The 56,396-nt window shown below is 66.8% G+C and carries 59 protein-coding genes and 1 pseudogene (2 of these 60 cut by a window edge); 15 read left to right on the top strand and 45 right to left on the bottom strand.

The annotated features are described in order from the left end of the window. From ACNO8X_RS09075 to rpsJ, 15 genes and pseudogenes are all read right to left on the bottom strand, one after another. Positions 1-198, bottom strand: a pseudogene (locus ACNO8X_RS09075) (YeiH family protein); its annotated part reaches 855 nt to the left of the window's first position; the annotation flags it as partial. A gap of 91 nt (positions 199-289) precedes the next feature. Next, positions 290-415, bottom strand: a complete 126-nt coding sequence (locus ACNO8X_RS09070) for a hypothetical protein (protein ID WP_260971229.1) — start codon at positions 413-415, stop codon at positions 290-292. 175 nt (positions 416-590) lie between these two features. After that, positions 591-1,304, bottom strand: a complete 714-nt coding sequence (locus ACNO8X_RS09065; RefSeq protein WP_418005009.1) for a hypothetical protein — start codon at positions 1,302-1,304, stop codon at positions 591-593. Positions 1,305-1,314: 10 nt separating this feature from the next. Next, entirely contained in the window at positions 1,315-3,663 is a 2,349-nt protein-coding gene (locus ACNO8X_RS09060; RefSeq protein WP_418005008.1) for an arylsulfatase, read from the bottom strand. Positions 3,664-3,862: 199 nt separating this feature from the next. After that, complete coding sequence (gene rpsQ / locus ACNO8X_RS09055) at positions 3,863-4,159, bottom strand: 30S ribosomal protein S17 (RefSeq protein ID WP_043401747.1); 297 nt, start codon at positions 4,157-4,159, stop codon at positions 3,863-3,865. A gap of 2 nt (positions 4,160-4,161) precedes the next feature. Then, a complete protein-coding gene (rpmC, locus tag ACNO8X_RS09050; RefSeq protein ID WP_043401744.1) occupies positions 4,162-4,392 on the bottom strand; it encodes a 50S ribosomal protein L29 in 231 nt (76 codons plus the stop codon). Beyond that, entirely contained in the window at positions 4,392-4,808 is a 417-nt protein-coding gene (rplP, locus tag ACNO8X_RS09045; RefSeq protein WP_020101406.1) for a 50S ribosomal protein L16, read from the bottom strand. The genes rpmC and rplP overlap by 1 nt, the downstream gene beginning before the upstream one ends. Before the next feature lie 2 nt (positions 4,809-4,810). Beyond that, positions 4,811-5,626 (bottom strand): 30S ribosomal protein S3, encoded by an 816-nt coding sequence (rpsC, locus tag ACNO8X_RS09040; RefSeq protein ID WP_133759579.1) that lies wholly within the window; start codon positions 5,624-5,626, stop codon positions 4,811-4,813. Next, positions 5,626-6,090, bottom strand: a complete 465-nt coding sequence (rplV, locus tag ACNO8X_RS09035; RefSeq protein ID WP_043401738.1) for a 50S ribosomal protein L22 — start codon at positions 6,088-6,090, stop codon at positions 5,626-5,628. Before rplV ends, rpsC begins: the two co-directional genes overlap by 1 nt. Beyond that, complete coding sequence (gene rpsS / locus ACNO8X_RS09030; RefSeq protein ID WP_043401734.1) at positions 6,090-6,371, bottom strand: 30S ribosomal protein S19; 282 nt, start codon at positions 6,369-6,371, stop codon at positions 6,090-6,092. The genes rplV and rpsS overlap by 1 nt, the downstream gene beginning before the upstream one ends. 18 nt (positions 6,372-6,389) lie before the next feature. After that, the gene (gene rplB, locus ACNO8X_RS09025; protein ID WP_043401731.1) at positions 6,390-7,229 is read right to left on the bottom strand and encodes a 50S ribosomal protein L2; all 840 of its coding nucleotides are present in this window, start codon (positions 7,227-7,229) and stop codon (positions 6,390-6,392) included. A 29-nt stretch (positions 7,230-7,258) separates the two neighbouring features. Continuing rightward, positions 7,259-7,561, bottom strand: coding sequence for a 50S ribosomal protein L23 (gene rplW / locus ACNO8X_RS09020; RefSeq protein ID WP_043401728.1), 303 nt, complete (start codon positions 7,559-7,561; stop codon positions 7,259-7,261). Next, the gene (rplD, locus tag ACNO8X_RS09015; protein WP_043401726.1) at positions 7,561-8,208 is read right to left on the bottom strand and encodes a 50S ribosomal protein L4; all 648 of its coding nucleotides are present in this window, start codon (positions 8,206-8,208) and stop codon (positions 7,561-7,563) included. Before rplD ends, rplW begins: the two co-directional genes overlap by 1 nt. Next, a complete protein-coding gene (gene rplC / locus ACNO8X_RS09010) occupies positions 8,208-8,861 on the bottom strand; it encodes a 50S ribosomal protein L3 (RefSeq protein ID WP_043401723.1) in 654 nt (217 codons plus the stop codon). Before rplC ends, rplD begins: the two co-directional genes overlap by 1 nt. A 13-nt stretch (positions 8,862-8,874) precedes the next feature. Further along, positions 8,875-9,180, bottom strand: coding sequence for a 30S ribosomal protein S10 (gene rpsJ / locus ACNO8X_RS09005; protein ID WP_003883485.1), 306 nt, complete (start codon positions 9,178-9,180; stop codon positions 8,875-8,877). A 594-nt stretch (positions 9,181-9,774) separates the two neighbouring features. On the opposite strand from rpsJ, the gene ACNO8X_RS09000 reads away from it, so the two are divergent. Beyond that, the gene (locus ACNO8X_RS09000; protein ID WP_260937391.1) at positions 9,775-10,248 is read left to right on the top strand and encodes a hotdog fold domain-containing protein; all 474 of its coding nucleotides are present in this window, start codon (positions 9,775-9,777) and stop codon (positions 10,246-10,248) included. Positions 10,249-10,270: 22 nt separating this feature from the next. Here ACNO8X_RS09000 and ACNO8X_RS08995 read toward each other — a convergent pair whose 3' ends face one another. After that, positions 10,271-10,621: a hypothetical protein gene (locus ACNO8X_RS08995; RefSeq protein WP_418005007.1), complete on the bottom strand. Its 351-nt coding sequence runs from the start codon at positions 10,619-10,621 to the stop codon at positions 10,271-10,273. Between the two features lie 121 nt (positions 10,622-10,742). On the opposite strand from ACNO8X_RS08995, the gene ACNO8X_RS08990 reads away from it, so the two are divergent. Next, complete coding sequence (locus ACNO8X_RS08990; RefSeq protein WP_418005006.1) at positions 10,743-12,107, top strand: hypothetical protein; 1,365 nt, start codon at positions 10,743-10,745, stop codon at positions 12,105-12,107. A 10-nt stretch (positions 12,108-12,117) separates the two neighbouring features. On the opposite strand, the gene ACNO8X_RS08985 is transcribed toward ACNO8X_RS08990, so the two are convergent. Then, positions 12,118-12,468 (bottom strand): hypothetical protein, encoded by a 351-nt coding sequence (locus ACNO8X_RS08985; protein WP_418005005.1) that lies wholly within the window; start codon positions 12,466-12,468, stop codon positions 12,118-12,120. A gap of 379 nt (positions 12,469-12,847) precedes the next feature. Here ACNO8X_RS08985 and ACNO8X_RS08980 point away from each other — a divergent pair, with 379 nt between their 5' ends. After that, positions 12,848-13,408 carry a hypothetical protein gene (locus tag ACNO8X_RS08980; RefSeq protein ID WP_418005004.1) on the top strand — a complete coding sequence of 187 codons (561 nt, stop codon included), beginning with the start codon at positions 12,848-12,850 and terminating at the stop codon, positions 13,406-13,408. Positions 13,409-13,475: 67 nt separating this feature from the next. Here the strand turns inward: ACNO8X_RS08980 and ACNO8X_RS08975 are convergent, their stop codons facing one another. Together ACNO8X_RS08975 and ACNO8X_RS08970 are read right to left on the bottom strand one after the other, a co-directional pair. Then, complete coding sequence (locus ACNO8X_RS08975; RefSeq protein WP_418005003.1) at positions 13,476-13,829, bottom strand: nuclear transport factor 2 family protein; 354 nt, start codon at positions 13,827-13,829, stop codon at positions 13,476-13,478. A 138-nt stretch (positions 13,830-13,967) separates the two neighbouring features. Next, a complete protein-coding gene (locus ACNO8X_RS08970; protein ID WP_418005002.1) occupies positions 13,968-15,605 on the bottom strand; it encodes a carboxylesterase/lipase family protein in 1,638 nt (545 codons plus the stop codon). Between the two features lie 124 nt (positions 15,606-15,729). On the opposite strand from ACNO8X_RS08970, the gene ACNO8X_RS08965 reads away from it, so the two are divergent. Continuing rightward, positions 15,730-16,980, top strand: coding sequence for a cytochrome P450 (locus tag ACNO8X_RS08965; protein WP_418005001.1), 1,251 nt, complete (start codon positions 15,730-15,732; stop codon positions 16,978-16,980). 81 nt (positions 16,981-17,061) lie between these two features. Here ACNO8X_RS08965 and mftG read toward each other — a convergent pair whose 3' ends face one another. From mftG to mftA, 7 genes are all read right to left on the bottom strand, one after another. Then, the gene (gene mftG, locus ACNO8X_RS08960) at positions 17,062-18,468 is read right to left on the bottom strand and encodes a mycofactocin system GMC family oxidoreductase MftG (protein WP_418005000.1); all 1,407 of its coding nucleotides are present in this window, start codon (positions 18,466-18,468) and stop codon (positions 17,062-17,064) included. Continuing rightward, positions 18,465-19,883, bottom strand: a complete 1,419-nt coding sequence (gene mftF / locus ACNO8X_RS08955; RefSeq protein WP_418004999.1) for a mycofactocin biosynthesis glycosyltransferase MftF — start codon at positions 19,881-19,883, stop codon at positions 18,465-18,467. The genes mftG and mftF overlap by 4 nt, the downstream gene beginning before the upstream one ends. Positions 19,884-19,896: 13 nt before the next feature. Further along, a complete protein-coding gene (mftE, locus tag ACNO8X_RS08950) occupies positions 19,897-20,667 on the bottom strand; it encodes a mycofactocin biosynthesis peptidyl-dipeptidase MftE (RefSeq protein ID WP_418005832.1) in 771 nt (256 codons plus the stop codon). Positions 20,668-20,805: 138 nt separating this feature from the next. Next, positions 20,806-21,981: a pre-mycofactocin synthase MftD gene (gene mftD / locus ACNO8X_RS08945; RefSeq protein WP_418004998.1), complete on the bottom strand. Its 1,176-nt coding sequence runs from the start codon at positions 21,979-21,981 to the stop codon at positions 20,806-20,808. A gap of 3 nt (positions 21,982-21,984) precedes the next feature. Further along, positions 21,985-23,175, bottom strand: a complete 1,191-nt coding sequence (gene mftC, locus ACNO8X_RS08940; protein ID WP_418004997.1) for a mycofactocin radical SAM maturase — start codon at positions 23,173-23,175, stop codon at positions 21,985-21,987. After that, the gene (gene mftB, locus ACNO8X_RS08935) at positions 23,172-23,552 is read right to left on the bottom strand and encodes a mycofactocin biosynthesis chaperone MftB (RefSeq protein ID WP_418004996.1); all 381 of its coding nucleotides are present in this window, start codon (positions 23,550-23,552) and stop codon (positions 23,172-23,174) included. Before mftB ends, mftC begins: the two co-directional genes overlap by 4 nt. Beyond that, the gene (mftA, locus tag ACNO8X_RS08930; RefSeq protein ID WP_071287456.1) at positions 23,537-23,632 is read right to left on the bottom strand and encodes a mycofactocin precursor MftA; all 96 of its coding nucleotides are present in this window, start codon (positions 23,630-23,632) and stop codon (positions 23,537-23,539) included. Before mftA ends, mftB begins: the two co-directional genes overlap by 16 nt. A 101-nt stretch (positions 23,633-23,733) precedes the next feature. On the opposite strand from mftA, the gene mftR reads away from it, so the two are divergent. The 3 genes from mftR to ACNO8X_RS08915 all read left to right on the top strand — a co-directional run bounded on the left by mftR (position 23,734) and on the right by ACNO8X_RS08915 (position 26,262). Beyond that, entirely contained in the window at positions 23,734-24,366 is a 633-nt protein-coding gene (gene mftR / locus ACNO8X_RS08925; RefSeq protein WP_418004995.1) for a mycofactocin system transcriptional regulator, read from the top strand. Between the two features lie 103 nt (positions 24,367-24,469). Continuing rightward, positions 24,470-24,985, top strand: a complete 516-nt coding sequence (locus ACNO8X_RS08920; RefSeq protein WP_418004994.1) for an RNA polymerase sigma factor — start codon at positions 24,470-24,472, stop codon at positions 24,983-24,985. 2 nt (positions 24,986-24,987) lie between these two features. Further along, positions 24,988-26,262 (top strand): VOC family protein, encoded by a 1,275-nt coding sequence (locus ACNO8X_RS08915; RefSeq protein WP_418005831.1) that lies wholly within the window; start codon positions 24,988-24,990, stop codon positions 26,260-26,262. Between the two features lie 119 nt (positions 26,263-26,381). On the opposite strand, the gene ACNO8X_RS08910 is transcribed toward ACNO8X_RS08915, so the two are convergent. Beyond that, a complete protein-coding gene (locus ACNO8X_RS08910; RefSeq protein WP_418004993.1) occupies positions 26,382-27,599 on the bottom strand; it encodes an NAD(P)/FAD-dependent oxidoreductase in 1,218 nt (405 codons plus the stop codon). A 47-nt stretch (positions 27,600-27,646) separates the two neighbouring features. Continuing rightward, a complete protein-coding gene (locus ACNO8X_RS08905; protein WP_260971222.1) occupies positions 27,647-28,111 on the bottom strand; it encodes an Lrp/AsnC family transcriptional regulator in 465 nt (154 codons plus the stop codon). 121 nt (positions 28,112-28,232) lie between these two features. Between ACNO8X_RS08905 and ddaH the strand changes: the two genes are divergently transcribed. The 3 genes from ddaH (at position 28,233) to ACNO8X_RS08890 (ending at position 31,138) form a co-directional block, all read left to right on the top strand. Beyond that, a complete protein-coding gene (gene ddaH / locus ACNO8X_RS08900) occupies positions 28,233-29,111 on the top strand; it encodes a dimethylargininase (RefSeq protein ID WP_418004992.1) in 879 nt (292 codons plus the stop codon). Continuing rightward, positions 29,105-30,352, top strand: coding sequence for an ornithine--oxo-acid transaminase (gene rocD, locus ACNO8X_RS08895; RefSeq protein ID WP_418004991.1), 1,248 nt, complete (start codon positions 29,105-29,107; stop codon positions 30,350-30,352). The genes ddaH and rocD overlap by 7 nt, the downstream gene beginning before the upstream one ends. A gap of 123 nt (positions 30,353-30,475) precedes the next feature. Further along, a complete protein-coding gene (locus ACNO8X_RS08890) occupies positions 30,476-31,138 on the top strand; it encodes a hypothetical protein (RefSeq protein WP_418004990.1) in 663 nt (220 codons plus the stop codon). Between the two features lies 1 nt (position 31,139). Here ACNO8X_RS08890 and ACNO8X_RS08885 read toward each other — a convergent pair whose 3' ends face one another. The 9 genes from ACNO8X_RS08885 to ACNO8X_RS08845 all read right to left on the bottom strand — a co-directional run bounded on the left by ACNO8X_RS08885 (position 31,140) and on the right by ACNO8X_RS08845 (position 40,372). Further along, the gene (locus ACNO8X_RS08885; RefSeq protein WP_418004989.1) at positions 31,140-31,991 is read right to left on the bottom strand and encodes a mycofactocin-coupled SDR family oxidoreductase; all 852 of its coding nucleotides are present in this window, start codon (positions 31,989-31,991) and stop codon (positions 31,140-31,142) included. Positions 31,992-32,081: 90 nt separating this feature from the next. Further along, positions 32,082-32,909, bottom strand: a complete 828-nt coding sequence (locus ACNO8X_RS08880) for an SHOCT domain-containing protein (RefSeq protein WP_418004988.1) — start codon at positions 32,907-32,909, stop codon at positions 32,082-32,084. Between the two features lie 53 nt (positions 32,910-32,962). Continuing rightward, on the bottom strand, positions 32,963-33,682 hold the full coding sequence (locus tag ACNO8X_RS08875) for a PP2C family protein-serine/threonine phosphatase (protein ID WP_418004987.1): 720 nt from the start codon (positions 33,680-33,682) through the stop codon (positions 32,963-32,965). Positions 33,683-33,897: 215 nt separating this feature from the next. Next, positions 33,898-35,088 (bottom strand): elongation factor Tu, encoded by a 1,191-nt coding sequence (tuf, locus tag ACNO8X_RS08870; protein ID WP_043401684.1) that lies wholly within the window; start codon positions 35,086-35,088, stop codon positions 33,898-33,900. An 89-nt stretch (positions 35,089-35,177) separates the two neighbouring features. Next, positions 35,178-37,280, bottom strand: a complete 2,103-nt coding sequence (gene fusA, locus ACNO8X_RS08865; protein ID WP_418004986.1) for an elongation factor G — start codon at positions 37,278-37,280, stop codon at positions 35,178-35,180. A gap of 109 nt (positions 37,281-37,389) precedes the next feature. Beyond that, on the bottom strand, positions 37,390-37,860 hold the full coding sequence (rpsG, locus tag ACNO8X_RS08860; protein ID WP_020101372.1) for a 30S ribosomal protein S7: 471 nt from the start codon (positions 37,858-37,860) through the stop codon (positions 37,390-37,392). Beyond that, the gene (gene rpsL / locus ACNO8X_RS08855; protein ID WP_133759556.1) at positions 37,860-38,234 is read right to left on the bottom strand and encodes a 30S ribosomal protein S12; all 375 of its coding nucleotides are present in this window, start codon (positions 38,232-38,234) and stop codon (positions 37,860-37,862) included. Before rpsL ends, rpsG begins: the two co-directional genes overlap by 1 nt. Positions 38,235-38,533: 299 nt before the next feature. Then, the gene (locus ACNO8X_RS08850; RefSeq protein WP_418004985.1) at positions 38,534-39,715 is read right to left on the bottom strand and encodes a SecDF P1 head subdomain-containing protein; all 1,182 of its coding nucleotides are present in this window, start codon (positions 39,713-39,715) and stop codon (positions 38,534-38,536) included. 15 nt (positions 39,716-39,730) lie between these two features. Continuing rightward, entirely contained in the window at positions 39,731-40,372 is a 642-nt protein-coding gene (locus ACNO8X_RS08845) for a TetR/AcrR family transcriptional regulator (protein ID WP_043402168.1), read from the bottom strand. A gap of 241 nt (positions 40,373-40,613) precedes the next feature. Here ACNO8X_RS08845 and ACNO8X_RS08840 point away from each other — a divergent pair, with 241 nt between their 5' ends. Further along, a complete protein-coding gene (locus tag ACNO8X_RS08840; RefSeq protein ID WP_418004984.1) occupies positions 40,614-40,982 on the top strand; it encodes a DUF3060 domain-containing protein in 369 nt (122 codons plus the stop codon). A gap of 48 nt (positions 40,983-41,030) precedes the next feature. Beyond that, on the top strand, positions 41,031-41,465 hold the full coding sequence (locus ACNO8X_RS08835) for a DUF3060 domain-containing protein (RefSeq protein WP_418004983.1): 435 nt from the start codon (positions 41,031-41,033) through the stop codon (positions 41,463-41,465). A 7-nt stretch (positions 41,466-41,472) separates the two neighbouring features. Here the strand turns inward: ACNO8X_RS08835 and ACNO8X_RS08830 are convergent, their stop codons facing one another. The 6 genes from ACNO8X_RS08830 to ACNO8X_RS08805 are packed head-to-tail and all read right to left on the bottom strand — an operon-like array spanning position 41,473 to position 47,743. Further along, positions 41,473-42,237 (bottom strand): crotonase/enoyl-CoA hydratase family protein, encoded by a 765-nt coding sequence (locus ACNO8X_RS08830; RefSeq protein WP_133425328.1) that lies wholly within the window; start codon positions 42,235-42,237, stop codon positions 41,473-41,475. Continuing rightward, positions 42,234-42,950: a PaaX family transcriptional regulator C-terminal domain-containing protein gene (locus tag ACNO8X_RS08825; RefSeq protein ID WP_418005830.1), complete on the bottom strand. Its 717-nt coding sequence runs from the start codon at positions 42,948-42,950 to the stop codon at positions 42,234-42,236. The genes ACNO8X_RS08830 and ACNO8X_RS08825 overlap by 4 nt, the downstream gene beginning before the upstream one ends. 14 nt (positions 42,951-42,964) lie before the next feature. Continuing rightward, on the bottom strand, positions 42,965-43,879 hold the full coding sequence (locus ACNO8X_RS08820) for a crotonase/enoyl-CoA hydratase family protein (RefSeq protein WP_418004982.1): 915 nt from the start codon (positions 43,877-43,879) through the stop codon (positions 42,965-42,967). Beyond that, positions 43,876-45,498 carry an acyl-CoA dehydrogenase family protein gene (locus ACNO8X_RS08815; RefSeq protein ID WP_418004981.1) on the bottom strand — a complete coding sequence of 541 codons (1,623 nt, stop codon included), beginning with the start codon at positions 45,496-45,498 and terminating at the stop codon, positions 43,876-43,878. The genes ACNO8X_RS08820 and ACNO8X_RS08815 overlap by 4 nt, the downstream gene beginning before the upstream one ends. A 51-nt stretch (positions 45,499-45,549) precedes the next feature. Beyond that, positions 45,550-46,962 (bottom strand): amino acid permease, encoded by a 1,413-nt coding sequence (locus tag ACNO8X_RS08810; protein ID WP_260937346.1) that lies wholly within the window; start codon positions 46,960-46,962, stop codon positions 45,550-45,552. Between the two features lie 31 nt (positions 46,963-46,993). Next, the gene (locus ACNO8X_RS08805; RefSeq protein ID WP_418004980.1) at positions 46,994-47,743 is read right to left on the bottom strand and encodes a deoxyribonuclease IV; all 750 of its coding nucleotides are present in this window, start codon (positions 47,741-47,743) and stop codon (positions 46,994-46,996) included. Between the two features lie 78 nt (positions 47,744-47,821). Between ACNO8X_RS08805 and ACNO8X_RS08800 the strand changes: the two genes are divergently transcribed. From ACNO8X_RS08800 to ACNO8X_RS08790, 3 genes are read left to right on the top strand one after another with little or no spacing between them, the layout of a single operon-like run. Continuing rightward, a complete protein-coding gene (locus ACNO8X_RS08800) occupies positions 47,822-48,880 on the top strand; it encodes a type III polyketide synthase (RefSeq protein ID WP_418004979.1) in 1,059 nt (352 codons plus the stop codon). A 4-nt stretch (positions 48,881-48,884) separates the two neighbouring features. Next, on the top strand, positions 48,885-49,394 hold the full coding sequence (locus ACNO8X_RS08795) for an isoprenylcysteine carboxyl methyltransferase family protein (RefSeq protein ID WP_418004977.1): 510 nt from the start codon (positions 48,885-48,887) through the stop codon (positions 49,392-49,394). Then, positions 49,391-50,407, top strand: coding sequence for an NAD(P)/FAD-dependent oxidoreductase (locus ACNO8X_RS08790; RefSeq protein WP_418004976.1), 1,017 nt, complete (start codon positions 49,391-49,393; stop codon positions 50,405-50,407). The genes ACNO8X_RS08795 and ACNO8X_RS08790 overlap by 4 nt, the downstream gene beginning before the upstream one ends. 74 nt (positions 50,408-50,481) lie before the next feature. On the opposite strand, the gene ACNO8X_RS08785 is transcribed toward ACNO8X_RS08790, so the two are convergent. Next, complete coding sequence (locus tag ACNO8X_RS08785; RefSeq protein ID WP_043401650.1) at positions 50,482-54,432, bottom strand: DNA-directed RNA polymerase subunit beta'; 3,951 nt, start codon at positions 54,430-54,432, stop codon at positions 50,482-50,484. 59 nt (positions 54,433-54,491) lie between these two features. Next, positions 54,492-56,396, bottom strand: the 3' portion of a protein-coding gene (locus ACNO8X_RS08780; RefSeq protein ID WP_418004975.1) for a DNA-directed RNA polymerase subunit beta. The gene runs 1,581 nt beyond the window's last position; only the last 1,905 of its 3,486 coding nucleotides appear in the window; its start codon lies off the right edge, out of view; its stop codon occupies positions 54,492-54,494.

Here is a 56,396-nt window from a genome sequence, read left to right as displayed (position 1 = left end):
GCCGACGCCCGGGCGGAAGATCCGGTGCAGGCCAACGGTGTTGGTGATCACCAGTCCGAAAACGATGGCCCACAAGACGTATTCGATGTCGGGCACGCGCCAGTGCTCGTGCTTGGCCAATGCCAGCCAGCCGATTTGGGCGTACTTGCCCGCCAGGCCCACCGCCACCAACAGCAGCAGGCCGGGCAGGTAATCGACGAATCGACGGGCGCCTGTGTGCTGTTCGAGGTCGTCCTCAGCTGCCGGCTCGACCTGGTCGGCCGCGCCGGCCGTGTCCACACTCATCGCGTCACCAGCCGATCTTCGGCAGCACGCCCGCCACCGCGAGCGCGGTCACGGCGAGGCCCAGAATCGTTGCCCACCAATCGGTCCCGACGCGGCTCACCCAGCTCGTCGCCCCCGTCTCATTCGTCACTGTCGTCTCCTGTCACCGATGTTCGGCTCATGGTGCGACAACGACCGCTTCCGGACCACCGATGGAATCGTGCTGAATCTAGCGGCGTCCGATGCGTCCAGAAGGACCAAATGGTCGCTGCAAGTGCGGCGAACACGACCCTTTGGTCCTTCTCGGCGCAGATAGCGGACCTCGCTCAGCCCATCCGAATACCGAAGTCCCCCAGCAGGACCGGCTTGGCCACATCGAGGCCCTTCGACCCGGTCGGCCCCTGCAGTTGCAGCGCAACGAGGTAGTCCCCGTTGTTGGTCCACACGTGCACGATGCGGTCGACGTAGTCGCTGCCGGAGCCGGGCTTGTCCGCGAGGACGCCCATCAGTTTCTGGCCGCTGTAGCCGCACAGCTCGTCGGGCAGCACGCTGACGCTGTTGAATTCGTGACCGGCGGTGCGTGCGTCGGTGTACTGCTGGAACGCGGCGGCCGCGTCCTGGGTGGTCGGGGTGATGCGCACGGTTCCGGTCAGGCCGTCCGGTCCGGTCAGATTCAGCGCGACGTCGCCGGACGGCGGTGCACCCGGTGTGAATCCGTCGGGCACCGCGACGATGACGGTCGGCGAACCGGGGGCTCCGGTGGTGGCCGTCATGGTCTGCGCGGGCGCGGCGGGCGCGGCGCAGGTCTGCTCCCCCGCCGCGACGGCCCGCTTGGTGGTCTCGACCACGCCGTACGTCGGTAGGTCCGGCATCTTCGACGACGACGCCGCCGTGGACGACGGGGCGGACGAACTGGCCGTCGTGCTCGTCGGAGCGTTGGATGCCGTTGTGCTGGTGGACTTCTCGCCGCCGTTACCGCAGCCGGCCAGCAGCGCCACCGCTGATGCCGCAGTGACACAACCGATGATCGTTGTCCTCATCAACAGTCCCCTAATCCTTCGAAAATGCCTGGGCCAGTTCCTGTTCGACATCGAGATACGGCGTACCGGAGATGTCGATCACCACCTTCGCGATGGTGCCGCCTGCAAAGGCGAACGGAGCCTGGTACGCGCTGCACACCGCCTGCCCGGTATTGCTGCCGACCTTGACCCCGCCGCCGGCCAGGCCGAAGGTGCCCGGATGGGTACGCACCCCGACCCGGGTGGCCGCCGCGGCACCATCGATGTACAGCGTCACGTCGCCGAGCGGGGTATGGCTGTTCTCCACAGTGCCGGTCCGGTCGTACCGGATACCGAGGACGTGGCGACCGGTGGGCAGTGGGTCGGCGGCGATCACCGCCTGCTCGTCCTCGCCCATGAAGTTGTAGACGTATTGCAGCCGGCCGTCTTTCACGAAAAGCGCATGGCCGCCGTGGCCCGCGCCCTGTTTGAACAGCACGCCGGCCGCGTCCTCGCCCAGGTCGACCTCAGCGAACGCCGAGAACGACTGTCCGCGTAGCTCGACGGCGGCCCCGATGCCCACCTCGGCGTTGTCGGGGTAGTACGTGAAGGTCTGCCGATCGCGGGACAGGTAGGGCCGTTCCCGCAGCAGGGTTTCGAACATGTTCAGGTCGGCCAGCGGCAGACCGTTGTACTTGGCCGCCTCCGCGAACCAACGTTCTTGCATCTCAGCCAGTTTGGCCGGATTCTCGGTCGCCAAGTCATGGCACTGACTGCGGTCGGATTCGATGTGGAACAGCTCCCACCGGTCCTTGTCGAAGTGCGACCAGCCGGCCGGGCTCGCGGCGTGCACAGTGCCCGCGAACCAGCCCTCGTGCCAGATGCCACGGGTACCCAGCATCGCGTAGAACTGCGTCGCCTTGCCGGTGTCGGCCGTCGAGTCGTCCAGTGCGGCTTTGAAACTCACACCCTCGAGCGGCCGCTGCGGAACCCCGCGTACCGCGGCGGGCGGCTCGATACCCAGCAGGTCGTAGACCGTCGGAGTGACGTCCGCGACGTTGACATAGTTGTCCCGCACCTCGCCATGCGCCCGGATTCCGTTGGGCCAGCTGATGATTGCGGTGTCGGCGATGCCGCCCTCGTGGGAGGCGTACCGCTTGAACAGCTTGTAGGGCGTATTGAAGGCCATCGCCCAGCCGATCGGATAATGGTTGTAGGTGTCGGGCGATCCGAGGGTGTCGAGGTAGCGCATGTTCTCTTCGACGGTGTCGATGTAGCCGTTGAAGAACTTCACCTCGTTGACAGACCCGTTGGGCCCACCCTCGCCGCTGGCTCCGTTGTCGGAGATGACGACGATGACGGTGTTGTCGAGCTGACCGGACTCCTCCAGGTAGTCCAGGATCCGGCCGATCTGCGCGTCGGTGTAGGACAGGAATCCGGCGAATACCTCGGCCATCCGCGCGAACAGCCGCTTCTCGTCGTCGTTCAGCCCATCCCACGGCCGCACGGTGTCCTGCCACGGCCAGGGCTCCCCGTTCGGGCCCTTGGTGTCCAGGTACGGATTCATGGGCGAGAGTTCGGTGTCCGGCGGCACGATGCCCAGCCGCTTCTGGTTCTCCAGCACCAGTTCGCGGTACGCCTCGTAGCCCATGTCGAACTTGCCGGCGTACTTGTCGGCCCATTCGGAGAACACGTGGTGGGGAGCGTGCCCGGCGCCCGGGCAGACGTACGAGAACCAGGGCTTGTCGGGGGCAATCACCTTGGCATCGCGGATGAACTCGATGGTCTTGTCCGCCAAGTCCTTCGACAGGTGATAGCCCTCTTCCGGGGTGGCCGGCGGGGCCACCGGATGGTTGTCGTACACCAACTCCGGGTACCACTGGTCGGTCTCGCCACCCATGAAGCCGTAGAACCGTTCGAACCCGCGCGACAGCGGCCAGTGCCGTTTGGTCGAGGCGAGGTTGGACTCCTCCAGTGGCGTCAGGTGCCATTTGCCGACGCAGTAGGTGTTCCAGCCCTGTTCGGCCAGCACCTCGGACAGCAGCGCCGTCTCAAAAGGTATGCGGCCGTTGCAGTTCGGGAACCCGTCGGTGAATTCCTCGATGGTCGCCATGCCGACCGAGGTGGCATTGCGGCCGGTCAGCAGCGAAGCCCGGGTCGGCGAACACAGCGCGGTGGTATGGAATTGGGACAGCCGCACGCCTTTGTCCGCGATGCGGCGCATGGCCGGCATGTCGACGAGCCCCCCGAAGCAGTCCCAGGTGGCGATGCCGGTGTCGTCCCAGACCAGGTAGAGCACATTGGGCGCGTCGGCCGGAGCCGTCGGTGCCGCGTACGGGCCCCAGTCGGCCTCGGAGTCGCGGATGTCGAGTTTGATCTTGCCCTGGAATTCAGTTGCCATGACGCCTCGTCCCGGTCAGTATTCGCCGATATCGGCGGCCCGCCCGGACATTACACCCGCGTCTTGGCCAGCGGCCCGACAATTGACGTGCACGATGATGGCCGGCTCTCCGACGCTCAATGTGGCAGACACAAAAGTGCCCCCGAACCTGAAGTTCGGGGGCACTTTCACGTCTGCTCGCGCAGTGAAAACGTGAAGGCTACTTGGCCTTCTCGAGCACCTCGACCAGACGCCAGCGCTTGGTCGCCGACAACGGACGGGTCTCCATCAGCGAGACGCGGTCGCCGATACCGGCATCGCCATTCTCGTCGTGCGCCTTGACCTTGGTGGTGGTCCGGATGATCTTCCCGTAGAGCGGGTGGCTCTTGCGGGACTCCAGCTCGACCACGATGGTCTTTTCCATCTTGTCCGACACCACGTAACCGATGGCGGTCTTGCGACGGCCGCGCTCGGTCTCAGTGGCCGGCGTGTGCTTGGGGCCCTTGGTTTCTGCCATGACTAATCCTTACCAACCGGCCCGGATGCCAGGCCCAACTCGCGTTCACGCAGGACGGTGTAGACCCGCGCGATCTCCTGCCGCACGGTACGCAGCCGGCGGTTGTTCGACAGCTGACCGGTCGCCATCTGGAAGCGAAGGTTGAACAGCTCTTCCTTCGACTCGCGCAGACGCGTGGTCAGCTCTTCCTCGGTGAGCTCACGCAGTTCACCAGGCGAAACTCCAACTGCCATCAGAACTGCTCCTCTCGAGTCACGATGCGTGCCTTGATCGGCAGCTTGTGGATGGCGCGGGTGAGCGCCTCCCGGGCGATCTTCTCGTCGGGGTAGCTGAGCTCGAAGAGCACGCGACCCGGCTTGACGTTGGCGACCCACCACTCCGGCGAACCCTTACCGGAACCCATGCGGGTTTCGGCAGGCTTCTTGGTCAGCGGGCGGTCCGGGAAGATGTTGATCCAGACCTTGCCGCCACGCTTGATGTGCCGGTTGATGGCGATACGAGCGGACTCGATCTGCCGGTTGGTGATGTAGGCGTGGCCCAGGGCCTGGATGCCGTAGTCACCGAAGCTGACCGAGGTGCCGCCGCTGGCGATACCGCGCTGCTCGGGGTGGTGCTGCTTGCGGTGCTTGACCTTGCGGGGAATCAGCATGACTAGCTCTCCGTTGCTTCCGTCGGCGCATCGCCGGCGGGGGTCTCAACAGCAACATCCACGGCGCGGCCGGCCTCGGTGCTCGTCGCGGTGGTACCCGACGAACCGCTGCGACGCGGACGGGTACCGGACGGACGATCCCGACGGGGACGGTCGGCGGCGGGAGCGGCGGCGGACAGCTCACGCTTGCCACCGACGATGTCGCCCTTGTAGATCCACACCTTCACGCCGATACGGCCGAATGTGGTCTTGGCCTCGTACAGGCCGTAATCGATGTCGGCGCGCAGCGTGTGAAGCGGCACGCGACCTTCGCGATAGAACTCCGAACGGCTCATCTCAGCACCGCCGAGGCGGCCCGAGCACTGCACCCGGATGCCCTTGACGTTGGGCTGGCGCATGGCCGACTGGATGGCCTTGCGCATGGCACGACGGAACGCGACACGGTTGCTCAGCTGCTCGGCAACGCCCTGCGCCACCAGCTGCGCGACGCCCTCGGGGCTCTTGACCTCGAGGATGTTCAGCTGAACCTGCTTGCCGGTCAGCTTCTCCAGGTCGGCGCGGATGCGGTCGGCCTCGGTGCCACGGCGACCGATGACGATGCCCGGACGTGCGGTGTGGATGTCCACCCGGACGCGGTCACGCGTGCGCTCGATCTGCACGTCGGCGATGCCGGCGCGCTCCAGGCCGGTGGCCAGCAGCTTACGGATCGCGACGTCTTCCTTGACGTAGTCCGCGTACTGCTTGTCGGCGTACCAACGGGACTTCCATTCGGTGGTGATACCGAGGCGGAAGCCGTGGGGGTTGATTTTCTGGCCCACTACTCCGAGCCTCCCTTCGTCTCGGTCTTGGCCGCGGCGGCCTTGCTGCCCTGCGCACGACGAGCGCGAGCGGCACCGGCCGTAGCGCCCTTCGAGCCCTTGTCCTTGGCGGGACGGCTCTCGACGACCACGGTGATGTGGCTGGTGCGCTTGCGGATTCGGTACGCACGCCCCTGGGCGCGCGGCCGGATGCGCTTGGCGGTCGGACCCTCATCGGCGTGGATGGTCGCAACCACCAGCGTCGTCGGGTCCAGGCCTTCGTTGTTCTGCGCGTTGGCGGCAGCGCTCGCGATCACCTTGGCGACCGGCTCGCTGGCACCCTGCGGCGCCCACCGCAGGATGTCGAGCGCCTCTTCGACGCTCTTGCCACGGACCAGGTCGATGACCCGGCGGGCCTTGCTCGCCGACACACGCACGAAGCGCGCCGTGGCGCTCGCGGACGGGTATTCAGTAACGGTAGTCATTAGCGGCGCTTGCTCTTCCGGTCGTCCTTGATGTGACCCTTGAAGGTCCGCGTCGGGGCGAACTCGCCGAGCTTGTGCCCGACCATCGCCTCACTGACGAACACCGGCACGTGCTTGCGACCGTCGTGGACGGCGAAGGTGTGACCGATGAAGTCGGGGATGATGGTCGACCGACGGGACCAGGTCTTGATGACCTGTTTGGTGTTCTTCTCGTTCTGAACGTCGACCTTCTTGAGCAGATGGTCGTCGACGAACGGACCCTTTTTGAGGCTACGAGGCATCGTCTATTCCTTTCCGGCCTAGCGCTTGTTCTTGCCGGTGCGCCGGCGGCGGACGATGAGCTTGTCGCTCGGCTTGTTCGGCTTGCGGGTACGGCCCTCAGGCTTGCCCCACGGGCTGACCGGGTGGCGACCACCGGAGGTCTTACCCTCACCACCACCGTGCGGGTGGTCGACCGGGTTCATCACGACACCACGGACGGTCGGGCGCTTGCCCTTCCACCGCATACGGCCGGCCTTACCCCAGTTGATGTTCGCCTGCTCGGCGTTGCCGACCTCGCCGACGGTGGCGCGGCAGCGCACGTCGACGCGACGGATTTCACCGGACGGCATACGCAGCGTGGCGTAGGCGCCTTCCTTACCGAGCAGCTGGATGCTGACACCGGCCGAGCGGGCCAGCTTGGCACCGCCGCCCGGACGCAGCTCCACAGCGTGGATGACGGTACCGGCCGGGATGTTGCGCATCGGCAGGTTGTTACCCGGCTTGATGTCGGCGTTCGGCCCCTGCTCGATGACGTCGCCCTGCTTCAGATCCTTGGGGGCGAGGATGTAGCGCTTCTCGCCGTCCACGAAATGCAGCAGCGCGATGTTCGCGGTGCGGTTGGGGTCGTACTCGATGTGCGCGACCTTGGCGTTGACGCCGTCCTTGTCATGGCGACGGAAGTCGATGACGCGGTAGGCACGCTTGTGACCGCCACCCTTGTGACGAGTCGTGATGCGGCCATGCGCGTTACGACCACCAGTGCCGTGCAGCGGACGGATCAGCGACTTCTCCGGAGTCGAACGAGTGATCTCGGCGAAGTCGGAGACGCTCGAACCGCGACGACCCGGGGTCGTCGGCTTGTACTTGCGAATTCCCATTATCAGTTAATCCCTTAACTCCCGGCCGATCAGGCCGGAGCTCCGAACAGTTCGATCGGCTTGCTGCCGGCGGACAGGGTCACGATCGCGCGCTTGGTGCTCTTGCGCTGGCCGAAACCGGTGCGGGTGCGCTTGCGCTTGCCCTTCCGGTTCGCGGTGTTCACCGAGTCGACCTTCACGTCGAAGATCTTCTCGATAGCGATCTTGATCTGCGTCTTGTTGGACTCCGGTGCCACGATGAACGTGTACGTGTTGTCCTCGATGAGTCCGTAGGACTTCTCCGAGATGACCGGGGCCAGGATGATGTCGCGAGGATCAGTCACGGTAGCCATCAGGCCGACACCTCCTCTTTCGTGTTGGCGGTGATGTAGGCGTTGAGCGCCTCCACCGAGAACACCAGATCGTCGGCGTTCAGCACGTCGTAGGTGTTCAGCTGATCCGGCGAGATCACATGCACGCCAGGCAGGTTGCGGACGCTCTTGGCGCTGACCACATCGCTGCGGCCGATCACGACGAGCACCTTCTTGTTGTCGGTCAGCGACGACAGGAACGACTTGGCGCTCTTGGTCGACGGGCTCTGACCGGCCACCAGCTCGGTGATCGCGTGGATGCGCTCGTTGCGGGCCCGGTCCGACAGCGCGCTGCGCAGGGCAGCAGCGATCATCTTCTTCGGGGTCCGCTGGCTGTAGTCACGCGGCTGCGGGCCGTGGACGACGCCACCACCGGTGAACTGCGGGGCGCGGGTCGAACCCTGACGGGCGCGGCCGGTTCCCTTCTGGCGGTACGGCTTCTTGCCACCACCGGACACCATGGCCCGGGTCTTGGTGGCGTGGGTGCCCTGGCGAGCGGCGGCCAGCTGGGCCGTCACCACCTGGTGCATCAGCGCGATGTTGGGCTCGACGTCGAACAGCTCGGCGGGCAGCTCGACAGAGCCGTCCTTCTTGCCCTCGGGGGTCTTGACGTCAATCTTGAGAGTCATTACTTCTCGCCTCGCTTAACTGCGGTGCGGACAACCACCAGTCCACCATTGCGGCCCGGGATGGCGCCCTTGATGAGCAGCACACCGTTCTCGGCGTCGACCTTGTGAACCTTCAGGTTCTGGGTGGTGACGCGGTCGCTACCCATCCGGCCGGACATGCGGGTGCCCTTGAAGACACGGCCCGGGGTGGCGCAGCCACCGATCGAACCGGGACGACGGTGCACAGCCTGGGCACCGTGCGAGGCGCCCTGGCCCTTGAAGCCGTGGCGCTTCATGGTGCCGGCGAAGCCCTTGCCCTTGCTGGTGCCGGTCACGTCGACGTACGCGCCGTCGGCGAAGATCTCGGCGGTCAGTTCCTGACCGACTTCGTACTCGGCGACCGCGGCCTCGTCTTCGAGACGAAGCTCGGCCAGGTGCCGACGCGGGTTGACGCCTGCAGCGGCGAACTGACCGGTAACCGGCTTGTTCACCTTGCGCGGGCTGATCTCACCGTAGGCGAGCTGCACGGCGCTGTAGCCGTCGCGCTCGGGGGTGCGGATGCGGGTCACCACGTTGGGGCCGGCCTTCACGACCGTGACCGGGACGACTTTGTTGTTCTCGTCGAACACCTGCGTCATGCCCAGCTTGGTGCCCAAAATGCCTTTGCGTGCCATTTTTCTGGGTCTCCTACTGGATGTTGACGTCGACGCTCGCCGGCAGATCGATGCGCATCAAGGCGTCAACGGTCTTCGGCGTGGGGTCGAGGATGTCGATAAGGCGCTTGTGGGTACGCATTTCGAAATGCTCCCGCGAGTCCTTGTACTTATGGGGAGACCGGATAACGCAGTACACGTTCTTCTCGGTCGGCAGCGGCACCGGGCCGACCACGCTTGCTCCCGTACGGGTGACCGTCTCAACGATCTTGCGCGCAGAGGCGTCAATTGCCTCATGGTCGTAGGCCTTGAGCCTGATGCGGATCTTCTGTCCCGCCACGCTTCTCCTACCTAACTGTCACGGGCCCGTGCTCGGGCCTGGTCTTCAATACGCACGTCCCGGGACACCCGATGACGCGCGCTGGCTATGCCGCCGCTCTTTACGTTTCTGTGGTTCACCGACCCCCGCGCTCGGGCGTGTCGCCTTTGCGCACAGTCGTCCGCGCTGGAAATTCCATCTCGGGCGATGCTGGGACCGGATGCGCCCGTGATGGGCGCCGGTCGTCTGCCCGCGGCGGGCGAACCCGGCGCAAGGCAACCCGAACAGTATGCCCCAGATCCGGGCTTGCTCCAAATCCGCTGCGGAGCCATCCGCCGCGCCCGGGTTTCACCGCCGGTCCTGCACTGATTCCGCGGCGTGGGTGAGGATGTTCGAGTGGCTGCCGCCCTGGTTACAGAGTCAATAGCGGGGTCCCGTTGACCCTGCACCGGCGGCGTAAAAGTGCGAGTGGCGGTGACCCTGGGTTCAGGGTCAACGCCCGCCGGGCCGGTTTTCGCGTTGACCCTGCATCCACGACCGAAAATCGCGAGTGGCGAGCGCCCTGTTTCCAGAGCCAACGGCCGCGCTGAACTTACTTTTGAGTAAGATAGTGACATGTCGACGCTCAGCCCCACCTACCGCGCCTGGAAGCAGCTCTCCGGACGGCCCGGCGGCAGCCTGATGTTCTCCGCCGCCGCGATGGTGCGAGTGCCGTACTTCGCGTCGGTCCTCCCCCGAGTGGTGACGATGGAGCCGGGTTACGCCGAGGTGGCGGTGCCGAAGTGGTTCTTCGTCTACAACCATCTGCACACCGTGCACGCGATCGCGTCGTGCAACGCCGCGGAGGCCGCCATGGGCATGGCGATGGAAGCGACTGTGCCGACGACCCACCGCTGGATCCCCAAGGCCATGAACGTCCAGTACCTCGCCAAGGCCACCACCTCGCTGCGCGCGCACGCCCGCGTCGACATCCCCGACTTCGAGACCCTGACCAAGGGCACCGACGTCGTCGTATCGGTCTCGGTGGTCGACGCCGCCGGCGAGGAGGTCGTGCACGCCGACATCACGACGTGGGTGACGCCCGCCTAGGGCCGCGCCGACATGTCGGCCGTTAGTTGGCGCAAGCCCAGTTGGGCGGATTCGCGGCAATCGGTGCTGCGCGCCGACTCGTGCAGAATGCGTTCGGATTGACCGACAGATCGGCGATCAGTCCTCCGTCACGCGATGCGGAAACGCGTTTGCATCGCCAGGAGTACGCGTCGCCGGGTGCGACGAGGTAGGCCTCGCCCTGGAGGAACCCGTCTACTCCGGGGTACTGGGCCGCACACTGAGCGCCCATGTCGACGAACTGACCGGGCCCACCCAACGGATCGGCCCATGCGAGTGGCAGGGCCGACGCGGCACCACCGAACAACGCGACAGCCAGTGCCGCCGAGGCGGACAGCAGCCGGGTCCGTAACATCAGTCGCCGTTCTGGTCGAGGGGCGTTTGCCTACGTCCGATTGATCGTATTGCGCCAGCTCGTCGTTACCTGCTCCGACCTCAGCTCTCGACGCGCTTGAGGAACCTCTACCATGACGCGCGTGCGGTTTGCGGACGACGCCGGCGTCAATGAGACTCGGATACTCTGCGCGGTCGCGCTCGACGTCCTCCGCCAATGCGCCGCCGATGGCACCGCCGTCCAGATCCACGAGTCACACCTCGAGACCGCCATGGGCAACGCCCGCACCGTCGCGATCAACACAGTCGATGTCGACAACGACCTCGATCGCCGGATGGGCGCGGCAGCGGCGCTGATGCTGATTCAGTGCGCGTCCCTGATCTTCCCGGACTATCCGGCGCTCCCGTCGCCGGCAGCTCCTCTCACACGTGTGGGATACCTGGCCGGTGCAGCGTCCCGGCTCGCAGAAGCCCTTGCGTTCCAACGCTTCTCGCCACAATCGGCGTCGAATGACGACGCCCCCTGGGCAGCGAGCGCGCTCTTCACCGAGACGGTGAAGTCGGCCGCCGACGAGTACAGCCAGACGAACCGCGCTTGGTGGAACGCGTCGTTCACTCGACTGACGTTGGCCTTGGGCGACTTCCACCGGCCGCAGCACGAGTTACACAAGCGGCTCGCGGCGGACTTGGAGGACATGTTCGCCGATCCCGATTCCGACGCGCAGTTCCAGGAATCGGAGGCCGAGACGCTCGCCGACCCCGGACCGGCCACCAATCCCCAGAAGCCACCGGCCTCTCCTAGCGCACCCAAACCTCGTCTGGACGACGTACGTCCGCCTCGTCGGGGACGGCTGATCGCAACGACCGCAGCCATCACGGCAGTCTCGACGGTTGCCGTCGTCGGCGCGGTCTCATGGGCGTTCCCCGCGCTGCCCAAGTGGGTGTCGGGTGCCCCGACAGACGAGGTGATCACTTCCCACGTTCTGCCGAACACGACGGTCGAGGTGCAATTGCTCGACAAGGACGGGTCGCGGAGCGACGACAACCGCACTGTGAGCGGCGAATTCCCCACAGTATGGGCAGGTCTGGTGCCCGCCCTGTACGACACCCTGACGTTTCAGGTGTCGCTGTCGGTCCGGGATCCGGATCGCGAGCCCGACACCAATCTGCAGCTCTCCGTGAACGCGCCGCCGCCAGTGATCGTCAAAGACGCACACGTGATGCGGGACGCGACGCACGAGGGGGAACCGAAGCCGGAATTGAACACGCACACGATCCGTGAAAGCACGAAGTTCGCGACCGAAGTTCCGTCTCTGACGCGCGACGCCAAGGTCATCTACCAGTTCACCGTCGAGGCGAAGGCCAACGACACCAACAACGGGTACATGTGCGGTTACAACGGCAAGGTGGTCGACGTGCTGGTTCGCCGGGTCGGCGGCGCCGATGACGGCCGAGTGTGGGTCGCGACGCCGTACCCGATCTACGTCGCCCGCGGCGAGAGCTGCTGATAGCGCCGAGTCAGTTCTTCGACTCGGCCTCTGCGGCCGCTTCGACGCCGGTCGGCGCATCGGCGTCGTCACCGAGCATCACCGGGTCGGCTTGTACGGACTCCAGGCCCGCGGCCCAACCATCCAGGGCGGCGATCTCGGCTTCCGCCATCGCCGCGTAGCGGGTGGCGACCTGCTGCTTGAGGTCATCGATGCTGGTCTGCGCATTGGCTAGAGCGTCATCCAGCAGTTTCTTGATGAAGTCCGCAACGGACGCGTGGCCCAGAGCCCTGGCCAATGCCGCGACACGCAGGGCATATTCCGGGGCGACGCGAACCTGGAGATTCTTCCGTTCCTCGGCAGGCGCCTTCTCCTCGGCCATTACGAGCGGGCCTCCCGTCGCGGCACCCTCGGCCGCGCACACCTGAAGTCCAGAGATTCCATGCAAGCGCCCCAGCATCTACGAATCTGCGAATCTGCAGAGCGCTCAATATTCCACATACCGGACAACATACACCCAGAAGCTGGTCAAATACGGCCACTCCTGACCGCACGGTCACTCACATGATCTCGCCACCAGCCGATAATGCCGATCCGCCGACGACGGCCCATGAAATCAGTCGAACTAGATTCATGAATCTAGAATCTTGACTCTGCAATCTGTGCGCGGCAAGCTGGGGGTGTCACCTCGGAAACACCGCGGTGGCGTCCAACAGGCGAAGTCCGGACAACCCGGACCGCCAGACAGAAGGGAAGCGAACGTGTTCGCACAATCGGAGGAGCGTCGGCCCATAGCCGAACGCATGAAAAAGGGTTGTCTGTTACTCGTCGCGGGGGCACTCGTCGCCACCGGGGCAACAGCCGGCAGCGCGGTGCCCCTGTTCGGGAGCCACCAGATCGCGGTGGCCTCGGCCGAGGCCAATATCAATGTGCGCGGCGGCGCGAAGTGGCTCATCGTGGAAGGCCTGAAGTCGGTGCTCATCGACGGGGCACTCAACTTCATCGTCAACGCCAAGAGCCCGAACGACGCCAAGGACGTGCTCAAGCGGGTTCTGGCGTCCGCGCCGCACTTCGACACGGTGAGTGATCCACAGCAGATCGTGTGGCAAGCCGCGCCGATCGCCGGACCCTGGAACGGCATCATCTACGGCAACGCCGACAAGCTGTTCAACAGCATGGCGGCGGCCGGCCAGCGCACTGGCCCCAACTCGCTGCGCAACGGCATGTACACGGTCACCCTCGACCGGGGCAGCAGGTCCGATTCGCCGGTGTTCACCATGACCAACGGATTGATCACCAAGCGCATCACCGTGCTCGCCTGACGTACCGCGAGGACCCGAGGGGCGTCTCCGATCGGAGGCGCCCCTCGTTTCGTTTCGGTTCGCCCGCCTAATCGAGGTAGGTGCCGTGGCCTTCGCGCACCAGATCGCCGTCGAAGATCAGCACCTCGTTGACCAACTGGCCGCGGTGGTTCCGGTAGTTGATGACGAGAGCCTGCGTCCCTATATAGGTGGCCACGATCTCGAAGTGCAGTTCGGGCTGCGCCGCCAGCGCGGCGGTCCAATACCGCCGGAGCGCGTCCTTACCCCGCACCACTCCCCCGGACTCCGGCACGACGCGCGCCGCGACGGGTGAGGTGAAGACGACGTCGTCGTGGAAGTGGGCGAGCACCGCCTCGACGTCGTGGGCGTTCCACGCTTCACACCAATCGCGGACGAAGGCCTCGGCATCGGGAATCGTCATGCCGCCCTATCGAAGTGGACGCACGCCTTGGCGGGCAAGTCATTTTCGGGCTGCGTGCGCCGAGCGTGCGACCTTCCGAGACGGCACGCCGAAGGAGTCACCATGATCCCCCGCTGTCGGCGCAGGACTCTAGAGATCTCAGTGCTGCAGACTCGACCAGAACGCACACTGATGCACCTGGTCGTAGTCGGTGACCAAGCGGCTGCCGTCGGGACGCAGCGACATTCGGCTGTCGTGTTCACCGCCGGTCAGCGCCGGCCATTCGGGTGCCCCGTCGGCGCTGGGCCGGCCGTCGCGGACGAACGAACTCCAGTAGTCGATCATCTGATCCGACAGGGCGACCTGCTCCGGCAGGGGCGGCGGCGCTCCGCCCATGTTGAAGATGTAGCGCAGATCCAGCGAATGGCTCGCACCTACCGGGAAAGGCAAGTGGCGCAGCGGATCCGGCGTCGGCGGCGCCGGATCGGCGAACTCGTACCCGTATACCGGGGCGTCCGCGACCAACGCGTCGCCGATGCGGTCGGCCACACACGCGAAAGCACCGTCGGTGACCGCGGTCGAATAGGCGACCGCCGCGCTGCCGCCGTAGCGGTTCAGCGGGTAGCGCTCCGCCACCGCGGCGGCGTCGGCGCCGAACGTGGATTGCAGCAGGTGCGGGTAGCCGTCGGCATGGAAGCGCTTGCCCGCACGCAGATACTGCATGGCCACGAAGAGGGTGAACTCGTCGCGGGTGGTGCCGATCATCACCGGGACCCGAGCGGCGTCGCCGGTGCTGATGGCGTGCATCGGATCGACCGGCAGCAACGTCGTCCCCGACACCGGCCCACTGAGCATGTTCTCGCCGATTCCGTAGTACCACACCGGCTTTCGCAATTTGTCCACCGGCAGACCGCGCAGACAGTCAGCAGCGACCGCCGGATCGCCACATCCCGCGGCACTGGCGTACGCGAGACTGGACCGCGTGGCCTCGGGTAGCGCACCCTGGGCCTGGCACGGCCCACTGGCGATGATGGCACCCCGGAACAGGCCGGCCGACTCCGGCGCGACGAGGTGGTCGCACACCGACATCCCGCCGGCCGACTCACCGGCGATGGTCACCTTGCCGGGATCGCCGCCGAACGCGGCGATGTTGTCGCGCACCCAGCGCAGCGCCGCCTGCTGGTCGGCCAGTCCGTAGTTGCCGACGTCGGGGCCGGCGCCCAATGCGGGGTGAGCCAAGAATCCCAGAGCGCCCAGCCGGTAATTGACCGTCACCACCACGATGTCGCCGCGGGTGGTCAGCCGCGTCGAGTTGTAGATACTGCTGGAGCCGTTGATGAACCCACCGCCGTGCAGCCACACCAGCACTGGTCGACGCTCGCCGGAGGCCTGCACCGGTGGCGTCCAGACGTTGAGGGTCAGGCAATCCTCGCTGCTGTTGCGACCCATCTCCAGGTCCCCCTTGGGGTCCTGGATGCAGCGCGCGCCCGCCTTCGCGCCGTCGCGCGCCCCGTCCCACGTCAGCGCGGGCGCCGGCGGACGGAAGCGAAGCGGACCCAACGGCGGTGCCGCATAAGGGATTCCACCGAAGAAACGCAGGTCTGGATTGACCGTCCCGCGGACGGTCCCCGTCGCGGTGTGCACCAGCGCCGGATCAGCTGTCACCGCATCGGGCGCCACGGCGGTGGCACCGTCACTGTGCGAGTCCAGGCCGCAGCCGGCCACCAGCAGCACTGCCGCAGCCACTGCTGCAGCGCGCTGTAGCAGTGGGCGTAGGCGGGCGGACGACACGAGCACCCAGCGTACTGAACTCGGCCGAACGCAGCCGATAAATACTTGCGTCGACCCCCTCCCCACGGGGCATCGAACGACCTAGACTCCACTTGACAGCTGTCAAGTTTGCGCCTGTGTGAGGAGTTCAATGAGTGCACCCACCACCGACGAAGCCGCCAAGGTTCTCGCCGACCCCACCGCCTACGCCGACGACAACCGGCTACACACGGCACTCACCCACTTGCGAGCCACCAATCCCGTTGCCTGGGTGGACAATCCGCCGTACCGGCCGTTCTGGGCCATCACCAAGCATGCCGACATCATGGCCATCGAGCGGGACAACAACCTGTTCATCTCTGAGCCCCGCCCGTTGCTGATGAAGGCCGACGCGGAGGACCTGCTGAAGGCGCAGGCCGACGCCGGCATGGGGCTGCGGACCCTGATCCACATGGACGACCCGCACCACCGCAAGATCCGCGCGGTCGGCGCGGACTGGTTCCGGCCGAAGGCGATGCGCGACCTGAAGGTCCGGGTGGACGAGCTCGCCAAGCGGTACGTCGACCGGATGCGCGCCGCGGGCCCGGAATGCGACTTCGTCGAGGAGATCGCGATCCAGTTCCCGCTCTACGTGATCATGTCGCTGCTCGGCCTCCCCGAGGACGACTACGACCGCATGCACACGCTGACGCAGGAGATGTTCGGCGGCGACGACGACGAGTACAGCCGCGGCCAGTCCCCCGAAGAACTGTTCACCGTACTGCTCGACTTCTTCAACTACTTCTCGACGCTGACCGCGTCGCGGCGGGCCAACCCCACCGAGGACCTCGCGTCGGCGATCGCCAACGGCCGCATCGATGGCGAACCGCTCACCGATATGGACACGGCGTCCTACTACGTGATCGTGGCCAGCGCGGGTCACGACACCACCAAGGACGCCATCTCCGGCGGGCTGCACGCGCTGATCGAGAATCCCGGCGAGCTGGCCCGGCTGAAGGCGAACCCAGACCTGATGCCCACCGCCGTCGAGGAAATGATCCGGTGGAGCACACCGGTGAAGGAATTCATGCGCACCGCGACCGCCGACACCGTCGTCCGTGGTGTGCCGATCGCCGAAGGCGAATCCGTCTATCTCGCTTACGTTTCCGGCAACCGCGACGAGGAGGTGTTCACCGACCCGTTCCGCTTCGACGTCGGTCGCGAGCCGAACAAGCACCTGGCGTTCGGCTACGGCGTGCACTTCTGTCTGGGTGCGGCGCTGGCCCGCATGGAAATGAACAGCCTGTTCACCGAGCTGCTGTCCCGGCTGGATTCGATCGAATTGGCCGGTTCGCCAACACTTTCCGCGACGACGTTCGTCGGCGGCTTCAAGCACCTGCCGATCCGGTACTCGCTGCGCTGAACGCCGAAAGGCCAGTTGTGGCACGCATTTTCGATATCTGCGTGCGATAACTGGCCATTCGGCGACTAGGACACGATGAGACTAGGACACGATGAATTGGGCCGCCCGGTGCGCCAGCATGACGACCGTCGCGTGCGGGCCCCGTCCGGTGATGCCGGGCAGTGCGGCACCGTCGGCCACCCACAGCGCGTCGACGCCGCGCACCCGGCAGCGGGGATCGAGGACGGCGCGCTCGTCGCCGTCCGCTCCGATCGGCGCCGTGGCCGACAGATGCTGCGCGGTGGACCAGGCGGGTTCGCCGTCGACGACGGCATCGCCGAACAGGTCCCGACACAATTCGTGACCGACGTGCAGCGCGGCGGCATCAGCCGGGTCGGAGTCGTAGCGGTGCTCGATGGTGGGCCGGACGTCGGGGTCGTCCGATACCAGCAGGACCCTGCCCTGCGCGCGGGGCCGCATCAGCGAGATACCGAGGTGCACCGGATCCGAACCACTGGCGGCACCACCGGTCATGGCCGCGAATCCCCAGGTATACGGCCGGATTTCCAGTTGTTCGGTGGTGAGCAGCAATTCGAGCGGCGGTCGGCCGGGATCCGCGGGCCAGGTGGTGGGCACCACCCATTCCGGATGATCGGCGCACGCGACGCCCACCGGCAGGTCGGCCACCACCGGTACGCCGACGCCCCGCAGCTGCGCGGCCGGGCCGATCCCGGACAGCATCAACAGATGCGCGGATTCAATTGCCCCGGCGCACAACACAGTCCGATCGGCATACCGGTCGACCGGACCATCGGGACCCAGCCATCGCACGCCCGTCGCGCGGGCACCGTCGAACAACAGTCGCAGCACGCGCGTCCCCGTGAGCACCGTCAGGTTGTCCCGGCCGCGCGCGGCGGCCAGATAGACCTCACCCGGACCGTGCCGGTGACCGGTGTCGTCGATGTTCAGCGGCACCGCACCGAGGCCGGGCCGCATCCCGGCCGCGGCATTGAGATCATCGACCCACGGGTATCGAGCACCGGCCGCGTCGCGGAAAGCCTGTGAGGACGCTGCGAATTCGCTGATACGCCGCACCGGCACCGGGCCGGCCGAACCGTGCTCGGCACCGCCGCAATCGTGGTCCGTCTCGATGGCGCGATAGTGCGGCAGCACGTCGGACCAGGCCCAGCCCGGCACCGCCCAGGCGTCGAAATCCGACGGCCAGGCCCGGCAGAAATAGCCGCCATTGATCGCCCCGGACCCGCCCAGCACCCGTCCCCGCACGATGTCCGCGGACCGCTCCGGATACTGCGTCAACGTCGTCCGGTGCTGCCGCGCGACGGTGCTGTCGACGCCGATGGGCAACACCCAGCCCGGCTCCGGACGGACTGTGCCGCCGGTCTCGAGCAGTGTCACCTGACAGGCGGAATCGGCCGAAAGACGCTCGGCCAGAACGCAGCCGGCGCTGCCGGCCCCGACGATCAGAACGTCATCGCGGCGCGGGATCAAGTCCGGATCTGCGGCTTGAGCGCACCCAGATGCCGCTCGCGCACCACGCCGCCCCACAGTCCGAGACCGTAGGCGATGTCATCGAGACGCTTGAGCAGCAGGTAGGCCAGCAGACCCACGCGCTGGGTGTCGTCGTCCACTGTGTGGTGGCGGCGGGCCCAGTCGACGACGCCATCCACGATCGCGGCGATCAGCACCACTTGCCGCCAGCGCCGGAAACACACCGCCAGCACCAGCGCCACCGGCCAGTAATGCCGGCACAGCGCCGCGGCGAGTTGCAGGGCCGCAGCCCACAGTCCCTGCGCGGCCACGGCGGCGACTTCCCGCGGTTCGGTGTCGATGGATCGCAGCGAGTTGGCGATGCGCCGACCGGTGATCGCGGCGGCGATGGTCGAGGCGAGATAGCCCACCCCGGACCCCATGCCCAGCAGCACCCAGACCACCAGGGTCCAGCCGGAGATCACCAACGGTGCGGTCTTGCCCGGGTGTCGCACCGACAGCGGCGCGGCCGAGGAACCGTAAAAGGCCTTGCGGGCGAACCACTCTCCCAACGCGGTGCGGTGATCGTGGCCGACCAGCGCGATCGGTTCGTACCGCAGCCGGGCCCCGGCCTCGATGAACCGCCAGCACAGGTCCACGTCCTCACCGGACTGCAGCGACTCGTCGAAACCGCCCACCTGGTCGAGCGACGCGCGCCGGCAGACGATGGCCGCGCTCGGCACATAGGCCACCATGCCGTACGGCACCACCGGCGCTTCCCGCATGCCGAGGTCCAGTGACGAGCGGACGGCCTCGTAGCGCGCGATCAGATTGTCGGGCTCGTGCAGGCCCACGATGCGCGGCGCGACCAACGCGACGGCCGGGTCGCAGAAGTGCCCCAGCAGCGCTTCCAGCCAGCCACGACGTGGCACCACGTCGGAGTCCAGGAACGCCACGAAATCGGTCTCACAGGCGGCCAGTCCGGTGTTGCGAGCCGCGGCCGGTCCGCGGCTGACGTCGTGCCGGAGCACCCGGACGTCGCAGTGGCCGGCCAGATCGCAGAAGTCCGCGGCCTGCAGCGGCACCACGGAGCCGTCGTCGACCACCACCACGCGCATGCCACGCAGGGACCGCACCAGCCGGGCGACGCCAACTGCGTTGTCGCGTACCGGAACAACGACGGTAACGTCGAGGTGGGACGGCCCGGTCGCCGGCCGCGGGTGGGCCACCGTGGCGTCCAGCAGGGTGCGGGCCAGCTGCGCGCTCTGCGCGTCGTGAACCTCCAGCCGGCCGCGGTCGAGCATGGTCTGCGCTGCCGGAGCCAGCCGCAGCAGTCGCGTCGGCGATCCACCGAGCAGTGCGGCGCCTTCCCCCAGCACCTTGACCCGGCGATCCACTTGGACGGCAAAGCCGTCGGGCAGCCTCGGCCCCGTCACTATCCCACCCCCGTCACGCGAGCATCCCCCCAGAGCTCGGCTGCCATGCGCCGATCCTGCGCACGGAGCTTTCGACCATTTCTGCAAAGATACGGGACCCCTCGTCCGCGGTGGCAGTCGTGGGATCGCCCAGCACCCCGACCGGGCTGACCGCCACCACTCCGCCGCGGCGCAATGCCGGCAGCAGCTCCGACAGCGGTGCGGTGTTGCCGACGACGCTCTCGTCGACCCAGACGTCGGCCGGTGAAAGATGCAGCAGTACAGACGTTTCGGTATGGCCCGCGTGGGCGTCCGCACCGGCGGCAACGCACGGGCACCAGGCCACGTCACGCCCCTCGGCCCGCAACAACGTCGTCGCCGCCGTCAGCGCCGCCACATTGCCGCCGTGACCGTTGACGAACACGATCCGGCCGGCCCAGTTACAGGCCGACCGGCCGAACTCGACCAGCAAATGCTCCAGCGCGGCCAGGCCGATCGAGATGGTGCCGGGAAAGCTCTCGTGCTCACCGCTCGCGCCGTAGCTGATGGCAGAGGCCACCAGCCACGCGCGTTGACCGACGCCGGACGTCGTCTCACGCAGCCGCGCGGCCACGGACCGCGACACCGCCTCAGCGATCCGGGTATCGGTATCCAGCGGCAGGTGCGGCCCATGCTGCTCGGTGGAACCAACCGGGACGATCAACGAAGGCCGCATGGCTTGCAACTGCCTCGACGTCGAGTTCCCGAGCTCGCTGGGAAAAGGCACCCGCCGATGGTAAGCCGAATTTGCCTGCTGTGCGCCAATTGTTGCCGTATACGCAACAATTCGTAGCGAATGGTCAAATCGCCGCGGTTGTCAAGACCCCGGTGACCATCACGTCAGCCACGTCAGCACCGCGCGTATCAGCGGACCCGTCGAATCAGGCGACAACGCCCAGCGGCGTTAGCCGCCCAGCCGCCGGGTGAAGCCCTCCGGCACCAGGATGTCGTCCGGACCGAGGTCGTGGATCGAGCCCTTGCCCAGACCACGTAGCGCCGAGTCGATACCGCCGTGCATGATGTCGAGCACGTTCTCGACGCCGGCCTGCCCCTCGGCCGCCAGCCCCCACAGGTAGGCCCGGCCGAGCATCACCGCGCGGGCGCCCAGTGCCAGTGCCTTGACCACGTCGCTGCCCCGGCGGATGCCGCCGTCCAGCAGAACCTCGATCTGGTCGCCGACGGCCTCGGCGATGGCCGGCAGCGCCCGGATCGACGCCGGGGTGCTGTCGAGATTGTTACCGCCGTGGTTGGACACCGAGATCGCCGAAACACCGGCATCCACAGCACGTTTGGCGTCGTCGATGCGCATGACGCCCTTGAGCATGAACGGCCCGCCCCACAGCTCGCGCAGCCAGGCGATGTCCTCCCAGGTCGGCGCCGGGGTGCCCATCCACTCGCCATAGGCGTCGAAGAACGGCGGCGGGGCCTGGCCGTTGATGGCCTGATTGGGCACCGACAGCTCGGGCGGACGCAGGGTCTTGCCCCAGGTCCACATGTAGCGCGGCTTGGTGATGACCTCAGGGCTCATCTTGAGGATGGTCTTGAGATCCATCTTTTCCGGAATCTTGGGGCTGCCCCAGTCCCGGCCGTGGCTGAAGCTCCAGTCGGTGGTGACGATCAGGCCCTTGGCGCCGGCCGCGCGGGCCCGCTCGGCCCGGGCCGCGATGTCGTCTCGGCTGCCCAGCCAGTAGATCTGGAAAAAGGTCTTGGGGTTCGCCGCGATGACCTCTTCCATCGGCTTGCTGGCGAACGACGACAGGCCCATCGCGGTGCCACGGGCCGCGGCGGCGCGGGCGACGGCGACCTCGCCGTCGGGGTTGATCGCCTGCACGCCGGTCGGAGAAATAATCACGGGCAGTGAAATCTCTTGACCCATAACCGTTGTCGCCATCTCGCGCTTGTCCAGCGCGCCGATGACGTGCGGCGCGAAGCCGAGCTCGCCGAACGCGGCGACGTTGTCAGCAACGGTCAAACCCTTCTCACTCGCCGAGATCAGCGAGGAGTAGGCGGACTTGGGCAGCCGCTTCTTCGCGCGCTCCTGCGCGATGGCGACGGTTTCGAACCAGGTATCACGAGCCATGATCTAGACAGGACTTTCGTTACAGAATTTTTGCGGAGCCTTGGCCGGCATGGCCAGGAGCTTGAGCGGGACGGGTCCTTTGCGACCCCCGCTGCGGGAGTGGTCGAGGTGCGACTTGGGCTTGTCGCGGCCCTGTGCCAGCGCGGGCTCGCCGAAGCCCTGCACGCACTCGGGGTCAGGGCCGTCCATGGGCAGACCTGTGAAGAACTTGGCCGCCATGCAGCCGCCACGGCAGCTGTCGTAGTGCCCGCAGCTGCCGCAGGCACCGGCCGACTGCGGTTCCCGCAGTTCACGGAACAGCGGGGCGTCCTGCCAGACATGCTGGAAACCGTTATCGCTCAGGATGTTTCCGGCCAGGAAGCGCTCATGGATGGCGAACGGGCAGGCGTACACATCGCCAACGGGGTCGATCAGGCACACGACACGACCGGCGCCGCAGAGGTTGAGGCCGGCCAGCGCGCCGGGCTCGCCGAGGCCCGACAGGTGGAAGAACGAGTCACCGGTGAGCACCCGCTCGCCCTTGGCGACCAGCCAGTTGTACAGCTGGACCTGCTGCTCGGCGGTGGGGTGCAGGTCGTCCCACACGTCGGCGCCGCGGCCGGATGGGCGCAGCCGGGTGATGCGCAGGGTGGCGCCGTAGTTGTCGGCGAGGGCCTTGAAATCGTCGAGCTGGTCGACGTTGTGGCGGGTGACGACGACGGAGATCTTGGCGTCCTTGAAGCCCGCGTTCTTCAGGTTTTCCAGCGCCCGAATGGCCATGGCGAACGAACCCGGGCCGCGCACCGCGTCGTTGATCTCCGCGGTGGCGCCGTCGAGCGAAATCTGAACGTCCACATAGTCACTCGCGGCGAGCTTGGCAGCGACGGCTTCGTCGATGCGCACACCGTTCGTGGAGAACTTGACACCGACGTGATGCTCGGTGGCGTAGTCGACGAGCTCCCAGAAATCCGACCGCACCGTCGGCTCGCCGCCGCCGATGTTCACGTAGAACACCTGCATGCGCTCGAGCTCGTCGATGATGTCCTTGCACTGCTGGGTGCTCAGCTCGCGCGGGTCGCGCTTGCCCGACGAAGACAGGCAGTGCACGCAGGACAGGTTGCAGGCGTAGGTGAGTTCCCACGTGAGGCAGATGGGCGCGTCGAGGCCATGCTCGAACTGCTCGATCAGCCGGGGCACGGGTGCCGTTGCGGTCATGAAGCGGTGGATCCTTCTGGGCTGTTCTGGTCTGCCGGGATCAGCATCTTGGACTGGACCAGCACGCCGAACGCGTGCAGATACGGCCCCTGCTGGTCATCGTCGATGCCGGCGGCGCGGCAGGCGCTGCGGACGTCCGGATGGTCGGCCAGCGTGTTGACGATCTCGACGATGATGCGGTTCTTCAGGAACGAAAGTTTGCGTGTACCAAAGTGATACAGCAGCGCGCCGAATGGTTCGGGGCGGACGGCGACCTGGTGGTGCAGGCGCCAGCCGCGGTCAGGATCGAAGGCCAGCGCCGGCGGGGCCGGCAATCCGGCCCCTGCTGACCCGGTCCGGGCCGCGGCTGGCGCAGACACGGTCAGTAGACCCCGCACATACCGTCGATCGAGACCTCTTCGACCAGAGTCTCGGTGACCAATTCGGTGCCGGTCTCAACCTGCTGATTCGAGTCCATGGATCGCCCCTTTCGCTACCGTGGCAGTTGCCGGTACTCGACAACTGTGATCCAAGTCGCAAGAATATGGCATCGAGTGCCGAAAAGGAAGGGCGGGTCTGATGAGGACCGAATCGGAGCCTCCCGAGCGCGACGCCGGGGCCGTTCCACAGCACGGCCGGGTGGGCCGGCGCCGCTCCACCACGCGCGACCACATCACCCATGTGGCGCTCGAACTGTTCGCCACCCGCGGCTTCGACGACGTCAGCGTCGACGACGTCGCCCATGCCGCCGGCATCTCCCGGCGCACCCTGTTCCGCTACTTCTCGTCGAAGAATGCCATCCCGTGGGCCGACTTCGATGCGAGTCTGACCAATCTGCGGGACCTGCTCAACGCCGTCCCCCACGACGTGCCACTGGACGCCGCGCTGCGTTCAGCGCTGTTGGAATTCAACAGCTTTGACGAATCCGAGACACCCCGGCACCGCCGCCGGATGCAGGTGATCCTGCAGACCGACGCGCTCCAGGCCTACTCGATGACGATGTACGCGGGCTGGCGCGGCGTGATCGCGGCCTTCGTCGCGCGCCGCTTGGACGCAAAACCGACCGAACTCGTGCCGCAGACCGTGGCCTGGACGGTGCTCGGCGTGGCGCTGACCGCCTACGAACAGTGGCTGGCCGACGAGACCGTCTCGCTGCCCGATGCCTTGGGCCAAGCCTTCGACATCGTCCGCGAAGGCATCCGCTCCGTGTGATTTGTGCACGTTTCTTCGCGGTCAGCGCGGAAAAACGTGCACACGTTGAAAGAATTTTCGTCTGGCCCGTCGGAAAGTGGCCGCCCGGCGCGACGATAAGGGTGTGAGGGGCGAATCAGACGGTGATGCTCCGCAGACGCTGCTGGCGCTGTACGACTCGGCGCTACCCGTGGTCTACGGGTACTTCGTGCGGCGCTGCGGTGATCGGGGCACCGCGGAAGACCTGACGTCGGAGACGTTTCTGGCGGCGATGGACGCCGCCCGCCGTGCGGCGCCGCCGGTGATCTCGGTGCCGTGGCTGATCGGCGTCGCCCGGCACAAGCTGGCCGATCACTACCGCCGCAGGCACGACCGCTTCACCGTGTCCGTACCCGAAACACCCGAGCCCGCAGAGCCTTTCGACGACTGGGACGCCGAGCTGGACCGCCTGGTCGCCGAGGCCGCGCTGGCCCGGTTGACCGAACAGCACCGCATGGTGCTGACGCTGCGATATCTGGATGACCGCCCCGTGCCCGAATGCGCCGAGTTGATCGGACGCACCGTGCACGCCACCGAAGCCCTGCTGGTGCGGGCCAAGCGGGCATTCCGAACCGAATACCAGGACGGAGGTGCGTCATGACCCTGCACAACAGTCACGACCCGCTGACGGTCCTGACCGGTGGTGAACTCCCCGTGCAGCCCGACCCGGCCTTCGCGGCCCGGCTGCGGGCGCGCTTGGAGGCCGCCATCAGCCTCCCGAAAGGAATTGTCATGAGTGGAACCGACACCGCCATCGCCGACCTGAACGCACCCGCCACCGCGGCGGCCCCGGTGCCCCGGCCGGCGGCCCTGCCCTACCTGGCCGTCGCCGACGCGCGTACCGCGATCGCCTGGTATGTCGACACCCTGGGCGCCGTCGTCGTCGGCGAACCGATCGTCATGGACGACGGCCGGATCGGCCACGCCGAGCTGGCGCTGGCCGGCGGCGTGCTCTACCTGGCCGACGAGTTCCCGGAGCTCGGACTGAAAGCACCGGCACCCCAATCGGTTTCGGTGAGCCTGATGCTTGCGGTGCCGGATACCGACGCCGCCCTCGCACAGGCCAGGCAAGGCGGCGCGCAGGTGCAGCGGGAACCGTACGATGCCCACGGCGCGCGGACCGCGGTGGTGATCGACCCATTCGGCCACCGCTGGATGCTCACCGGCCCTGACCCCGTCGCCGTCGTCCCGATCCGGCACGGCGACATCGGCTACATATCGGTACAGACGCCGGACGCCGAGCGGGCAGCCGCCTTCTACGGCCACGTGCTGGGCTGGACCTACGATCCGGACACGCGCAAAGTGACCAGCAACCGAATGCACACCGGCATCTTCGAGACCACCGGCCCGCAGACGGTGTTCTGCTGCTACGCGGTCGCCGATCTCGACGCGGCACGGCAGGCCATCCTGGCCGCGGGCGGACAGGTGGGCACGCCGGAGGACCACGAATGGGGGGCGACCCTGGACGCCACCGACGTGCTCGGCACCGACTTCGCGGTGTTCCAGCCGACGCCGGACATTCCCCGCCCCGAGCTCAACGGCGCAGGGCCAGGCGAACTTTCGTACCTCACCCACGAAGTGACCGACTCAGCGGCATTCAAGGACTTCTACGGACAGGTGCTGTCCTGGACATTCGAGCCCGGCCGCGTCGATGACGGGTGGGCGGTGCAGGAGTGCCAGCCGATGTCCGGCGCGGCCGGCGGCGCGGCGCAGACCGTCGCCGTCCCGATGTGGACAGTGCCCGATGTGGACGCCGCGGTGGCGCGGGTCCGCGAGGCCGGGGGCACCGTCATCGACGAACCATCGCGCCAGCCATACGGGATGTCAGCGCTGTGCGCCGACGACCAGGGCGCCCGGTTCTACCTCGGCGCGTTCTGACATCGATGTCGCGGGTGAACCGAATCCTGTTGCGCGAGCCCGAATACACGCTGCCCTGGGGACTTGTGCACGATTTTCCGCGGTGAACGCGGACTTTCGTGCACAAATCGCGGAGAACGTCAGCCCAGGACGTCGGCGATCGGCACCGCGGCCGCGACCTTGGCCCGGTTCTTCATGACCTTGCCCGGCATCCCGCCGCCGACGACGCCGCTGACCGCACCGTCGCGCTCGTAGAACGCCAGGAACTTGCGGCCGTCGTCCTCGACGATGTGCACGGTATCGCCGGCCTTGGGCTCACCCAGGCACTGGATTTTGACGTCGTACTGATCGCTCCAGAAGTACGGCACCACGACCGCGGCGGTGGCATCCTGGCCCAGCATCGCCGGCACGATGACCCGCGCCTGCTCGGCCACGTTGCTCCAATGTTCCACCCGCACTTGATGTCCCGCGCCGTCGCGCCAGGAGGCGACGTCACCGATGGCCCACACATTGGGGGCGCTGGTGCGGCCGGCGGCGTCGCACACGACGCCGTTGTCGACCGCGATACCGCTGCCCTCGAGCCAGTCGGTGGACGGGCGCGAACCGATCCCGACGACGACGACGTCGGCGTCCAGTTCAGAACCGTCGGCCAGCTGCACCTTCTCGACGTGGCCGGTGCCGGTCACGCCGGTGACCCCGACGCCGCACCGCACGTCGACGCCCTCGGCGCGGTGCAGCCGCGCCACCAGTTCACCGATCTCGGTACCGAGCACCGACGCCAGCGGCGTGGGTTGCGGCTCGACGATGGTCACCTCGACGCCCATCTTGCGCAGGCTGGCCGCCACCTCACACCCGATGAACCCGGCGCCGATCACCACGGCGCGCTTGGCCGCACCGGCGTGCTCGCGCAGTGCCAGCGACTCGTCGTAGGTACGCAGCACCCGGATGCCCTCGAGAGCCGGCAGCGACGGGATGGTCCTGGGCACCAGGCCCGTGGCGATGACCAGCTCCTCGTAGGCGACGACCTCACCGTTCGCGAGGGTCACCGTCTGGGCGTCGGTGTCGAGCTTGGCCGCACCCGAGCCCAGCAGCAGCGTGATGTTGTTCTCGTCGTAGAACTCGGCCGGCTTGAGCGTCGTGTCGTCGACCTCGGCCCGCAGCACATCCTTGGACAGCGGCGGCCGGTCGTACGGCAGATGGACCTCATCGCTGATCAGCGTGATCGGCCCGGCGTACTCGGCCTTGCGCAGTTGCTCGGCGGTGCGCGCGGCGGCCAGACCGCCACCGACAATGACGATGCCTCCGTTTGTAGTCACGTGGGCTTTCTTACACGATGCTGCCGGTGCAAGGTAGGCCACCCTGTGCTTGGTTGCTCAGCAGACCACCAGGCGGTGCCGACTCGGGGTCAGCCCCGCTCCCAGCTCCCCCGTACCCCACGCTCCACGATGTTGGACAGCACCACGATGCTCTCGCTGCGCTCGATCGCCGCGCTGCCGCGGATGCGCTCCAGCACCGCCTCCAGATGTCTCATGTCCCGAGTCAGGAGATGCAGAATGGCGTCGGAGGTGCCGGTCACCGTGGCGGCCGAAACCACCTCGGGGATGCCCTCCCAGGCCTCGCGCAGCTGGGCCGGCGTGATGGTGCCCTGGCAGTACACCTGGACGTATGCCTCTGTCCCCCAACCGATCACGTTCCGGTCGACGACCGTGGTGAAGCCGCGGATGACCCCGGTGGCGAGCAGTCGGTCGACCCGTCGCTTGACCGCGGGCGCCGACAGGCCCACCCGCTCACCGATCTCGGCGAACGTGGCGCGCGCGTTGTCCGCCAATTCGGCCAGGATGCGCTCGTCCGTCTCATCGACGCTTTCCACCGGCCGCACACCTCCCTCACGCAATAGATAGCTGAATCGCGAGTGATCACACAATAGATCTGTTACACACGCGCAACAAGCATCGATTGCTTGCGTGCACAAGTGCTCCTACCATCGAATTATGACGATTACTGATGTCGTCAAGATGGCGACACCAAATTCAGGTTGGCGACCAGACCGGGTAGCCCGCCCCAGGCACTATGTGATGACCCGGCCGACGCATTTCGCCGTCGAATATGCGATCAACCCCTGGATGGACACCTCCGCCAGCGTCGACACTGCACTGGCGGTGCGCCAGTGGGAGCACCTGGTCCAGACCTACCGGAGCCTCGGGCACACCGTCCAGCTGGTCGACCCGATCCCGGGACTGCCCGACATGGTGTACGCCGCCAACGGCGGGCTGGTCCTCGACGACGGCTTCGAGAAGGTCGCCATCATCGCCCGCTTCACCTACCCCCAGCGGACCGGAGAATCGGTGGCCTACGCCGGGTGGTTGCTCGACCACGGCTACTGCCCGCTGTACACCGAGCACACCAACGAGGGCCAGGGCGACCTGCTGATCATCGGCTCAAAAATATTGGCCGGCTATGGCTTCCGCACAGACCGCCAGTCGCACGACGAGGTCGCCAAGCTGTCCGGCCTGCCGTTGACCAGCCTGCAGCTGGTCAACCCCCGCTTCTACCACCTCGATACCGCACTCGCCGTGCTCGATGACGACACCATCGCGTTCTATCCCCCGGCGTTCGGCGCCACGTCGGTGGCCTTGCTGCGCAAAATGTTTCCGGGCGCCATCGAGGTCTCCGATGCCGACGCCCACGTGCTCGGCCTGAACGCGGTGTCGGACGGACTGAACGTCGTGCACCCGGCCGCAGCCACCGGCTTCGCCGCGCAACTCTCAGCCGCCGGTTTCCGGCCGGTCGGCGTGGAGCTGTCCGAGTTGCTCAAGGGCGGCGGCTCGGTGAAATGCTGCACGCTCGAGGTGTACCCGACGTCGTGCTGAAAGCCGTTGCGGGAAAACCGGAAACATCCGGCAGCACGGCTGAGCTGATCGACCTCGACAACCGCTACGCCGCGCACAATTACGCGCCGCTGCCGGTGGTCGCCGCGTCCGCCGACGGGGTGTGGATCACCGACCCCGAGGGACGCAGGTACCTGGACTGTCTGGCGGCGTATTCGGCCGTCAACTTCGGCCACCGCAATCCCGAGATCCTCGCGACCGCCCACGCCCAGTTGGACACCGTGACCCTGGTGAGTCGCGCGTTCCACTCCGACCGCCTGGGCCCGTTCTGCGCCGCCCTCGCCCAGCTGTGCGGCAAGGACCTGGTGCTGCCCATGAACAGCGGCGCCGAGGCCGTCGAGAGCGCGATCAAAGTCGCGCGCAAGTGGAGTCGGGACGTCAAAGGGCTGACGAATCCGAACATCATTGTGGCGCACAACAACTTCCACGGCCGCACCACGACAATCATCAGCTTCTCCGATGACGAGACGGCCCGGCGGGGCTTCGGCCCGTACACACCAGGCTTCCACTCGGTGCCGTTCGGCGACGCCGACGCACTCGCGGCGGCCATCGACGACAACACCGCCGCGGTGCTGATCGAGCCGATCCAGGGCGAGGCCGGAATCATCGTGCCGCGCGACGACTATCTGCCGCGCGTACGCGCACTGTGCACCGAACACAACGTGCTGATGATCGCCGACGAAATCCAGTCCGGCCTGGCCCGCACCGGCCGCACCTTCGCGTCCGACCACTGGGACGTCGTGCCCGACGTCTACCTGCTGGGCAAGGCACTGGGCGGGGGCATCGTGCCGCTCTCGGCGGTGGTGGCCGACGACGATGTGCTCGGCGTGCTGCACCCCGGCGAGCACGGGTCGACGTTCGGCGGCAATCCGCTGGCCGCCGCGATCGGCAGCACAGTGGTCGGCATGCTGCAGCGCGGCGAATTCCAGTCCAGATCAACCGAACTCGGCCGGCACCTGCATGCCCGCCTGGCAGAGATGATCGGGCACGGCGTGACCGCCGTTCGCGGGCTGGGCCTGTGGGCGGGCGTCGACCTCGACCCGGCGGTAGGCACCGGACGGGAGGTCAGCCTGCGGCTGGCCGAGCGGGGCGTGCTGGCCAAGGACACCCACGGCCCGACCCTGCGGTTCGCCCCACCACTGGTGATCACCGCGGCCGAAATCGATTGGGCGATGGACCGATTCGCCGAGGCACTGGCCACGCCGCCGGCGGTGCGGTGGTAAACCCATAGGATGCGCTTCAATCCGCCGCCCAACTGGCCGCCGTTTCCACCTGATTGGCGACCGGGCCCGGACTGGCAGCCGGATCCGTCGTGGCTCCCGCCACCACCGGGATGGGCGCTCTGGGTGGACGACCAACAACGCTACGCCCCAACCGAACCGGGGCCGCCGCATCGGTCCGGCGCGCGGAAATGGTGGATCATCGGCGGTGCGGTGCTGGCCGTGGTCGCTCTGGTGGCGGGCGGCACGGTCGTCGCCACGAAACTCTCGCGCGACGACGGTGCGGCCCGCGGCGAGCCGACGACACCGTTCAGCGGCCTGACCATCGTGCCGACTCACCCGCCGGAGCCGACGAACTTCAACACCTGGACCCCAGTCGGCGGTGTCGACGCCACGTTCACCAACGACGGCCGTGCGGTGCGCCTCGCCCCGCACGACGCCGTCGACACCCCGAAGCCGGCGTGGACGGGACTGATCCAACCGGGTGATCCGGCATGCTCACTGCGGTTCACCGGACGCATTCGCAGCGCGACGGGCGGCTACGCCCTCGGCCTCACCGCTGTCACCAGCCCCACCGATACGGACTCGGGCCCGATCCCGACACCGCTCGACAACGACTGGCACGCAATCGATGTGACGATCACCAAGACCGGCGAGGTATCGGTCGACGTCGACGGAAAATCCGCAGTGCGGCGCACGCTGGCACCCGGCTGCGGCCGGCCCGCGATCAGAGTGTCAGCCGGCACAACGGAATTCGCCGACGTGTTGGTCGGGCAGGTGGCCCCGTAACTCAGTACTTCATGACGCCGCGGTCGACGGCGATCTGCGAGCCCGAGATGGTCGCCGAACCCGGACCCGCGAGCCACACCACGACGTCCGAAACCTCGTCCGGCACCATGAATTCCGCGAGGCCGCCCTTGCCGTCGTGCGCGACGGGCTTGTACGGCATCGGCGCGAAGCTGTGCAGGTACGACGGGAACTTGCCGAAGATCTCGCCCATGGCCGTCGATTCGATCATCGGCGTCATGACCGAGTACGGGTGGATCGAGTTGACTCGGATGCCGAACTCGCCCACCTCGAGTGACAGCGCGTTGGTCAGACCGACCAGGCCGAACTTCGATGCCGAGTAGTGTCCGTTGGCCGGCGTGGCCTTCAACCCCGCCGAGGAGCTGACGATGATGATCGATCCGCCGTTACCGGCCTCGATCATCGCGGGAACCACTGCCCGGATGGTGCGCCAGGTGCCCGACAGGTTGGTGTCGACGACACTGTCCCACTGCTCTTCTGACATCTCGAACAGGCGGCCCCAGCTGAGCACGCCGGCATTGGCAACCAGGATGTCCAGCCGGCCGAACTGTTCGATGCCGTCGGCCACCAACTGCTGCTGCGCGGCCAAGTCCCGGACATCGACCTCGCGGGCCAGGACCTTGCGGCCCTCGGCTTCGACGAGTCGCACCGTCTCGGCCAGGTCCGCGGAGGTCGCCGGGCTGTACGAGATGGTGTCGGACACCGGTGCGCAGATATCACTGGCGATGATGTCGGCGCCCTCGCGCGCCAACCGGATGGCATGCGCCCGGCCCTGCCCGCGGGCAGCCCCGGTAATGAACGCCACCTTGCCTTCGAGTGCTCCGCCTGCCGTCATTGCCAGTCCCTTCATCACGCCGGAATCCACCGCCACGCTAGCAGCCAAACTAGAACGCGTTCTAGTGGCTCCCGCTAGGCGGTCAGCCGGCTACAGCTCGGCGATGATCTGGGCGCGCTTGGCGGTGTACTCGGCCTCGCTGATGGTGCCCATCGCGCGCAGCGTCTCGATCTCCTGCAGCCGCTGCGCAGTCGATGGCGCCGGCTGCGGCGCGACGGGCGGCGCCGGCGCGACCGGTGCCGCAGCGGGCTCCCGCTCGGCGGCGGTGGCGCGCCGCACCACGTCCATCACCTGTTGCCGTACCGCCGGATTCGACCGCAGGTCCGCCATGCCCTCGAGCGGTACCCCGTTGGCCTTGAGGATCTGCAGGATCGCCATGATCGGACCCGAACGTCCGGTCAGGTCGTAAGTCCGGCCGTCCTGCTCCGACGTGAGACGGACCGGCATCATGCCGGACACCAAAGAGCTTCTCTGCCAGTCGATGTGGAACTTGTTCGTCGTCGGATCGACTACCACGACGAGCTTGCGGGCCGTGATCATCGGCAACCGGCTCACCGACGCCAGCACCTTGTCCTGTGCTTCGAACGGCGCCAGACCCGGTCCCGAGATTTGGAGGTTGAGCTTCACCAGTGGCTGATCATTGACCCGGGTACCGGTCTCACCGATCCCGGTGACCTCGGCGAGCGCCAGCACACCGCCGGCCTCCAGCGCGTCGCGCTCAGCCGACCGCATCTCGCCGAACCCCGCCAACGCGAGCGCGACCAGTACGTCGATCGCCGTGACCAGCAGGCCGGTCCAGAACATCCACTTCATCAGTTCGGCCTGGCCGGAGTAGAAGTACACCGCCAGGAAGATCGGGCCGACCAACCCGCCACACAGCAGCACCAGGGCCTGTGCCTTGAGGTAACGCACCAACATTCGAGCCACGCTCCTTGATCAGCTGAACCGCTGCGAGAGACTCTAGTGGCGCGTCAGTCGGCGAGGACGTCCAACAGGACGAACGAGAAATTGTCGGCGGCACCGTTGGCCCGGGCCGTCCCGATGATGATGGCCGAGCCGTCACCCCGGTCGTTGCACGCCGTGGCCGCCTGCAGATCGTGATGCTCCATCTGACCGTGCACCCCGTCCGAGCACATCAGGTAGCTACCCGGCTGCAGCGGCGTCGCGGTCAAGTGCGGAACGATCGGCACGCCCTGGCCGAGTGACTGGGTGATGATGTTGGTGGGCCGGCCCGCCGCGTCGAGCACGGCATCGTCGACCGACACCTGCGTCAGCGTCTCACCGGCGACCGAATACACCCGGCTGTCCCCGACGTTGAACACGATCACCTCGTCGGCCGTCAGGCAGACGCCGGCGATGGTGGTGCCCATCCCGGCCAGTTCGGTGTCGCGGCCCATGTCGTAGAGCCAGTCGCTGACGTACGACAGCGACGACGTGATGTCGTCGCCACCGGTCCAGCCCGGCGACATGGTCGCGATCATGCTCAGCGCCGTCCGGCTCGCGACATCGCCGCCGACGTGCCCGCCCATGCCGTCGCACACCGCACAGACGAACGGGGACCCCGGCTGCATCCGCATGTCCACCAGCAAACCGTTGTGCGTCTGGCTGACCCAGCCGCCGACCATCACCGCATCTTCGTTGCGTTTCCGACGTAGTCCGGTGTCGGTGAATGCCCGCACGTTCACCCGCACGACAGGCCACCCCTCATCGCGTTCCCCTCCATCGCGAACGATCCTGCCATCTTGCCCGCAACTATCGAGCGCCGACACCGCTTTCTCGCCGGTGAGACTGCGCGGACGGCGCTCCCCACTCACGGTTGCGCGGAGTCGGCGCCGACGATGCGGCCGCAAAAGCAAAGCGCCGCCCACCCTTTCGGGTGAGCGGCGCTCCGCTTGGAAAAACTAGATCACTTGATGATCTTGGTAACGCGACCCGCGCCGACGGTACGACCGCCCTCACGGATGGCGAAACGCAGACCCTCGTCCATGGCGACCGGCTGGATCAGCACGACGGAGATGTCGGTGTTGTCACCGGGCATAACCATCTCGGTGCCCTCGGGCAGGGTAACCACGCCGGTCACGTCCGTGGTACGGAAGTAGAACTGCGGGCGGTAGTTGTTGAAGAACGGCGTGTGGCGGCCGCCCTCGTCCTTGGACAGGATGTAGACGCTGCCCTCGAACTCGGTGTGCGGGGTGGTGGTGCCGGGCTTGACCACAACCTGGCCACGCTCGACGTCCTCGCGCTTGATGCCACGAACGAGCAGACCGACGTTGTCGCCGGCCTGGCCCTGGTCGAGCAGCTTGCGGAACATTTCCACACCGGTGACGGTGGTCTTGGTCGTGGTCGGGCGGATGCCGACGATCTCGACCTCTTCGTTGACGTTGATCACGCCGCGCTCGACACGGCCGGTCACCACGGTGCCACGACCGGTGATGGTGAAGACGTCCTCAACGGGCATCAGGAACGGCTTGTCGGTCTCGCGAACCGGGTCCGGGATGGACTCGTCGACGGCCTCCATGAGCTCCTCGACCGACTTCACCCAGGTGGCGTCGCCCTCGAGCGCCTTCAGCGCCGAGACGCGGACCACGGGGGCGTCCTCGTCGAAGTCCTGAGCGGCCAGCAGTTCGCGGACCTCGAGCTCGACGAGCTCCAGGAGCTCCTCGTCCTCGACCATGTCGGACTTGTTCAGTGCGACCAGGATGTAGGGCACGCCGACCTGGCGAGCGAGCAGCACGTGCTCACGGGTCTGCGGCATCGGGCCGTCGGTGGCGGCGACCACGAGGATTGCGCCGTCCATCTGGGCAGCACCGGTGATCATGTTCTTGATGTAGTCAGCGTGACCGGGGGCGTCCACGTGGGCGTAGTGGCGCTTCTCGGTCTGGTACTCAACATGCGAGATGTTGATGGTGATACCGCGCTGACGCTCCTCGGGCGCATTGTCGATCTGGTCGAACGCACGCGATTCGTTCAAATCGGGGTACTTGTCGTGCAGAACCTTGGTGATTGCTGCAGTCAGCGTGGTCTTGCCGTGGTCAACGTGACCGATGGTCCCGATGTTGACGTGCGGCTTCGTCCGCTCGAACTTCGCCTTCGCCACTGTGGTGTCCTCCTGGACTTGTTGGTGCTTGGTTAAGCAGTGTTGATGTGTTCAGTTGTGTCGTCCGCCGCGGCGGAACGGGTCAGAGACTACTGGCCCGTCGCCTTGGCGATGATCTCCTTCGACACGTTCGCCGGAACTTCAGCGTACGAGTCGAACACCATGGAGTAGTTTGCCCGACCCTGGGTCTTCGACCGGAGGTCGCCGACGTAGCCGAACATTTCGGACAGCGGAACCTGTGCCTTGACGACACGTGCACCGCTGCGCTCCTCCATGGCCTGGATCTGGCCACGGCGGGAGTTCAGGTCGCCGATCACGTCGCCCATGTAGTCCTCGGGCGTGGTGACCTCGACCGCCATGATCGGCTCCAGGATGACCGGCTGCGCAGCCTGCGCAGCCTTCTTCAGCGCCTGCGAACCGGCGACCTTGAAGGCCATTTCCGACGAGTCGACGTCGTGGTAAGCACCGTCGAGCAGCGTCAGCTTGAGGTTCACCAGCGGGTAGCCGGCCAAGATGCCGTACTGCATGGCGTCCTGCGCACCGGCATCCACCGACGGGATGTACTCACGCGGGACGCGGCCACCGGTGACCTTGTTCTCGAACTCGTAGGTCGCACCATCTTCGCCGATGAACGGCTCGATGCTGATGATGACCTTCGCGAACTGGCCCGAGCCACCCGTCTGCTTCTTGTGGGTGTACTCGACGTTCTGCACGGCCTTGCGGATGGTCTCGCGGTAGGCCACCTGCGGCTTGCCGACGTTGGCCTCGACCTTGAACTCGCGACGCATGCGGTCCACCAAGATGTCCAGGTGGAGCTCGCCCATGCCGCCGATGACGGTCTGGCCGGTCTCCTGGTCCAGGTGCACCTTGAAGGTCGGGTCTTCTTCGGCGAGCTTCTGGATCGCCGTACCCAGCTTCTCCTGGTCGCTCTTGGTCTTGGGCTCGATGGCCACCTCGATAACCGGGTCCGGGAAGGTCATGGACTCCAGGACGATCTGGTTGCTCGGGTCGCACAGGGTGTCACCGGTGGTGGTGTCCTTGAGGCCGATGACCGCGTAGATGTGACCGGCGGCAGCCGAGTCGACCGGGTTCTCCTTGTTGGAGTGCATCTGGAACAGCTTGCCCAGACGCTCCTTCTTGCCCTTGGTCGAGTTGATGACCTGGGCACCGGAGTCGACCTTGCCCGAGTAGACGCGGACGTAGGTCAGCTTGCCGAAGAACGGGTGCGTCGCAACCTTGAACGCCAGGCCGGAGAACGGCTCGTCGGCGGACGGCTTGCGCGAGATGATCTCGTCTTCCTTGCCCGGGACGTGGCCTTCGGCGGCCGCGACGTCCAGCGGGGTCGGCAGGTAGTCGATGACCGCGTCGAGCATGGGCTGCACACCCTTGTTCTTGAACGCGGAACCACACAGCACCGGGTAGGCGGCGCTGGTGACGGTCAGCTTGCGCAGGCCGCCCTTGATCTCATCGATGGTCAGCTCTTCGCCGCCCAGGTACTTCTCCATGAGCTCGTCGTCGGTCTCGGCGACGGCCTCGATCATGGCGGTGCGGTACTCGTCGGCCTTCTCCTGAAGGTCGGCCGGGATCTCGATGACGTCGTACTTCTCACCGAGCTTGGTCTCGCCACGCCAGACCTTGGCGTTCATCTCGACCAGGTCGACGACACCCTCGAAGTCACCCTCGGAACCGATGGGCAGCTGGATCGGGATGACGTTCGCGCCCAGGCGGTCCTTCATGGTCTGGACCGAGAAGTAGAAGTCCGCGCCCAGCTTGTCCATCTTGTTGACGAAACAGATGCGGGGGACGTCGTACTTGTCGGCCTGGCGCCACACCTGCTCGGACTGCGGCTCCACACCTTCTTTGCCGTCGAACACGGCAACGGCACCGTCGAGCACGCGCAGCGAACGCTCGACCTCGACGGTGAAGTCGACGTGGCCCGGGGTGTCGATGATGTTGATCTGGTTGTCATTCCAGAAGCAGGTGGTGGCAGCGGACGTGATGGTGATACCACGCTCCTGCTCCTGCTCCATCCAGTCCATCGTGGCGGCGCCGTCGTGGACCTCACCGATCTTGTACGAGATACCGGTGTAGAAGAGGATGCGCTCGGTCGTCGTCGTCTTGCCGGCGTCGATGTGCGCCATGATGCCGATGTTGCGGACCTTGTTCAGATCGGTCAGCACGTCCTGTGCCACGGCTAGGTTCCCACTCTTTCAGTTGCTTTGGTGAATCCGCGTCGCCCGGGAGGGCGGTCAGTTGTGAATCAGATGCGCCGGCCGCCGGCATTGGCGGCCGGCGATTGAGTCACCAGCGGTAGTGCGCGAAGGCCCGGTTCGCCTCGGCCATCTTGTGGGTGTCCTCACGTCGCTTGACGGCGGCACCCAGGCCATTGCTGGCGTCCAGGATTTCGTTGGCCAGACGCTCGACCATGGTCTTCTCGCGGCGAGCCTTCGAGAAGCTGACCAGCCAGCGCAGCGCCAGGGTGGTCGAGCGGTCCGGACGGACCTCAACCGGCACCTGGTAGGTCGCGCCACCGACGCGGCGGCTGCGGACCTCGAGGGACGGCTTGACGTTGTCCATGGCGCGCTTCAGCGTCACGACGGGGTCGGTGCCGGTCTTCTCGCGAGCCTGCTCAAGGGCGCCGTAGACGATGCGCTCGGCCAGCGACTTCTTGCCGTCCAGCAGCACCTTGTTGACGAGCTGGGTAACCAGCTGCGAACCGTAGACCGGGTCGTTGACCAGCGGCCGCTTCGGCGCGGGGCCCTTGCGTGGCATTAGCTCTTCTCCTTCTTGGCGCCGTAGCGGCTGCGTGCTTGCTTGCGGTTCTTCACACCCTGGGTGTCCAGCGAGCCGCGGATGATCTTGTAACGCACACCGGGGAGGTCCTTCACACGACCGCCACGCACGAGCACCATCGAGTGCTCCTGGAGGTTGTGGCCTTCACCCGGGATGTAGGCCGTGACCTCAACCTGGCTCGTCAGCTTCACGCGGGCGACCTTGCGCAGAGCCGAGTTCGGCTTCTTGGGGGTGGTGGTGTACACGCGGGTGCACACACCACGGCGCTGCGGGCTGCCCTTGAGTGCCGCGGTCTTGACCTTGGTGGTCTTGTCGTGGCGACCCTTGCGGACCAGCTGGTTGATGGTTGGCATCTATCGGCTTTCTCTATTGCGTGTCGTACTGCGGTTTAAGACTCTGTACTGCTGTTTTCGTCCGATCGCATACCCCGCGTCCGGGCGTGTCGCACGAGGCCAGGTACAAACCTTGCGGTGCACCACGGACATGCGAATTGGCCCGGCGTGCAGGCTTGCCTACAAACACAATGAATGCAAGCGCCCAGTCGGCCAGGCACGAACCACCACGATACCAGTACGGACCGCCACGATCCAAACTCGCCCAGAGGACTCAAACCGCAGGTCAGGGCGGTGCGGCCGGGACGGTGATCAACACCTTATCCCTGGCGGAAGGCCCGTCGGCTCATCAGAACGACTCCGAGGATGACCGCGAAGATCACCACCACCCCGCCGCCGAGAACCGCGATCCGAGGCACCGACCAGAACGATGGGTGGATCTGTTTCGTCTGCACCGACTGCACCGATACCGGCAACGGCAAGGCCCCGCCTGCCACCACCGCCGCAAACGACTTCGCCGAATCGGCGGTGAACTGCCCATGGATCTGGGTGCGTCCGGTCGTCATGGGCTCCAGCAGCGCCGGCGCGCTGACCACCTGGGTGTCGACGGCGAAGGCGGCCCGGGCACCGATGTTGGCGCTGGTGAACGTCGACCAGATATCGGCGGCCTTGTCGTCGAAGGTCACGAAGACGACGTAGTCGCCGCGCTGCCCACCCTGGCGGGCCGAGGCGTCCTTGATCTGGTCGCCGCCGATGATCGACTTGTCCAGCAGATACACCTGTTTGTGGTCGTCGGAGCAGGTGATCAGCGGCAGATTCGGGTCGTCGTGGTCGGCCAGCTGATCCGGCTGATCGCAGCGGGTCGCCTGGAACTGCAGCGCCAGCAGTTGGATCTGTGGCTGCGCACTCTGCCGCAGTGCCTTCTCGTCAGCGATGCGCCGGCTGTCGGCCACCTGCGGGGTCTGCGGCGACGGCGATGGGTACGTCGGGTCGGGCTGCGCCGCGATCGCGTGGATCACCGGCCTTATATAGAGGCGGCCCGTGGCGGTGACGCCCCGTAGCTGAGCTTCGGTCACGTCGGTCGCGGTGACCTTGAGGGTGTTCCCGTCCAGCCCGACGGCGACGTCATGCCCGCCGAGGTGCCCGAGCCGCGATTCGACGACCTTGCGCGTCTGTGCCAGCGCGTCCGGGGTCGGTGCCGTTCCCGGCTGCTGCTGAATCTGCAACGACGCCTGAACGACGGGGCGGGGTTCGCCGGCGCGCCAGATGTCCTTGGTGAAGAACACCGTCGCGCCATAACTGAGCACCAGCACCGCCAAGACCAGGGCGACCAGCCATGGGGGTACGCCGGACTGCGCGGCGACGGGTTGCGGCGGCCATGCGGGCGCCATCCCCGGCGGCAGGTAGCCCGGCGGGGGTGCGGGCGGCGGCAGGAAACCCGTCGCGGTTTCCGGTGACTGAGGCGGTTGTGGTGGCTGCCACCCGCTGTGGTCGTCAGACATCACGCGCTTCCCTGATCAAGCCGAGTCGCGCTCGTTCATCCCTCGCGCCAGTCGCACCACCATGTCGGTGAACACCGCGTCGGTGTCGACGCCGTCCATCACGCCCGTCATCTCCAGCAGCACGAAACCGTGCAGTGCCGACCAGAACTCCAGCGCTGCATAGAAGGCGTTCTCACCGTCGAGTCCGTACGACGCCAGGACCGCGATCACCGGCCCGGCCGCCGCGTGCGTGGCCGCGGTGTACTCCGGGTCGTCACCGCCCAGCGGCATCCGCGTGAACGCCGAGTACCGGCCCGGATGGTGATGGGCATAGCTGCGGTAGGCACTGGCCATCGCCATCACCGCGTCGTCGCGGCTGCGGCCCTCGCCGACGGTGTTGAGCATGCCGATGATGTCGTCGATGACGCGCATCCGGACCGTGCGGCGCAGGTCATCGAGGCTCTGCACGTGGTTGTACAGCGACGGGCCCTTGGTGCCCAGCTGGTTGGCCAGGGCATTGATGGTCAGCGAATCCCAGCCCTCGCGATCGAGGAACGTCAAGGCCGCGGCCACGATCGAGTCCCGGCTGAGCTTGGTGGTGCGTGCAGTCGCCCGCGACCGTGCCGGCGCAGCCGGTCGGGCATCCCCAACCGCTTGCGACTCTGGCCGAGGTGCCATCTGCCCGATCCTCCGGTGTTCGATCTTGGGTTCCATCGACCGCGACGCGGCCAGTTAACTAATGACTCTAACCTCTAGACGCTGCAGATACGTCGCCAATTCGGCGAACTTTGTAACCGCGTCTCATTGGGAGTCCCACAGAACGGACGAACCTACTCCGCAGCACGTACTCCGCAACGTAGGCTCCCAGATGCCGAACATCGGCGCACATCATCGCCAGACCAGAACGAAGGGAACCATCGTGAGTCGCAAAGCGTGGGGAACCGCATTGGTTGCCGGACTGCTGACGGTCCCGTTCACGGTCGGCGCACCGAACGCCGCTGCGGTCAACGACGACACCCACATCGTCGGCCAGGGCATCACCCAGACCATCGACTGCCACGGTGGCACCCTCTTCGTCAACGGCAGCGGCAACACCATCAACGCTTTCGGCACCTGCTGGGCAGTGACCGTCCAGGGCTCGTCCAACACCATCATCGCCGACACGATCGTCAATGACGTCACCGCTTACGGGTTCAATCAGACGGTCATATTCCACAATGGGGATCCGGCACTCATCGATATCGGGCGCCAACTCGGTTTGGGAAATCGGCTGAACAAGATTCCCTGACCGGGGCCCGCACCAGGTGCCGGTAACGCCGACAGGGAGGGACACCCCATGAACCCCAACCGAATCGCAATCGCGGCGGGCGTCGTCGCCGCTGCCGCGCTGGTGCTGACCGGCTGCGGATCGCAGGACAACAAGACCGGTGGCACCGGCTCGAGCGCCGCCGGCACGGCAGGCACCTCGGCGGCGGCGCCGACCACGGCGCAGGTCGAGGTCGGCAACACCATCAACTACAGCGCGGTGGGCACCACCCGTGAAATCGATTGCGCCAACGGCAAATCGCTGACGGTGGGCGGCGCCAACAACACGCTGACCGTCAAGGGCACCTGTGCGAAGGCGAACATCGGCGGCACCGACAACAAGGTGACCTTCGAAAAGGTCGACCAGGAGCTCGACGTCGTCGGCATGCACGCCACCGTCACCTACAAGGACGGGGCACCGAAGGTCAACAACACCGGGACCGGCAACACCGTCAGCAAGGGCTAGCGAAGCCCTACGCTGTGGCGCCGTGCCGGCCTGCTCCCCCGGCGAACCGCTGCGCGCCCGCGATCGACTCCTCGGCCACCTGAGCCAGGCTGGCGAACTCGAATTCCATTGCGGATTCCTCGGATTCGCCCCACTGCCGCAACGCGGACAGCCGATCGGCGCGCAGACACAACTGCGGCAGCGCGGCCAACTGGTGGGCCAACTCTTCGGCCTTCTCACGGGCCTGCCCATGCGGCACGACCCGGTTGGCCAGACCGATCTGCAGCGCCTCGGCGGCGTCGACGGCGCGGCCGGTGAGGATCAGGTCCATGGCGCGGCTGTGCCCGATCAGCCGCGGCAACCGGACCGTGCCGCCGTCGATGAGCGGAACACCCCAGCGCCGGCAGAACACGCCGAAGGTGGCGTCCTCCTCGACGACGCGCAGGTCGCACCACAACGCCAGCTCCAGTCCGCCGGCGACGGCATAGCCGCTGACCGCGGCGATCACCGGCTTGGACAGCATCATCCGGCTCGGGCCCATCGGCCCCGGCCCCGTCCGGTGCGTCTGGTTCATCTCCGGGGTACCGAACGCTTTGAGATCGGCTCCGGCACAGAAGGTTCCGTGGTCTCCCCACAGCACCGCGACCGCCGCGGCATCGTCGCGGTCGAAATCGTCGAACGCCTGGTACAGCGCCGCCGCCGTCGGTCCGTTGACGGCGTTGCGGGCGCCGGGCCGGTCGATGATGACCGTCGTCACCGGCCCGTTCTTCTCGACCCGCACTGGTTCGGTCATATTGCCTCCATCGGTTCGTCGCGCCGCCCGGTCAGTTCGGCGGCGAAGTCTGAGTAGGCCTGCCGCAGCTGCGTACCCGGCCAGTCGTCCGGGAGCAGTTCGGCGGGCAGTACCGGGTCGGCCAGCAGGTGCCGCACGATCGCGGCCGCCGCCACGAACCGGCCGGGTACATCTGGTGCCGAGCCGATTTCGTCGAGCAGTTGACGTGCGGTGGTGATCCAGGCGGGCAGATCCCACAGCACGGCGGCCAGCCCCGCGGGATCGTCGTCCCGGCTGGTCAGGGCCCGGGCATTCGCCGTGACCTCTTCCGGGAGGTCACCGGCGAGATTGGCCGGGCGCAGCCACACGCCCTCGCGGAGTTCGGCGAACCTGTTCTGCAACAGGTCGTTTCGCAGGTCGGCGCGAGTCCGGGCATCGGCGCCGACCGTGGTGATGACGACGGTCACCCAGTCGCCGCGCCATGGGCGGGTCTTGGGGTCGATGGCGGCGTCCTGCCGTCGTTGCCGCGCCAGCAGCCGGTCGGCGAGCCGGTAGCCGTCGGCCGAACGCACCAGGTCACCGGCGCTGACCATCCTGGTCAGCGCCACCCGCAGCGTCTGCTCCTTGATGTCGAAATCCGAAGTGAGCCGGACCAACTCGGCCGCGGACGCCCACGCCGGATGAGCGCCCAGCAGCACGCTGAGCACCACCGACCGCGCGGTCATCCGCTTCAGATCAGCCATGGCTGTCAGACCCCGGAGGCAACCCGGCCTGCGTCCCCGAACGGATCATCGCGGTGCCGCACCGCCTGCCGGAACCCGTGCTCGACGGCGTCGGCGACGAACGCATGACCTTCGGGCGTGTGTCGGGCGATGCCGTCGAACACCGTGCTGACCATCCGGCTGGTCGCAACCCCCTGCTGCAGCAACGAGGTGTTGCACGCCAGCTTCGCCATGATCAGCTGGTTGACCGGCATGGCCGCGATGCGTGCGACGAGGCGCTCGGTGCGTTCATCGAGTTCTTCGGGCTCGGGCGCCTCGACAGCCAAGCCCCACTCGGCGGCCTGCGCCCCGGTGATGCAATCCCCGGTGAACAGCAGGCGTTTCGCGCGCTGGTCGCCCAGTCGGTGCGCCCACAGCCCGCCGGCGGGCACGCCCCACACCCGCATCGGCGGGTAGCCGATCTTGGCGTCGGACGCCGCGATCACCTGGTCGGCGTGCAGCGCGATGTCGGTGCCGCCGGCCACGCAGTAGCCGTGGATCTTCACGACGGTCGGCTTGTCGCAGTGCATCAGGCTGGAGAAGCCACGGACGAACCGGCTCATCATCTGGTAGTCGATCATCGGATCCCAGGGCTGATTCGGCAGGTGGTTGACGGCCTGGGTGTGGCCGTCGAGCACGGTGCCCTGGTGTTCCGAACCGCCGGCGGCTCCCGTGCCGTCGGCGTAGGCGCTCAAGTCGAAACCGGCACAAAACCCTTCGCCGCGGCCGGACACCAGGATCACGTGCACGCTCGGATCGAGGTCGGCCCGCTCGACGCAGGCGGCCAATTCCAGCGGGGTGTCCGCAACGATCGAGTTGCCCTTCTCAGGACGATTGAACGTGATCCGGGCGACCCGGTCGGCGACCTCGTAGGTCATGGTCTTCAGGTTGTCGGCGGTCATCCCTTGACCAGGGCCCGTTCGATGATCGGCGCCAGGTCGAGGCCGGTCGGCAGCGTGCCGAACGCGCCACCCCACTGCCGGTCGAGGCGGCTGACCAGAAATGCCTCGGCCACCGCGGGGTGACCGTGGCGCACCAGCAGCGCACCCTGCAGGGCCAGTGAAATGTCCTCGGCCACTTTGCGTCCGCGGTATTCCATGGTCTGCGGATCGCTGAGCTGCGCCTTGAGCGCGCTGACATGCGCGTCCAGGCGGGGGTCCTGCGCCTGCGACAACTCGTCGAACAGCACCTCGACGCACTCGGGCTTGGTCACCATGGCGCGGAGGGTGTCCAGCGCGCTGACATTGCCCGAACCTTCCCAGATGCCCATCAGCGGGGCCTCGCGGTAGAGCCGCGGCATGCCGGATTCCTCGGCGTAGCCGTTGCCGCCGAAGCACTCCATGGCCTCCGCGGCGTGCGGCGTCGCGCGCTTGCACACCCAGTACTTGGCCGCGGCCAAACCGATTCGGCGGAACAGGCTTTCGCGCTCGTCACCGCGGACGGCCCGGTCGGTGGCGCCGGCCATCCGCATCGCCAGCATGGTGGCGGCCTCGGCTTCGACCGCCATGTCGGCCAGCACGTTACGCATCAGCGGCTGATCGATCAGGTAGGCGCCGAACGCCTTGCGGTGCTGGGCATGGTGCACGGCCTGAGTCAGGCCCGTGCGCATGCTGGTGGCGCTGCCCAGTGTGCAGTCCAAGCGGGTCAGGTTGACCATCTCGATGATGGTCGGGACGCCGCGGCCCTCCTCGCCGACCAGCCAGACCGTCGCACCGTCGTACTCAATCTCGCTGGAGGCGTTGGCGTGGTTGCCGAGCTTGTCTTTGAGCCGCTGGATGAACATGCGGTTGCGCGTGCCGTCGGGCAGCACCCGGGGCAGGAAGAAGCAGGACAGCCCGCCGGGCGCCTGGGCCAGCACCAGGAACATGTCGCCCATCGGCGCCGAGGTGAACCACTTGTGACCGCGCAGCGAGTAGGTGCCGTCGCCGTTGGGGGTGGCCTGGGTGGTGCCGGCACGGACGTCGGAGCCGCCCTGCTTCTCGGTCATCGACATGCCCGCGGTGATACCCGCTTTGGTGGCAGGCACTTTCAGCTCAGGGTCGTACATGCGGCTGGTCAGCAGCGGTTCGTAGACCTTGGACAGTTCGGGGTTGAACCGCAGCGCCGGGACGACGGCGTAGGTCATCGAGATCGGGCAGACGTGGCCGGGTTCGGGGGTCCAGGCCGACATCTTCGCCGCGCGGACGACGTGTGCGCCGGGACGGTCGTCGGCCCACGGGGCCCCGTGCAGACCGTGCTTCACCGCGGCGGTCATCAGCTGGTGGTAGGCGGGGTCGTACTCGACCTCGTCGACGCGGTGCCCGTAGCGATCGTGCGTGTGCAGGATCGGGACGTTACGGTCCGCCAGTTCACCCCAGCGCTGCGCGACCCGGCTGCCGCCGAGGGCGCCGACCTCGTGAACCTCGTCGACGCCCCACTCCCCGCCTTCGCGGATCAGAGCCTCGGCCAGCGCCGGGAAGGTAGCGGGGTTGTAGTCCTGCAGCGGCGGAACCTGATTGGTGACGACATGCGTATCAGCCATGTCCCCACTATTACACTTTCCCGACAGTCGCACAAGAACTGTATATATCCGCTAGTGGCGGGTCACGACCTCAGTGGCGCGATCGCCGCGGTGCACGAAGTACCCCAGCGTCACGATGACGAACCAGATGGCACCCACCAGAATCGCGGTCCGGCCGTCGTCGGTGAAGAACAGCAGCACGACCACGAGCGCCAGGAACCCGAGCGCCAGGAACGTCGTGTACGGCGCCCCCGGCAGGCGGTAGTCCGATGCCGGCAGCACGCCGGCGGCCACCCGCTGGCGATAGATCAAGTGCGACACCAGGATCGAGCCCCACACGAAGATGATGCCGATGGTCGACACCGAGGTGATGTAGGCGAACGCCTTGTCCGGCGACAGGTAGTTCACCAGGACGCCGACGCCCATGGTGAGGACCGAGAAGCAGATGGCCAACATCGGCACATGCCGGCTGCTCAGCGCCTGCAGACCGGCGGGCGCGTCACCGCGCTGCGCCAGGCTGCGCACCATGCGGCCCGTCGAATAGATACCCGAGTTGCACGACGACAGCGCCGCCGTCAGCAGGATGAAGTTCACGATGCCCGCGGCCGCCGGGATGTTCAGGTACTGGAACACCGCGACGAACGGGCTCTGCCCGGCGTGGTAGTTCCGCCAGCCCTGCACCGACAGGATGACGATCAGCGCGCCGACGTAGAACAGGCCGATCCGGAACGGCAGCGTGTTGATGGCCTTGCGCAGCGTCACCTTCGGGTTCTCGGCCTCGCCTGCGGTGACACCGACCAGTTCCACACCGACGTAGGCGAACACCACGATCTGCAGGCTCAGCAACGCCGAGCTGAAGCCCGTCGGGAAGAAGCCGCCGTCGTTCCACAGGTTGCTCAGGCTCGGGCCGGTGACCGGGCCGAAACCGGCGATGGGCAGCAGCACCCCGATGCCGATGAGGATCATGCCGATGATCGCGGTCACCTTGATCATCGAGAACCAGAACTCGGCCTCGCCGAAGATCTTCACCGAGATCAGGTTCGCCGTGAACAGCACCAGCAGGACGACCAGCGCCGTCACCCACTGCGGGATGTCGTGTCCCCACGGCCAGTACTGCACGTACTTGCCGGCGACGGTGATCTCGGCCATGCACGTCGTGGCCCACACCGCCCAGTACGTCCACCCGTTCGCGAAGCCGGCGAAGCGGCCCATGAACTCCTCGGCGTACTCCGAGATGCTGCCCGACACCGGGCGGTACACCAGCAACTCACCGAGCGCCCGCATGATGACGAACACGGCCAGACCCGCGGTGAGGTAGGCCAGGATCAGCGCCGGGCCGGCCTTCTCGATGGCGCCGCCCGCTCCGTAGAACAGGCCGGTGCCGATGGCCCCGCCGATCGCGATCATCTGCACAGTTCGCGCAGATAGGCCGCGCTCGTAACCGGCGTCGGGTGTCTCTGCTACCTCAGTGTTGGCGTCTCGCACCCGAAGGGTTTATCACAATTAGCGGTGCCGACTAAACGTTCTCGCGGAGGAACGCGATGTCGTCTTTGCGGCCGTCCTCGGACGTCTCGCAGATGACCGGAGCAGCCGCGGCGCGCACCACGGCTGCCAGCAACTGCGGATCGATCTGGCCCATGCCGAAATTGGCGTGCCGGTCGGCCCCCGAGCCTGCGGCGTCGCGGGAGTCGTTGCAGTGCACCAGATCGATGCGGCCGGTGATGGTCTTGATGCGCTCGACGGCGTCGACCAACGCCTCCCCCGCAGCCCAGGCATGGCAGGTATCCAGACAGAAACCGATGCCCTTGTCCCCGATGCGGTCCCACAGCCGGGCGATGGTGTCGAAGTGCCGCGCCATGGCGTGCTCACCGCCGGCGGTGTTCTCCAGGTACACCGGAATGTCGGTCTTGAGCGCGTCGAGCGCCTTCACCCAGCGCTCGAAGCCGGCATCCATGTCGTGGTCGTCGGCGTGCCCGCCGTGCACGATCACGGCCGTCGCGCCGATCTCGCTCGCGGCGTCGCAGGTGTCCTGCAGGATCTTGCGCGACGGGATGCGCACCTTGTTGTTGGCCGACGCGACGTTGATCAGGTACGGCGCGTGGACGTACAACGGCACTGCGGAGGCCCGCAGCACTTCTGCGTCCTCGCGGGGCGCGGGCTTCTTCCAGCTCTGCGGGTTCCCCAGGAAGAACTGCACCACATCGGCGCCGTCGGCAGCGGCCGCGGCCAGAGGATCGGTGTTGTCGACGTGCGAACCAATCAGCATGTGGCCCAGCCTAGTTGTCTCGCGAGCCGCGATGAACCCGTCCGGCCCCGATCTCGTGATCTAGATATAGGAGGGATGATGAGCGTAATCGCAAGTGTCCGTGGCGAACTGCCGCCCCACCGATACACCCAGGAACAAATCACCGATGCGCTGCTGGAGCTTCCCGGCTACGCCGCGCACGAGGACGCGATCCGCAAACTGCACCGCAGTGCCAGAGTCGAAACCCGGCACACGGTCCTGCCGCTCGCGGACTATCCGGGCCTGACCGACTTCGGCCGCGCCAACGACGTCTTCATCGAGCACGCAGTGGCCCTCGGGTGCGCCGCGATCCAGGGTGCTCTCGACGATGCCGGCCTGAAACCCGCCGACGTCGACGTCGTCTACACCACCACCGTCACCGGGGTGGCGGTGCCGACGCTGGACGCCCGCATCGCCGGTCTGATCGGCCTGCGTCCCGATATCCGACGGGTGCCACTGTTCGGGCTGGGTTGCGTCGCCGGGGCCGCCGGAGTGGCACGGGTCAACGACTACCTGCGCGGAGCGCCCGACGACGTCGCGGTGCTGCTGGCGGTGGAGCTGTGCTCCCTGATGCCGAAAACCGAACCGTCGATGGCGACCGTCGTCGGCTCCAGCTTGTTCGGCGACGGAGCCGGCGCCGTCGTCATGGTCGGCGACCGCCGCGCCACAACCGTCGACGCCGCCGGGCCGGAAGTGCTCGACTCGCGCAGCCACCTCTACCCCGACTCCGAACGCACGATGGGCTGGGACATCGATTCGAGCGGCTTCCGCCTCGTGCTCTCGCCCGACGTGCCGAAGGTCATCGAGACCTACCTCGGCGACGACGTCACCAATTTCCTTGCCGCACATGGCCTCGAGACCGCAGACATCCGCACCTGGGTCAGCCACCCGGGCGGGCCCAAGGTGATCGAGGCGATCACCGCGACGCTGGGCCTGACCGACGATGCGCTCGAGCTGACGTGGCGGTCCCTGGCCGAGGTGGGCAACCTGTCGTCGGCGTCGGTGCTGCACGTCCTGCACGACACCATCGCCAAACGTCCGCCCGCGGGCAGTCTCGGCCTGATGATGGCGATGGGTCCGGGCTTCTGCTCCGAGCTGGTCCTGCTGCGGTGGCGCTGATCCGGTGGCTTGGTACCTGACGTTGATCGCGGCCGTCGCAGTCGAGCGGCTCGTCGAGTTGGTGGTCTCCAAGCGCAACCTCGCCTGGTCGCTGGCGCGCGGCGGCACCGAGTACGGCTTCGGCCACTACCCGTTCATGGTCGTGCTGCACATCGGGTTGCTGGTGGCGTGCGTACTCGAACCGCTGCTGCTCGATCGGCCGTTCATCCCCGCGCTGGGCTGGCCGATGCTGGCCGCGGTGCTGGCGGCGCAGGCGCTGCGGTGGTGGTGCATCGGCACGCTCGGGCCGCAGTGGAACACGCGCGTCATCGTCATCCCTGGCGCGTCGAGGGTGGTCGCCGGTCCGTACCGGTGGCTGCCGCACCCCAATTACGTGGCAGTGGTGATCGAGGGGTTCGCGCTGCCGCTGGTCCACACCGCGTGGCTGACGGCTGCGGTGTTCACAGTGCTCGACGCGCTGCTGCTGCGCACCCGGCTGCGCGTCGAGAACGCCGCGCTGGCGAGCCTGTCGTGATCGACCTCCTGGTGGTCGGCGGCGGTCCGGCGGGGCTCGCGACGTCGCTCTACGCGGCGCGCGCCGGACTGGAGGCGGTTGTCGTCGAGCGCCGTCCTGGCACGTTGGACAAGGCCTGCGGGGAAGGGATGATGCCGCACTCCCTCGCGCATCTCGACCGACTGGGTGTGGTGGCGCCCGGCCGGACGCTGCGCGGCATCAGCTATCACGCGGGTGCGACGCGGGTCGAGGCCGCGTTCTGTGGCGGGGTGGGCCGCGGAGTGCGCCGGACGACGCTGCACGCCGCGATGTCCGACGCGGCCCGGGCGGCCGGGGTGAAGTTCGTCCAGGGTGCGGCCGGTGCGATCACCCAGGATGCGGACGGTATTCGCGCCGGTGAGCTCCGGGCCCGCTATCTGGTGGCGGCCGACGGGCTGCACTCCCCGATCCGTCGCGACCTCGGGTTGGCGCGGCCAGCCGCCGGCCCGCGTCGCTGGGGTATCCGCCGGCACGTGCAGCTGGCGCCGTGGACCCACAACGTCGAGGTGCACTGGAGCCGCGAGGCCGAGGCGTACGTGACGCCGGTGGCCGACGACTGCGTCGGCATCGCGATCCTGTCCGCGGGTCGTGGAGGTTTCGACGCGAAGTTCGCGGCGTTCGACGAATTGCGCCAGCGCGTCGAGGGACATGAATTCGGGTCCGACCTCGCGGCCGGCCCGTTGCGGCAGGACGTGCGCACCCGGGTAGCGGGCCGGGTGCTCCTGGTCGGCGACGCTGCCGGCTACGTCGACGCCCTGACCGGTGAAGGTCTGGGGTTGGCGTTCAGCGCGGCCGAGGCGCTGGTCGACTGCGTCGTCCGGGACCGCGTCGACGAGTACGACCGCCGCTGGCGGAGCCTCGCCCGCCGCTACCGGCTGCTGACCGAGGCGCTGGTCCGGGCCGGGGCGGTTCCTGCGGTGCGGTCCCGCATCGTCCCGGCCGCAGCCGCCCTGCCGAAAGTGTTCACCGGCGCGGTCAACCTGCTCGCCAACTGACTGCCCAGCAGACGCGAAAACCCCCAAAACCCGAAGGTTTTGAGGGTTTTCACGTCTGCTCGCGCAGCTACACGCTAGCGGTAGTCGCTGTAGCCGTAGTCATCCAGCGGCACGGCAGCACCAGTGGCCTGGCCGAAGTCCGGGCTGTAGTACTGATCCTCGTAGGACGGGATCGTGTACGCCGCAGCGCGGGCTTCCTCGGTCGGCTGGACCTGGATGTTGCGGTACCGGTTGATGCCCGTACCAGCCGGGATCAACTTACCGATGATCACGTTCTCCTTCAGACCCTGCAGCTTGTCGCTACGGCAGTTGATTGCCGCATCGGTCAGCACGCGAGTGGTCTCCTGGAACGACGCCGCCGACAGCCACGAGTCCGTGGCCAGCGATGCCTTCGTGATACCCATCAGCACCGGACGTCCGGCCGCGGGCTCGTTGCCCTCGGCCACGACGCGGCGGTTCTCCGACTCGAACTCGCTGCGCTCGGTCAGCGAGCCGGGCAGGAACTCCGTCGAACCCGAGTCGATGATCGTGACGCGACGCAGCATCTGCCGGACGATGACCTCGATGTGCTTGTCGTGGATCGACACACCCTGTGCCCGGTAGACCTCCTGGACCTCCTTGACGAGGTGAATCTGCACCTCGCGGGGGCCCTGGACGCGGAGCACCTCGTGGGGGTTCGCCGAACCCTCCATGAGCTGCTGGCCGACCTCGACGTGGTCACCATCGGCCAACAGGCGCTCGGTGCCGTCGTCATGCTTGAACACACGCAGGCGACGGTTACGGCGGGGCAGCTTGTCGTAGACGACTTCCTCGCCACCATCGTCGGGAACGATGGTGATCTTGTAGAACTTGTCGTCTTCTTCCAGGCGAATCCGGCCGGCCACATCGGCGATCGGAGCGACGTTGCGGGGCACGCGGGCCTCGAACAGCTCCTGGACGCGCGGCAGACCACCGGTGATGTCGTCACCGACGCCACCCTGGTGGAAGGTACGCATGGTCAGCTGGGTACCGGGCTCACCGATGGACTGGGCGGCGACGATGCCGACGGCCTCGCCGATGTCGACCAGCTTGCCGGTGGCCATCGAGCGGCCGTAGCACTTGGCGCAAACCCCGGTGCCGGTGGCACAGGTCAGCACCGAACGCACCTTGACCTGCGAGATACCCGCAGCCAGCAGTGCCTCGATCGCCGGGTCACCGAGATCGTGGCCACGCTCGACGACAACGTTGCCGTTGGCGTCGACCGCATCGGTGGCCAGGGTCCGCGCATACGCGGAGGTCTCGATGTGGGCGTCACGCACCAGCGAACCGTCGGCCTGAGCCTCGGCCAGCGTCACCATCACGCCGCGTTCGGTCTCACAGTCGGTCTCGCGGACGATGACGTCCTGCGACACGTCGACCAGACGACGGGTCAGGTAACCCGAGTCGGCGGTACGCAGAGCGGTATCGGCCAGACCCTTACGAGCACCGTGGGTGTTGATGAAGTACTCCAACACCGTCAGGCCCTCGCGGAACGAGGACTTGATGGGCCGCGGGATGAACTCACCCTTCGGGTTCGTCACCAGACCCTTCATGCCCGCCAGGGTGCGGGTCTGGGTGAGGTTACCGGTGGCGCCCGACTTCACGATCGTGATGATCGGGTTGTCCTCCGGGTAGTAGGCCTCGAGGGCCTTACCGACCTCTTCCGTGGCCTGCTGCCAGATCTTGACCAGTTCACCGTTGCGCTCGTCGTGGTTCAGACCACCGCGCTGGTACTTCTTCTCGATCGCGTCGGCCTGGCCCTCGTAGCGCTCCAGGATCTCCGCCTTCTGCGGCGGCACCAGAACGTCGGCCATCGAGACCGTCACGCCCGAGCGGGTCGCCCAGTGGAAACCGGCATCCTTCAGCTTGTCGACGGTCTGTGCCACGACGATCATCGGGTACCGCTCGGCGAGATCGTTGATGATCGCCGCCTGCACCTTCTTGTGCATCTGCTTGTCGACGAACGCGTAGCCCTTCGGCAGCAGCTCGTTGAACAGCACGCGGCCCAGGGTGGTCTCCGCGGTCCAGGCGTCGCCCGGCTTCCAGCCGTTCTCGAACAGCTGCGCCTCGATCTCGGCCGGCGGACGCAGGTGCGTCAACCGAATCTTGATCTTCGCGCGCACCGACAGCGCACCGCGGTCCATGGCCATGATGGCCTCGGCCGGGCTGCTGTAGACGCCCTGCTCGGCACCGTCCTTGCTGGCCGGCACGAACTCGCCGGTGTCACCCTCGATCAGGGTGGTCAGGAAGTACAGACCGGTCACCATGTCCAGACGCGGCATGGCCAGCGGGCGACCCGACGCGGGAGACAGGATGTTGTTCGACGACAGCATCAGGATGCGTGCCTCGGCCTGCGCCTCGGCAGACAGCGGCAGGTGGACTGCCATCTGGTCACCGTCGAAGTCGGCGTTGAACGCCTCACACACCAGCGGGTGCAGCTGGATGGCCTTGCCTTCCACCAGCTGCGGCTCGAAGGCCTGGATACCCAGGCGGTGCAGCGTAGGTGCACGGTTCAGCAGCACCGGGTGCTCGGCGATGACCTCTTCGAGGACATCCCACACCTGGGGACGCTGACGCTCGACCATGCGCTTGGCGCTCTTGATGTTCTGCGCGTGGTTCAGGTCGACCAGACGCTTCATCACGAACGGCTTGAACAGCTCGAGGGCCATCAGCTTCGGCAGACCACACTGGTGCAGCTTGAGCTGCGGGCCGACGACGATGACCGAACGGCCCGAGTAGTCGACGCGCTTGCCCAGCAGGTTCTGACGGAAGCGGCCCTGCTTGCCCTTGAGCAGGTCGGACAGCGACTTGAGCGGACGGTTGCCCGGACCGGTGACCGGCCGGCCACGACGGCCGTTGTCGAACAGCGCGTCCACAGACTCCTGCAGCATGCGCTTCTCGTTGTTGACGATGATCTCGGGCGCACCGAGGTCGATCAGTCGCTTCAACCGGTTGTTGCGGTTGATGACGCGGCGGTACAGGTCGTTCAGATCGGAGGTCGCGAAGCGGCCACCGTCGAGCTGAACCATCGGGCGCAGCTCCGGCGGGATCACCGGGACGGCGTCCAGCACCATGCCCATGGGCGAGTTGCGGTTCGTCTGGAACGCGGCGACAACCTTCAGGCGCTTGAGGGCGCGAAGCTTCTTCTGGCCCTTGCCGTTCTTGATGGTGTCGCGCAGCGACTCGGCCTCGGCGTCGATGTCGAAGGTCTCGATGAGCTTCTTGATCGACTCGGCACCCATGGCGCCCTGGAAGTACTCGCCGTAGCGGTCCTGCAGCTCGCGGTAGAGCACCTCGTCGACGATGAGCTGCTTCGGCGCCAGCTTGCTGAAGGTGGTCCAGATCTCGTCGAGCCGGTCCAGCTCACGCTGGGCCCGGTCGCGGAGCTGACGCATCTCGCGCTCGCCACCGTCGCGCACCTTGCGGCGCACGTCGGACTTGGCGCCATCGCGCTCCAGCTCGGCGAGGTCGGCCTCGAGCTTCTGCGAACGCTCGGCGAGATCGAGGTCCCGCTGATCTTCCACAGCCTTCTTCTCGACGACCATCTCGGCCTCGAGCGTGGACAGCTCGTTGTGCCGCATCTCGGTGTCGACCGCGGTGATCACGTAGGCCGCGAAGTAGATGATCTTTTCCAGATCCTTCGGGGCCAGGTCCAGCAGGTAGCCCAAGCGCGACGGAACGCCCTTGAAGTACCAGATGTGGGTGACCGGAGCCGCCAGCTCGATGTGGCCCATGCGCTCACGACGCACCTTGGCGCGAGTCACCTCGACGCCACAGCGCTCGCAGACGATGCCCTTGAAGCGGACGCGCTTGTACTTACCGCAGTAGCACTCCCAGTCGCGAGTCGGTCCGAAGATCTTCTCGCAGAACAGGCCGTCCTTTTCGGGCTTGAGCGTGCGGTAGTTGATGGTCTCCGGCTTCTTGACCTCGCCGAAGGACCAATTACGGATGTCTTCCGCGGTGGCCAGGCCGATGCGGAGTTCATCGAAGAAGTTGACGTCTAGCACGTAACTCCCTTTCCCCTTGCGGGTGTATGAATCAGAAAAAGCTGACTACGGACGGTTGACTAGGCGAGGTCTTCAACAGACGCGGACTCGTTCCGCGACAGGTTGATACCCAAGTTCGCGGCGGTGCGCTCCAGGTCCTCGTCATCGCTGTCGCGCATCTCGATCGCGGCGCCGTCCGAAGACAGCACCTCGACGTTGAGGCACAGCGACTGGAGTTCCTTGAGCAGAACCTTGAACGACTCCGGGATGCCCGGCTCCGGGATGTTCTCGCCCTTGACGATCGCCTCGTAGACCTTCACGCGCCCGACGGTGTCGTCGGACTTGATGGTCAGCAGCTCCTGCAGCGTGTAGGCCGCACCGTAGGCCTGCATGGCCCAGCACTCCATCTCACCGAACCGCTGGCCACCGAACTGCGCCTTACCACCGAGCGGCTGCTGGGTGATCATCGAGTACGGGCCGGTCGAACGCGCGTGAATCTTGTCGTCGACCAAGTGGTGCAGCTTCAGGATGTACATGTAGCCGACCGTCACCGGGTACGGGAACGGCTCACCCGACCGACCGTCGAACAGCATCGACTTGCCCTCGGCGTTGACCATGACGTCACCGTCACGGTTCGGCAGCGTCGAGCCCAGCAGGCCCTCCAGCTCGCTCTCGCGGGCACCGTCGAACACCGGGGTGGCGACGATGCTGTCGCGCGGGGCGCTGTGCATGCCTTCGGGCAGGTTCGCTGCCCACTCCGGCTCGCCTTCGATGTTCCAGCCTGCCTTGGCGACCCACCCGAGGTGGGTTTCCAAGATCTGGCCGATGTTCATACGACGCGGCACACCGTGGGTGTTCAGGATGATGTCCACCGGGGTGCCGTCAGGCATGAACGGCATGTCCTCCTGCGGGAGGATCTTGCCGATGACGCCCTTGTTGCCGTGGCGGCCGGCGAGCTTGTCACCGTCGGAGATCTTGCGCTTCTGGGCCACGTAGACGCGGACCAGCTCGTTGACACCGGCAGGCAGATCGTCGTCGTCCTCGCGCGAGAACACGCGGACGCCGATGACCTTGCCGGACTCACCGTGCGGGACCTTCAGCGAGGTGTCGCGGACCTCACGGGCCTTCTCACCGAAGATGGCACGCAGCAGACGCTCTTCCGGGGTCAGCTCGGTCTCACCCTTCGGGGTGACCTTGCCGACCAGGATGTCGCCGTCGCGGACCTCGGCGCCGATGCGGACGATGCCGCGCTCGTCGAGGTCAGCCAGCACCTCGTCGGACACGTTCGGGATGTCCCGGGTGATCTCCTCGGCGCCCAGCTTGGTGTCGCGGGCATCGATCTCGTGCTCCTCGATGTGGATCGAGGTGAGCACGTCCTGCTCCACGAGCCGCTGGCTCAGGATGATGGCGTCCTCGTAGTTGTGGCCTTCCCACGGCATGACTGCCACGAGCAGGTTCTTACCGAGGGCCATCTCACCGTTCTCGGTGCAAGGACCGTCGGCGATGACCTGGCCGGCCTCGACGCGCTGCCCCGAGTCCACGATCGGGCGCTGGTTGGCGCACGTGCCGTGGTTGGAGCGGTTGAACTTGCGCATCCGGTAGGTGTGCCGCGAGCCGTCGTCAGCCATGACGGTGACGTAGTCGGCGGAGACCTCTTCGATGACACCCGACTTGTCGGCGACGACGACGTCACCGGCATCGATGGCAGCACGCAACTCCATGCCGGTACCGACCAGCGGGGCCTCGCTGCGCACCAGCGGAACCGCCTGGCGCTGCATGTTGGCACCCATCAGGGCACGGTTGGCGTCGTCGTGCTCCAAGAACGGGATCATCGCGGTGGCGACGGACACCATCTGGCGCGGCGAGACGTCCATGTAGTCGACGTCGTTGGCCGTCACGAACTCGACCTCGCCACCCTTACGGCGGACGAGGATCTTGTCCTCGGTGAAGCGGCCGGCAGCGTCCAGCGGCGAGTTGGCCTGCGC

The sequence above is a fragment of the Mycobacterium sp. PDNC021 genome (genome assembly GCF_048282635.1).
Lineage (GTDB): Bacteria > Actinomycetota > Actinomycetes > Mycobacteriales > Mycobacteriaceae > Mycobacterium > Mycobacterium llatzerense.
Note: the sequence above shows the minus strand (reverse complement) of the source record. Positions and strands in the feature narration are given on the sequence as shown.

Excerpts from the sequence above, each read along its gene's own strand:
- ACNO8X_RS09065 (WP_418005009.1), bottom strand. The coding sequence starts at position 1,304 with ATGAGGACAACGATCATCGGTTGTGTCACTGCGGCATCAGCGGTGGCG.
- ACNO8X_RS09060 (WP_418005008.1), bottom strand. The coding sequence starts at position 3,663 with ATGGCAACTGAATTCCAGGGCAAGATCAAACTCGACATCCGCGACTCC.
- rpsQ (WP_043401747.1), bottom strand. The coding sequence starts at position 4,159 with ATGGCAGAAACCAAGGGCCCCAAGCACACGCCGGCCACTGAGACCGAG.
- rpmC (WP_043401744.1), bottom strand. The coding sequence starts at position 4,392 with ATGGCAGTTGGAGTTTCGCCTGGTGAACTGCGTGAGCTCACCGAGGAA.
- rplP (WP_020101406.1), bottom strand. The coding sequence starts at position 4,808 with ATGCTGATTCCCCGCAAGGTCAAGCACCGCAAGCAGCACCACCCCGAG.
- rplV (WP_043401738.1), bottom strand. The coding sequence starts at position 6,090 with ATGACTACCGTTACTGAATACCCGTCCGCGAGCGCCACGGCGCGCTTC.
- rpsS (WP_043401734.1), bottom strand. The coding sequence starts at position 6,371 with ATGCCTCGTAGCCTCAAAAAGGGTCCGTTCGTCGACGACCATCTGCTC.
- rplB (WP_043401731.1), bottom strand. The coding sequence starts at position 7,229 with ATGGGAATTCGCAAGTACAAGCCGACGACCCCGGGTCGTCGCGGTTCG.
- rplW (WP_043401728.1), bottom strand. The coding sequence starts at position 7,561 with ATGGCTACCGTGACTGATCCTCGCGACATCATCCTGGCCCCGGTCATC.
- rplD (WP_043401726.1), bottom strand. The coding sequence starts at position 8,208 with ATGACTCTCAAGATTGACGTCAAGACCCCCGAGGGCAAGAAGGACGGC.
- rplC (WP_043401723.1), bottom strand. The coding sequence starts at position 8,861 with ATGGCACGCAAAGGCATTTTGGGCACCAAGCTGGGCATGACGCAGGTG.
- ACNO8X_RS09000 (WP_260937391.1), top strand. The coding sequence starts at position 9,775 with ATGTCGACGCTCAGCCCCACCTACCGCGCCTGGAAGCAGCTCTCCGGA.
- ACNO8X_RS08995 (WP_418005007.1), bottom strand. The coding sequence starts at position 10,621 with ATGTTACGGACCCGGCTGCTGTCCGCCTCGGCGGCACTGGCTGTCGCG.
- ACNO8X_RS08985 (WP_418005005.1), bottom strand. The coding sequence starts at position 12,468 with ATGGCCGAGGAGAAGGCGCCTGCCGAGGAACGGAAGAATCTCCAGGTT.
- ACNO8X_RS08975 (WP_418005003.1), bottom strand. The coding sequence starts at position 13,829 with ATGACGATTCCCGATGCCGAGGCCTTCGTCCGCGATTGGTGTGAAGCG.
- ACNO8X_RS08965 (WP_418005001.1), top strand. The coding sequence starts at position 15,730 with ATGAGTGCACCCACCACCGACGAAGCCGCCAAGGTTCTCGCCGACCCC.
- mftD (WP_418004998.1), bottom strand. The coding sequence starts at position 21,981 with ATGGCTCGTGATACCTGGTTCGAAACCGTCGCCATCGCGCAGGAGCGC.
- mftC (WP_418004997.1), bottom strand. The coding sequence starts at position 23,175 with ATGACCGCAACGGCACCCGTGCCCCGGCTGATCGAGCAGTTCGAGCAT.
- mftA (WP_071287456.1), bottom strand. The coding sequence starts at position 23,632 with ATGGACTCGAATCAGCAGGTTGAGACCGGCACCGAATTGGTCACCGAG.
- mftR (WP_418004995.1), top strand. The coding sequence starts at position 23,734 with ATGAGGACCGAATCGGAGCCTCCCGAGCGCGACGCCGGGGCCGTTCCA.
- ddaH (WP_418004992.1), top strand. The coding sequence starts at position 28,233 with ATGACGATTACTGATGTCGTCAAGATGGCGACACCAAATTCAGGTTGG.
- ACNO8X_RS08885 (WP_418004989.1), bottom strand. The coding sequence starts at position 31,991 with ATGACGGCAGGCGGAGCACTCGAAGGCAAGGTGGCGTTCATTACCGGG.
- ACNO8X_RS08880 (WP_418004988.1), bottom strand. The coding sequence starts at position 32,909 with ATGTTGGTGCGTTACCTCAAGGCACAGGCCCTGGTGCTGCTGTGTGGC.
- rpsG (WP_020101372.1), bottom strand. The coding sequence starts at position 37,860 with ATGCCACGCAAGGGCCCCGCGCCGAAGCGGCCGCTGGTCAACGACCCG.
- rpsL (WP_133759556.1), bottom strand. The coding sequence starts at position 38,234 with ATGCCAACCATCAACCAGCTGGTCCGCAAGGGTCGCCACGACAAGACC.
- ACNO8X_RS08850 (WP_418004985.1), bottom strand. The coding sequence starts at position 39,715 with ATGTCTGACGACCACAGCGGGTGGCAGCCACCACAACCGCCTCAGTCA.
- ACNO8X_RS08845 (WP_043402168.1), bottom strand. The coding sequence starts at position 40,372 with ATGGCACCTCGGCCAGAGTCGCAAGCGGTTGGGGATGCCCGACCGGCT.
- ACNO8X_RS08835 (WP_418004983.1), top strand. The coding sequence starts at position 41,031 with ATGAACCCCAACCGAATCGCAATCGCGGCGGGCGTCGTCGCCGCTGCC.
- ACNO8X_RS08830 (WP_133425328.1), bottom strand. The coding sequence starts at position 42,237 with ATGACCGAACCAGTGCGGGTCGAGAAGAACGGGCCGGTGACGACGGTC.
- ACNO8X_RS08820 (WP_418004982.1), bottom strand. The coding sequence starts at position 43,879 with ATGACCGCCGACAACCTGAAGACCATGACCTACGAGGTCGCCGACCGG.
- ACNO8X_RS08815 (WP_418004981.1), bottom strand. The coding sequence starts at position 45,498 with ATGGCTGATACGCATGTCGTCACCAATCAGGTTCCGCCGCTGCAGGAC.
- ACNO8X_RS08805 (WP_418004980.1), bottom strand. The coding sequence starts at position 47,743 with ATGCTGATTGGTTCGCACGTCGACAACACCGATCCTCTGGCCGCGGCC.
- ACNO8X_RS08800 (WP_418004979.1), top strand. The coding sequence starts at position 47,822 with ATGAGCGTAATCGCAAGTGTCCGTGGCGAACTGCCGCCCCACCGATAC.